Raw genomic sequence first — 40,684 nt, forward strand, 5'->3', positions numbered from 1 at the left:
GCCGGCGGTCGCCGCGCGGCGCGCGCCGCCGCCTCGCGACATTAGGGCGGCGGCGCCGCCGCCACCCCGGCCGCGCTCAGCGTGTTGGTGCCGTCGGAAACCGTCAGCCCCACCTTCAGATTGTCGGCGATGCGACCGGTCAGGTTGTTGTTGCGCAGATCGAAGGTGACCGTCGCCTGCTGCCCGGTGCCCAGGAACCCGGCGTTGAAGTTCGCGGGATTGGCCGTGGTCACCACCTTGCTCACCGGTCCCATCTTCGGCGTGTAGTCGCCGCCCTCGTTGTAGACCGGGCCGCTATAGGGCGTGCCGCCGAGCGTGTAGTTGGCGTTGACGTTGAGGTTGAGGGTGCGCATCCCGAAATCGATATTGGCGGAGAAGCCGAAGAAGCCGCTGCCGGATCCGCTGATCACGTTGAAAGTGACCGGATTGAGCGCCAGCGTCACCGTGCCGCTGGTGACGGAGCGCAGCTGCTCATAGCTCGTGATGGTCGCCTGCTGCTGCTGTGCCAGCTGTGCCGGGTCGGGCCCGAGCAGGGGCGGCGGCCGGTTGATCGGCCCGCCGGGGCCGAGGATCGGTGGCGGCGGGCGGCCGGCATCCGGCGACTTCTGCAGCGGCGGCGGGCCGTTCCCGGGCTGGCCCGGCGCCGTCGCCAGTTGCGGGCCCGGCCGGCCTGCGATCGAGGCATTCGACTGCGCCGTGATGTTGCGCACCCGTTCGGGCGGCAGCAGGACGGGAGGCGTCGGCGGCGCCTGCAGGCCGACCGTGGTGGCGAAGCCGGCGCGTGCGATGCCGACGCTGCCGGCCGCATTACTGACGGTGATGGCGCCGATCGTCGCATTGGCGTCGTTCTCCGGGCCGGGGCCGAGCAGCACGATCTCGGATTCGAGCGGGCCGACCAGGCCGGCCACGATGGTGCCACGGATGCCGATGGTGGCCTGCGGCACCCGCACGTTCATGCGCTTCGGGTCCTTGGCGGCGACGCGCCCGGTGATGAAGCGGAACGCGCCTTTGCCGATCGTCGCTGCGACCGAGCCCGCATCGGTCGACGGATCGAACACGAACTCGTCGACCGTCATCTCGGCATCCGGACCGATGGAGAACACCGTCTCGTCCAGCAACATGATCTGCAGGCCGGATGCCGGCCCGCTGCGGATGCGGTCGCCAAGTCGAATCGGGTCGCCGCTCCTGGCGATCTGGCCGATGGCATCGGCAGGCAGGTCGTGCGGCGCGAGACGCACCTCGCCGCGCACCGCGCCGGCGACGCCGATCCGCTGGCCGAGCGCGCGGGCAGGGGCAGTCTGTGTCGCCTGCGCCAGCTGAACCGCCGAAGCGGGCGAGCCCTGCGCGGCCGCCGGGGTGGACGGGGCCAGCGCGACGAGCGCGATGAGAACGACGAAATCCTGCGAGCGCATGGTCCCCGAACCCTGTGGCTTCGGGGATGCTAGGCGTCACATGGTTAACGCGGCGTCACTCGCGCAGGTCGTCCCAGAATTCCTTGACCTTGGCGAAGAAGCCTTCGGATTCCGGCTGGTTCTCCTTGGATCCCGCCTTCTGGAATTCCTCCAGCAGCTCCTTCTGCCGTTTGGAGAGCTTGACCGGCGTCTCGACCATGACCTGGACGAACATGTCGCCGTGGCCGTGCCCGCGCATCACCGGCATGCCCTTGCCCTTGAGGCGGAACTGCTGGCCGGTCTGCGTACCGGCGGCGACTGCCACCTTGGCGCGGGAGCCGTCGAGCGTCGGCACCTCGATATTGCCGCCGAGCGCCGCCGTCACCATGCTGATCGGCGCCCGGCAGTAGACGTTGAGCCCTTCGCGCCGGAAGAAGCGGTGCGGCGCGATGGCGAGGAAGATGTAGAGATCGCCGGGGGGGCCGCCGCGCAAACCGGCTTCACCTTCGCCGCCGAGGCGGATGCGCGTGCCGTCCTCGACGCCGGCCGGCACGTTGACCGCCAGCGTCTTCTCCTTGTGCACGCGGCCCGCGCCGGAGCAGACGCGGCATGGGTTTTCGATCACCCGGCCCACGCCGCCGCAGGTCGGGCAGCTGCGCTCGATGGTGAAGAAACCCTGCTGGGCGCGGATCTTGCCGTGGCCGTGGCAGGTGCCGCAGGGCTTCGGCTTGGCATCGCCGGCCGCGCCGGAACCGTTGCAGGTCTCGCAGGTGACCGAGGTCGGCACCCGGATCTTCGCGCTGCTGCCCTTGAAGGCGTCCTCCAGGCTGATCTCCAGGTTGTAGCGCAGATCGGCGCCGCGGGTCGCCGACTGGCCGCCGCCGCGGCGGCCGCCCATGAACTCGCCGAATAGGTCGTCGAACACGTCGGCGAAGGTCGAGGTGAAGTCGAAGCCGCGCGCGCCGGCACCACCCATCCCGCCCTCGAAGGCGGCGTGGCCGAAGCGATCGTAGGCGGCGCGCTTCTGGTCGTCCTTCAGGACGTCATAGGCCTCGTTCAGTTCCTTGAACTTCTGCTCGGCTTCCTTGTTGTTCGGGTTACGGTCGGGATGGCATTTCATCGCCTCCTTGCGGAAGGCGCGCTTCATCGCCTCCGCATCCGCATCGCGGGCGACCCCTAGAATTTCGTAGTAGTCACGCTTAGCCATCACGAGCCCCTCGACGAAGCGGCGGCGCCCGGTGGGTGCCGCCGCTTGTCGTCATGGCCTGCCGCCTCAGGCGGAGCCCTTCTTCTTCTTTTCGTCGACTTCCTCGAAATCGGCATCGACGACGTTCTCGTCCGGCTTGCCCTGCGGGCCGCTGCCGGGCTCGGTGCCGGGGCCCGCCGCGGTCGCGCCGGGCTCGGCCTGCGCCTTGTACAGCGCCTCGCCGATCTTCATCGACGACTGCGCCAGCGCGTTCGCCTTGTTGCGGATCTCCTCCGCGTCGTCGCCTTCCATCGCCGTCTTCAGGGCGGCGATATCGGCTTCGACCTTGGACTTGTCGGCGGCCGGCGCCTTGTCGCCGAGTTCGGCCAGCGACTTCTCGGTCGAATGGATCAGGGCGTCCGCCTGGTTGCGGGCCTCGACCAGTTCGCGCCGCTTCTTGTCGTCGGCCGCATGCGCTTCCGCATCCTTCATCATCTTCTCGATCTCGGACTGGCTGAGGCCGCCCGAGGCCTGGATGCGGATCTGCTGTTCCTTGCCGGTCGCCTTGTCCTTGGCGTGGACGCTGACGATGCCGTTGGCGTCGATGTCGAACGCTACCTCGATCTGCGGCACGCCGCGCGGCGCCGGTGGAATGCCGACCAGGTCGAACTGGCCGAGCAGCTTGTTGTCGGCCGCCATCTCGCGCTCGCCCTGGAACACGCGGATCGTCACCGCGGTCTGGTTGTCCTCGGCGGTCGAGAAGGTCTGCGACTTCTTGGTCGGGATCGTGGTGTTGCGCTCGATCAGGCGGGTGAACACGCCGCCGAGCGTCTCGATGCCGAGCGAGAGCGGCGTGACGTCGAGCAACAGGACGTCCTTCACCTCGCCCTTCAGCACCGCGGCCTGGATCGCCGCGCCGATCGCCACCACCTCGTCCGGATTGACGCCCTTGTGCGGCTCGCGGCCGAAAAGGTTCTTCACCGTCTCGATCACCTTCGGCATGCGGGTCATGCCGCCGACCAGCACCACCTCGTCGATATCGCCGGGCTTCAGGCCGGCATCCTTCAACGCGGCGTTGCAGGGCTGGATGGTGCGCTGGATCAGATCCTCGACCAGCGCCTCGAGCTTGGCACGGGTCAGCTTCATGGTCAGGTGCTTCGGGCCGCTCTGGTCGGCCGTGATGTAGGGGAGGTTGATCTCCGTCTGCATCGAGGACGACAGCTCGATCTTCGCCTTCTCGGCCGCCTCCTTCAGGCGCTGCAGCGCGAGCTTGTCGCTGCGCAGGTCAATGCCCTGCTCCTTCTTGAACTCGGCCGCCAGGTGATCGACGATCCGGATGTCGAAGTCTTCGCCGCCCAGGAAGGTGTCGCCGTTGACCGACTTCACCTCGAATACGCCGTCGCCGATCTCCAGCACCGACACGTCGAACGTGCCGCCACCCAGGTCATAGACGACGATGGTCTTGCCTTCCTGCTTGTCGAGGCCGTAGGCCAGCGCCGCCGCGGTCGGCTCGTTGATGATGCGCAGCACTTCCAGGCCGGCGATCTTGCCGGCGTCCTTGGTGGCCTGGCGCTGGGAATCGTTGAAATAGGCCGGCACGGTGATCACCGCCTGGGTCACCGTCTCGCCGAGATAGGCCTCGGCGGTCTCCTTCATCTTTTGCAGGATGAAGGCCGAGATCTGCGACGGCGAGAACTTCTTGCCGCGCACGTCGACCCAGGCGTCGCTGCTGCCGTCGGCCTTGACGATCTTGTAGGGGACCATCGACATGTCCTTCTTGACCGTCGGGTCCTCGAAATTGCGGCCGATCAGGCGTTTCACCGCGAAGATGGTGCCGTCCGGGTTGGTCACCGCCTGGCGCTTGGCCGGCTGGCCGACCAGTCGCTCGCCGTCGCCGGTGAAGGCGACCTGCGAGGGGGTGGTGCGGGCACCCTCGGAATTCTCGATCACCTTAGTGTTCTTGCCCTCCATCACCGCGACGCAGCTGTTCGTGGTGCCGAGGTCGATGCCGATCACTTTGGCCATGTTGTCCGCTCCTTGCTGCGGCAGTCCCGGCCGGCCCGAACCCGGCACCAGGCGGAACCCCGCGGAATTCCCAGTCCAGCGACTGGCCATTGACGAAGTTGTGCGGGATATAGGAAGGGCTTACGCCGCCCGCAACCGCCCCGCCACAAATTTTCCGGCCGCCGGATTTCTTAGTCCGAGTCGGAGGTTATGGCACGCGCCCCGGACGCTCGACGAGCCCGCTCGCCGCCTTCTATTTGCGTCAGGCGGGAGGTCGGATCAGGCGGCCGGCATGCCCGGCGGATGGTCGGCGTCGCGCAGCACGACGTAGATCGCGGGAATGACCAGCACGGTCAGCAGCGTCGAGGAGGCAAGGCCGAACAAAAGCGAGATCGCGAGGCCCTGGAAGATAGGGTCGAGCAGGATGGTCGCCGCGCCGATCATCGCCGCCAGCGCGGTCAGCAGGATCGGCTTGAAGCGGACCGCGCCGGCCTCCAGCAGGATTTCTCGCAGAGTCTTCTCGCCGGTCGCACCGTGGCGGATGAAATCGACCAGCAGGATCGAGTTGCGCACGATGATGCCGGCCAGCGCGATGAAGCCGATCATCGAGGTGGCGGTAAAGGGGGCGTTGAACAGCCAGTGCCCCGTCACGATGCCGATCAGGGTGAGCGGGATCGGCGTCAGGATGACGAGCGGCAGGCGGAAGCTGCCGAACTGCGCCACCACCAGGACATAGATCGCCAGGATGGCGGCGCCGAAAGCGGCGCCCATGTCGCGGAAGGTGACATAGGTGATCTCCCATTCGCCGTCCCACAGCAGCGTCGGCCGGGCCTCGTCGGCCGGCTGGCCGTGCAGGGCGATGGCCGGCTTGGGCAGAGCGCCCCAGTCGTGCCGGTCGATCAGGTCGGCGACATCGATCATGCCGTAGATCGGCGCCTCGAAAGCGCCGGCAAGCTCCGCCATCACCATGTCGGCGAATTGTCCGTTGCGCCGGAAGATGGTGGCGGATCCGAGCTCGCGGCTGACGCGCACGACATCGCCGAGCTCGACCACCGCGCGGTCGCCGGGCAGGGCGTTGGCGGGCACCGGCGTGGTGGCGAGGCGCTCGGTCCAGGCAAGGTCGGCTTTCGGCAGGCGGATCGAGATCTCGATCGGATTGCGCCCTGCGCCGCGATGCGAGTACCCGACCGGAATGCCGCCGAACAGCGCCTGCACGGTGTCGTACACGTCGCGCTGCTCGACGCGGAAGAATTCCAGCCGGTCCTGGTCGATCGACAGGCGAAGCCGCGGCGCCGGGCGGCCGATCGAATCGTCGACATCGACGATATAGGGGACCTGCGCGAAGACCTTTTTCAGTTCGGCCACCACGGCCTGGCGTGTCGCCGCGTCGGGCCCGTAGATCTCGGCCAGCAAGGTTGCCAGCACCGGCGGTCCCGGCGGCACCTCGACCACCTTGATCACCGTGCCGTCGGGCGCCGCAAGCCCGGCGAGGCGCCGGCGCAGGTCCAGCGCCACGTCGTGGCTGGCGCGGCTGCGCTGGTCCTTCGGTGCGAGGTTCAGCTGCAACTCGCCCAACTCGGGCGATTGCCGGAGGTAGTAGTGCCGCACCAGGCCGTTGAAGTTGAACGGCGCCGGCGTGCCGGCATAGGCCTGGATCGAGCGCAACTCGGGGATCTGCCGCGCGATCTCGGCGGCGGCGAACAGCACCCGCTCGGTCGCTTCCAGGCTCTCGCCCTCGGGCAGATCGACCACGACCTGCAACTCCGACTTGTTGTCGAAGGGCAGCAGCTTCACCGTGACGCCCTTGGTCGCGAACAGCGTGCAGGCGGCGATGGTCGCGCCGCCCACGGCGAGCAGGAAGATCCAGGCGCGCAGGCGGGATCGCACGATCGGCGTCGCAACCCGGCGGTAGAGCCGCCCAAGAAGGCCGCCGTCGTGGCCGTGGCCTTCTGCGGCCGTCGCCTCGCCCCGCGGGGCCAGCTTCAGCATCAGCCAGGGCGCCACGACGACCGCGACGAAAAACGAGAACAGCATCGCCGCCGAGGCGTTGGCCGGGATCGGCGCCATGTAGGGGCCCATCAGCCCCGACACGAAAAGCATCGGCAGCAGCGCGGCCACCACGGTCAGGGTCGCCACGATGGTCGGATTGCCGACCTCCGCCACCGCCTCGACCGCCGCCTGCAGGCGCGAGCGGCCGTCGCGCATCGCCCAGTGGCGGGCGATGTTCTCCACCACCACGATGGCGTCGTCGACCAGGATGCCGATGGCGAAGATCAGCGCGAACAGGCTGACGCGGTTGATCGTGTAGCCCATCAGGTTGGCGGCGAACATGGTGAGCAGGATGGTGGTCGGGATCACCACCAGGGTCACCACGGCCTCGCGCCAGCCCACCGCCACGGCGATCAGGAGCACGATCGAGATTGTCGCCAGGCCGAGATGGAACAGCAGCTCGTTGGCTTTGTCGTTCGCCGTCTCGCCGTAGTCGCGCGTCACCGTCACCACGATCCCGTCCGGGATCAGCGGTCCTTTCAGGCTCTCCACCCGGTGCAGGATGCTTTCGGCCACGACCACCGCGTTGGCGCCGGCCCGCTTGGCAAGGGCAAGGCTGACCGCCGGCGTCCGCCGCCACGCACCGCCCGCCTCCGGCATCTCGGTCCAGACGCGGTGCTCCTCGGGGCTCGGCCCGACCACCACACGGGCCACGTCGCGTACGTAGACCGGCCGGCCGTCGCGGGTAGTGAGCAGCAACAGGCCGATATCCGGCACGCCCTGCAACGTCTGGCCGGACACCACCATGCGCGCCCCGCCCTCATCGCGTACCCGTCCCGCCAGGAATGAGCGGTTGGCATCGCGCACCTTGGCGACCAGCTGCTGCAGGGTGACGCCATGCAGCGCCAGCTTCTCCGGCTCCGGCTCGACCCGGATCTGCTCCGGCCGGCCGCCGGCGATATAGCTGAGGCCCACATCGTCGACCTTGATCAGCTCGGCGCGCAGCTCGTCGGCGAGCTGATAAAGGTCCTTGTCCGACCAGCGATCCGCCAGATCCGGCCGCGGCGACAGCGTCAAAACCACGACGGCGACATCGTTGATGCCGCGACCGACGATCAGCGGCTCGGGGATGCCGACCGGAATGCGATCGAAATTCGCTCGGATCTTCTCGTGCACGCGCAGGATCGCGTCATCGGCATCGGTGCCGACGATGAAGCGCGCTGTCACCATCACCCGGTCGTCGACCGTCTGGCTGTAGACGTGCTCGACGCCGTCGATGCCCTTGACGACGGTCTCCAGCGGCTTGGTGACCAGCTCGACCGCATCCGGCGCCTTCAGGCCGTCGGCGCGGATATGGATGTCCACCATCGGCACGCTGATCTGCGGCTCTTCCTCGCGCGGAATCAGGGCGAGCGCGATCAGGCCGAAGACGATGCTGGCGATCAGCAGAAGCGGGGTGAGCGGCGAGCGGATGCTGGCCTGCGTCAGCCGGCCGGACAGGCCGAGCTTCATGGCCGCACCAGGACGTCGCCATCGCTCAGGCCGGACAGGATCTCGACGCCGTCGGCCATATCGGGCCGGGGCAGCGGCCCGCCGCGCTGCACCGGCACGTCGGCGACGCCGTCGCCGCGCTTGATCCGCGCATAGTCGATGCCGAACCGCGTGACGAGAAAGGCGGCTGGTACGACATGCGTCGTGCGCTCCCCGCCCGACACCCAGACGCGCACGCGCTCACCGACGAAATAGTCGCCGAGGCCCGGCACCTCCGCATCGGCCACCACGCGGCCATCCTCGATCTGCGGATAGACCAGGCGGACGCGACCCTCGCGCTGTTCGGCGCCGTCGAGGCGCACCGGGTCGCCGGTCTTGAGGAAACGGGCATGCCGCTCCGGCACGCGGAGCCGCAGCACGTAATCTCGCTCCGCAATCATCGCCACCGTCTCGCCCGGCAGGATCACCGAGCGCGTGGTCACCGGAACGGCCAGCACGACGCCGGAGGCCGGCGCCAGCACATCGCCCTCGCCCAGTTGCTGCCGAACGACGGAGCGGTCGGCGATCCGGGCCTTCAGCGCGCCGCTCGCCACCTGGCTGGCGGTGCGCGCCTCGTCCAGCCGCGCCTTGGGAATGGTGCCGCGGCCAAACAGGTCCTCGGCGCGATTGAGGCTGGTCTGCGCCTGGGCGAGCTGGGCTTCCAGGGCGGCAATCTGCGCGTCCAGCGCGCGCAGCTGCAGCACCAGCTTCTCGTCGCCGATGGCGGCGATCACCTGGCCGCGCTCGACATGCTGGCCTTCATCGACCTTCAGCTCGGCCACCGAACCGCCGATGCGGGCGCGCGCCGGCACCACGTTGACGCTCTCGACGGTGGCGAACACCGCCTTCTGGTCGCTCACCTTGACGGGCGCGATCTGCAACGTATCGGCGGCGCGTGCCGGCAGCGTCGCCAGCAGGAGCAGGGCGGCGGTCGCCGCCAATCGGCCATTCATCGGGCATCTCCCGGCGCGTCGGCGCCGCAGAAGGACTGATAGAGCGCGGTGAGAACGGCTCGGGCGGGCTCGCTCGCCACCGAGTACCAGACGGTCTGTCCGTCGCGGCGGGCACTGACCAGGCCGTCCTTCCGCAACAGCGCCAAGTGTTGCGAAGTCGTCGAATCGCGAAGGTCCAGAGCGGACGCCAAGTCGCCGACCGAGCGTTCGCCGTCGATCAGCTGGCACAGGATCATCAGCCGGTGCCGGTTGGCGAGGCTGCGCAGGAAGTCGCTGGCGCGGTCGGCAGTGGCATGCATGCGGCTGGCATCTATTTTCATACTTGCGTAGATACGAAGGTACGCATATATTGTCAATACCAAACCATGGAACTCCCTGCGGCACCGGCATTGACCTGCCTCAGTCCGCGTCAGGGATCTGGAAGGAGCAGTCTCATGTGTCTCGATAAAGCCGTGCTCGGCTTCGCCGGAATCGTCGTCCTGATCAGCCTGGCGCTCGGCTGGTATGTCAGCCCCTATTTCTTCCTGCTGACCGCCTTTGCCGGCGTGAACATGCTGCAGGCGAGCTTCACCGGCTTCTGCCCGGCGGCCATCGTCTTCAAGAAGCTCGGCGCCAGGCCCGGCAACGCGTTCAGCTGATCCCGAGCAGCCGAGGCAGCGCCGACATCTCGCTGAAGGTCTCGGCGCCCTCGGCCGCGAGCCCGCCTGCGTCGGCATGCGTTCCGCCGGCATAGCCCAGTGCGCGCATGCCGGCGGCGGCGGCTGCTCGAATGCCCGGAACCGAATCCTCGATCACCGCGCAACGCGCCGGGCCGGCGCGCATCTCTGCGGCGGCATGCAGGAACAGGTCCGGATGCGGCTTGCCGCGCGCCACTTGCGTGGCACTGAACATGCGGCCTTCGAAGCGCGGCAGCAGGCCGGTGCGGCCGAGCGTCGCCCGCATCTTGGCGAACTCGCCGGAAGAGGCGACGCAATAGGGCAGGCCGGCCGCCTCCAGCGCATCGAGCGCCGCGGGCACGCCCGGCATCGTCTCCACCTCGGCGGCCAGCGCCGCATAGGTGTCGGCCTGCAAGGCGGCGATGAAGCCCTCCGGCAACTTGCGCCCGAACCGCGCCGCCAGCAGCGCTTCGCAGCTCGCCATCGAGCGGCCGAGCAGCTCGCGGTAGCATTCTTCCAGCGTGAATGGAAAGCCGGCGCGGTTCAGGTGCGCGACGAACAGCCGGTTGGAGATCGGCTCGGAATCGACCAGCACCCCGTCGCAATCGAAGATCACCAGGGCGGGCCGCATTCGCTCACATAGGAATGGAGGGGGCGTTCGCCCCTCATATCACATGAACAGCTTCTCGCCCTTCTTGTCGGCGTAGAGCCCGGCCACGTATTCGCCATAGCCGTTGTAGATCTGGGTCGGCACCCGCTCCATGGCGCCGAGCACGCGTTCCGTCGCCTGGCTCCAGCGTGGATGCGGCACCTCGGGATTCACATTGGCCCAGAAGCCGTATTCGCGGCCCTGGATCTCTTCCCAGAAGGTCTTCGGCCGCTTGTCGGTGAAGCTGAAGCTGACGATCGACTTCACCGACTTGAAGCCATATTTCCACGGCACCGCCAGGCGGAGCGGGGCGCCGCTCTGCGCCGGGATCGGCTTGCCGTAGAGGCCGGTGGCGATGAAGGCGAGCTCGTTGGTCGCCTCCTCGATGGTCAGGCCCTCGGTATAGGGCCAGGGATACCAGGACTGGCGCTGCGCCGGCGCCATCTTCACGTCCATGAAGGTCTTCATCTCGACGTATTTCGCGCCGCCGAGCGGCTTGGCGAAGGCGACCAGCGCCGCGAGCGGGAAGCCCGACCAGGGCACCGCCATCGACCAGGCCTCGACACAGCGGTGGCGGTACAGCCGCTCCTCCAGCGGCATCTGCTTGAGCAGATCGTCGAAGCCGATCTCGATCGGCTTCTCCACCATGCCGTCCAGCTTCACCGTCCAGGGCCGGAGCTTCAGCCGGTCCTGCGCCTCGCGCCAGATTTCCTTGTGCGAGCCGAACTCGTAGAAGTTGTTGTAGGTGGTGGCGAGCTTCTCCGGCGTGATCGGCCGGTCGAGCCCGTATTTCGGGTTCGGCTTCACCGGATAGAGCGCCGCCGACGGGTCGGCATCCGCCGCCCGCGCGATGCCGGGCAGCTGGGTCGCCAGCAGCATGGCCGGCAGGCCGGCCAGGAAGGTCCGGCGCCCGTGATAAATCGCTTCCGGGGTCGCCGCCCGTTCCGGCAGCTCCCAGCCCTTGGGCCGCTTGATCAGCATGTCGGCTCCTTAACCGCTTCCCTCGGGGAATATAGGGAACGCGCTCGGGGCCGTGGGTCAACAGGCCGTGACGCCGCCGGGACCGCGGCGGCGGTGTCAGAGCCGGCCGAGATCCTCGATGGCGTCGATCACCATGCCGGTGCCGACCGCAATCATCAGGATATCGGCCGCCACGCGGACATAGCGATAGCCCGAAGGCGGCGGGCGCAGCTTGATCACCAGTTCGTGCGGCAGGTCGTAGAACACCACGTCGCGCGGCAGCGGATGGCCGACCGCCCACTTCTTCGCCTGGCCCGGCGGCATGCAGCCGTTGTTCTTCTTGGCGAGGCCGGGTGGGCAGCCGCGCATCGAACCGTAGAAATCGCGCACCACAACCCGATCGTCGCCGCCGAAGCGGATGTCGACGTTGATGTTGAGATCACCGCCACTGCCGCCGCCTTTGCCGTTGCCGCCTTTGCCGCCACCACCCTTGTTGCCATGCGCCGCGGCACCGCCGCCCTTGCCTTTGCCGCCCCCGACGCCCTCGGGCTTGTCGGCGAGGGCGGGGAGCGCCAGGAGCATCAGCGCCGCCAGCATGGCCACGCCGGCCTGCAGGAACGGGGAGGGGGGCTGCACTCGCATGTCGCCTCCGGATGCTGCGCCGAGACGGCCGAGATTATTGCGCATGTCGTTACCAGGTCCTTAGGGCCGTCCGGTTGCGGGTGCGAGCCCATTGCAAGCAACGATCATGGTGCGCTCAAGGCAATTTTGAGGCGCCGAGCTAAAAGAAAACGGCGGCCCTCGGGTGAAGGCCGCCGCCAATAGAAGGATGGATCAGGCCGGCTTGCGACGGCGCCAGACGCCAAGCGCCGCCAGCCCGGCGCCAAGCAGCGCCAAGGTCGCCGGCTCCGAAACCTCTGTGGTCGTCGTGCTGCCGGTATCGAACCAGGTGATGTGGGAGTAGCCCGGCTGGGTGAAATAGAGGTCGAGATCACCGGACCAGCTCGTGATCGGCGTGTCTAGATCGTAGAACAGGGCATAAGCATCGCCCTGTTTGACCGTGAAATAGTGGATCTCCGGATCATCCAGGTCCGGCGTGTAGGTCCAGGACAGCACATTGGTCTGGGCGTTGTGGCTGACGCTGAACTCGCCGCCGGTGATGCTGTCGAACGAACCGATATCCTGGCCGCCGCCCGCATCGCGCTTGAAGATCGAGGGCGAGCCATCCCGACTCTCGTTCGGCTCCTGATAGGTGCCGTTGGTATCGGCATAACAGAGATCGAAGCCGCCCTTGCCGCTGCAATCCGTGCCGCTGAACTTGCCGCCGTAGATCACCGCGGCCGAGCCGGACGCGACCATTCCCACATAGACAATTGCCGACGTGGCAATCAAACCGAACTTCCGCATTGGATCTGAACTCCTGATTGGCAGCGACCCGTCACCGCGAGGGGCGCCGGCGTCTCTTGCTCTCTGGAGCTAAGCAACCGCCGTACCAACTCAAGTATTCAGCCAAAATTGTCTTAATGAGTCGTTTTTATGTAAGCGATTTTGACAATTGGACAATTAATGGATTCAAATATTCATCCTTAAAATTCAATGTTCTTTAATATAATGTTAATAAATGCCACCGTGAGGGGACACACGCTGCGTGGTGGACCCGGCGGCGCCGGTTCGTTTGCCGTATCTGCGCATTCTCAGATTCCAGGCACCGTTCCCCGTCTGAGGCGGGATTATTGGACCGCATGATCAATGGCCACTTTTGGCTAAGTTCGCTGCCCATTACCCGGAAGGTTTACTGCCGAAACAAAGTAAAGCGGCGGCCTCCTCGCGAAGGCCGCCGCTTGGCAGCTCAGAAGCCGGGCTGGATCAGACGGCGCGGCGCCGCCGCAGCAGACCGAGACCCATCAGGCCGGCTCCGAACAGAGCCAGCGTCGCCGGCTCGGGCACACGGGTCGGCGGGGTGCCGGTGTTGATATAAGAGTCGCTACCGCCCTGCGGCGCGATCGACTGGACGTGCAGACCAAGCTCCAACTCGCCGCTGCCGAGTTCGGCCAGTACGTCGGCGAATGTCTTGCCGCCGATCAGATTGAACGTGAGGGTCACGAACTCGCCGGCGGCATTGACGCCGTTGGCGCTGACCGGGGAGTCGGAGTCCGCTGCGAAATCCGCGTCGAAGCTGAACGGTCCACCACCGGGAAGGTCTGGCGGCGATGCGCCGGCACTGAACGACACGCCAGCGCTGTTGGTAATACCGGCAAGGCCGAGCAGCACGGCGGTGGTGTTGTCGTCGAGGTAGATGTCGGTGATGGACGAGGCCACCCCCACCGCGTTGGTGAACTTGAAGGCCACCTGGCCGCCGCCGGCATCCGTCACGTCGGCGGAGAGCTGGCTGCTTACATCCGTATTGCCGTTGTTGGTGATTTTGGAAAAGGAAATCGCAACGGCGTTCGCGCTCGATGCCGCCATAAGCGATCCAACTGCTACGCCCGCGGCCAGAACCAGAGGCCGAAGTCCGAACACGGTGCTCATCTCAATCTCCTGTGCGGGCTCTCGCCGCGTAAGGGAACGCATTTCATACAAAGCACAGGCTGTGCCAAAAAATAAAGATACATCAAATCAATACTTTACGATCCGCCGCCGATTTGCTGCCTCGAGATCTGTAAAGATCTCTGACTCCGGAACGTCGCCCGCCGCGACACTCCGACGACCGAAGTGCCGGAGCCTGCCGCTCTCGCCCTGCTCCGCGCCAGGCTGCTGGGCCTCGGTCTGCTCCGTCGCCGGAAGAGCTGAACGCGTCTCCTGCTTGGCTTAGGGAAACGGCGCCTTCGGACGCCGTTTTTCGTTGACGCCGGCACGGCAGTAAGCCGCTCGCCACCGAGCCTGTAAAAATTTTTGACTTGGCGGCAAGGCGCTTTCGCTACGGCCAAATCCGGAAGGAATCTGTTTGAGTGCGAGGAAGGGAGCCGACCATAAAACACCGGCCAGCGCGTCACTTCTTACCCTCTTCTCGCCGTGTCAGATCACTTAACAAAAGAATATAAGTAATAATCGTCATATTACATAAATATCACAAGATTGTACCGAGCATAAATATCTTATAGACAGCTCCAATTGGTGTGCAATATGGAATATTGGGGCGCAAGAGACCCCCGTTGTCTTATGTATTAACCATTTTACACTCAGCTTGGCCGTAGGCGAGCAGAGTGATTATATTCAGTGACTTAGCTCCTTGGCGCGCGCCTTGCATAAACAATGTTTGGGCGGATCAAGGAGGGTGTCATGTCCCTGACGAGATTCGGTATGTCGCTGCTTGGCGCATCGTCCCTTGCGGTGGCTCTGACCGCCGGCGCTGCGCAAGCCGGGGTTCTGACTTATGAACTGGACACCGAGTTCAGCGGCGCTCAGTCGCCCGCGGGGCCGACGCCGTGGCTGACTGCGACTTTCGACGACGCCGCGGATGCCATCGGTGCGAACGGCGTTCGCCTGACGATGTCCACCTCCGGCCTCGTCGGCTCCGAATTCGTCGACCTCTGGGCGTTCAACTTCAATCCGGCGCTGGACCCGACGGCGCTGAGCTTCACCGTAATCGGCGCACCCACCGCCCTTCTCACGGGTGGCGCGCCATCGACCGGCATCGATGCGTTCCAGGCTGACGGCGATGGGCGCTACGACATTCTGTTCGACTGGCAGAACGGGCCGCCCGGCGATCGCTTCAACGCCGGCCAGACCTTCGTTGTGGATATCGGCTTCACCGGCGCGATCGATGTCACCGACTTCGATTTCCTGAGCGCCCCCGCTGGCGGCCACGGGCCTTTCACCACCGCCGCGCATGTTCAGGGGATCGGCACGGCCGCCCAAGGCAGCGGCTGGATCGCGCCCGGCAACGGCAATGGCACGCCGATTCCGGAACCAGCGGCGCTGTCTTTGCTTGGTATCGGTTTGCTGGGGCTTGGCTTGCTGGCGCGCCGCCGCCGGCGTTGAACGACAAGCCCGTCTGGGAGGAGCGGAGCGGCGCCTGCGGGCGCCGCTTTCCGCTTCTGAGGCGCGCGGAACTGCCCAGAACGTGCCTCCGCGTGGCCATGATTGCGTTCGAACCTGAGGGGGCCGGTCCGGTCGGCCGGCGCAACCAAGGGATCAGCGCTATGCTTGCAGCCAGCCTAGTCCTCGCCGCGATGCTCGGTTGGACCTTCGGCGCGGCCGCCGACCCGTGGAAGGACGAGAGCGGCAAGGGCCGCGGCGGAGAGAAGTACGAGTACAAGCGCGAGCGCGGCGGCGAATGGAAGGAAGAGTACGACGACGGCGTCTGCAAAGTGGAGCGCAAGCGCGAGCGCAGCGGCGAGTACAAGGAAGAGGTCAAGTGCCGCGGCCATGCGTGGTCGCGCGGCTATCGCGCGCCTGTGGTCGTGCCCGGCGGCGTGCAGATCATCATCGACCTCCCGCTCAACCTGCCGCGGCTGCCGGTCGGGCCGCAATACGGCCGTGCCTGGCGCGAGGCCAGCGGTCAGTACTGCCGCGAATATCAGACCACCGGCGTGATCGACGGCCGTCGCCAGCCGCTCTACGGCGTCGCCTGCCTGCAGCCGGACGGATCATGGGCCTTCAATAACTAGGGTTGCGTCGCTGCGGATCTCAGCTCGACGGCAGCAGCGGCACGCTGGTGCGGCCGCCGACCGCGCTCTCGAGCGTCCCGAACAGGCCGCCGGCGAGTTCGAACGGCTTGCGAGCGGCGATGTTGACGTAGGTGATGCCACCGGCGCTGCTCTGCGTCACCTCGATGACAAGCGAGGCGTCGGGCGAGCCCAGCTTGCCCTGCAAATAGGTGGTCAGGGTGGCCGTGTCACCGGTGCGGTTGATCATCGCGTAACGTCCCGCCTCATCGACCGCCTGCTGCATCGTGTGACTGATCCACAGCAAGCGCCCCGCCTCGAGCAGTCCGACCAGCGCGGCGATCAGGAACGGGCCGGCGATGGCGAACTCGATAACGGCCGCGCCGCGTTGGTTGGCGAGACAGCAGCCGAGCATCTTCCGCATCATTTCGCCCTGATGCTGCCGTGCGCCAGGCGCGGCCCCTCGATCAGGGCGCTCATCCCGGGGAACAGCGCGGTGAATGCCTGCTCGGCACTTATAACGACATAACCGCCGGGAGGCTGACCGTCGCCGCAGGCTACGCTGCATTCCACTGTGGAGCCGTCCGGGCACTGGCAGATCTGTGCCATGGTGACCGTGACGCCCGGTTCGTTAGCCGCGGCGCGCACCACCGCCTCGATTCCCCCGCCATGATTGGGATTGACCTGCGCATATTCCAACCCGGCCCGCACCGCCGATTTCAGGCGCGCGTCGGCGAGAACGGCGCGGCCAAGATCGGTGATGCCGGCGAGCAGGGCGAGCAGGATGGGCATTGCCAGCGCCACTTCCACCGCGATGTTGCCGTCGCGCCCCCGCCAAATGCGCTGCAGGCCGATCATGACAAGACCCGCACGCTGGTGACCTCAATCGGCTTCACACCGGCCGCCGGGCAGCCCGCATTGTTGAAGTACGAGTTGCCGATGAAGGTTATCGTCCGCGCGATCAGGCGGGTGCAGTTCGAGGCGGAGGAGCTGTTGTTGCCGTTCCACTCCGAGGGCTGGGCGGGCGTGTAGATGGCACCCGTGAGCGTCATCGCCGAACCGCCGTTCAGCTTGTTCGCCTGGGTGTTGGTCGCGCGACGATCCTGATAGAACAGCACGCCGACGAAGTGCTCGTTCGGGTCGGACGGTGCGGCCAGCTGCACATCGGCGCCACCATTGATGCGCACGCGGCCGATTTTGCTCATGTTGCTGCTCTTCGTGGTAAGCACGAAGGTCACGCCGTCATCGCCGTTGCAGTTGCAGCGCACCACCGACTGCGCATTCATCGTCACGTCGCCGTCGACGATGTAGTAGGTCCCAGGCATCAGCGTGATGTTGGCGTTGGCGCCGAACGTGATGCCGCCGCAATAGACGCCTGGACTGATCGTGGTCGTCTCGTTGGCATAGCTCTGGTTGTTGAAGTCGCAACTGCCGAAGGCGGGGATGCTCAGCGCGGAATAGGGATCGGCCAGCGTCCAGACGTTGTCGAGGATGCCGCCGGGCAGCGTGATGGCGGCGGAACCGCCGGTATCGACTCCGCCGCGCGACCAGAGCGACGCCGCACTCAGGCTGGCGCTGCCGGAAACCGCGATCGCAACGGCGTTGTTCGAGTTCGCGGCCAACGTGCAGTTCGGCATGTCGACGAAGGTGCTGCCCTGGATGTCGAGCGCCTTGGTCAGGCTCGAATCGAGCGCCAGCACGCAGGCATCGCCGGAAATTTGCACGCCGGCAGAGGCTTCGACACTGACCGTCACGTTCTCTTCCAGGAAAATCGCCGAGAAGAGTCGCGGCACGGATTTTTGCAGTTGCACCCGAACTGTGCCGCTGCCGCCCGACGTATTCGGGGTCACCGAGATCGTCGAACCGTCGCCCGCGACGAATCCGTTCTTGGCCGCCTGCGCCGTCGCCGCCGCCGTGATGCTCGCTTCGTTGCTGCGGGCGAGTTCAAATGCGCCCGCGACCGCGCTGGCATCGGCGGCGACCTGCAGATTTCGCTTTTCCAGGTACCACATGCCGACCTCTACGCCGATGCCGGCGGACCCGACCAGGGCCGGCAGCGCCAGCGCCATGCCCACGGCGCCGATTCCCCGCTGGTCGCCGGCCAGCGCGATGAGAAGACGCCGAATGCGGGTGGAGGAGTGCGAGAGTGTTTTGAGCATGCTCATGCCCAGTCCTGTATGAAAATGTCTGTCGCACCCAAAATTTGTGTTTGGATCTCTTTATAAACAGTTACTTATACAAGCAATTTTACCAATTTCGCCCACCACCTAAAATAGAAAATCAGTATACATATGATTTCCTTGTGTTGATTGCGTATTTATGGCGCCACGACGATTACAACTGGGCGGAACATAACCAATAAATCGGCATTAATTATTGAGAATTCCAGCGGAGACGAATATTTTTTTGTGGGAATTACATCATTCTTCTTGGGTCGCCACGTGACCCTGTCCGGCGCGCTCCCCGGCCGCTATGTCGAGATCCACCTTCCCCAGCACCCCGAAATCCGCACCGATCGTCTCGCCGGGCTTGGCCAGGTAGATGTCGATCGCGGTGCCGGTGGAGATGTACTCGCCCGCCCGCAAGGTCTGGCCGGTTTCGTTCAGCGTGTTGGCGAGCCAGAGCACCGCGTTGAGCGGATGGTCGAGCACGTTGCGCCCGGCGCCTTCGCGCACCACCGCGCCGTCGACGCTCAAGGTCACCTTGTGCGCCGCGAGGTCCAGGCCGCGCCAGTCTTCGGTCTCGCGCCCCTGGACCCAGTGGCCGTGGCTGCCCTGGTCGGCGATCACCGACAGCACGCCGACCTTGGTCCACTCGGCATAGCGGCTGTCCACCACCTCGATCGCCGGCAGCGCGGTGAGGATCGCCCCTTGCACCTCGTCGAACGTCCAGGGCTTCCCGCGCGGCGTCAGGTCGCGGCCCATGCGGAAGGCGAACTCCGCCTCGATCACCCGCATGCGGCTCTCCGCCGGCGAAAGCTTCGCGGGCGAGCCTTGCGCCAGTTTGTCGATCAGCCGGCCGTAGAACGGATGGTCGGTGTTGAGCAGCTTGCGCGCGCCCGCGCCGGTGGCGCCGACCTTGTAGCCGATGGTGCGGCCGCCGAGCTGTCGGCAGAGCCGGGCCACATGCTCGGCCTGAATCGCGTAAGCCGCGGTCTCGTCGGCGGGGCGGCAATCCTCCGGCAGGCCGGCGAGCGGCGCCCGCTCCAGGCGTGCCTTGAGCAGGAGGTCCGAGGCCTTGTCGGCGATGTTCATTCGGCGGCCCGGCCCTGCTTGTGCTGCGCCAGCACGTTGTCGGCGAGGCGCCCGGTCAGCTCCTGCAGGTGGTCGAAGCTCCAGGTATAGGTGCCGACGCCCTGGGTCAGCGAGCGCAGCTCGACGATCAGGTCGTGCATCTCCGATTGCGGCAGATGGGCGGTGACCACGTCCCAGCCGGTCCAGCCGGGCCGGGCGTCGAAGCCCAGAATCTGCCCGCGCCGGCCGCTGATGATCTGGTTCGCCTTCGATGTGTGCTCGTTCGGCACCGCCACCTCGACCTTGCAGATCGGCTCCAGCAGCACCGGCTCGCATTTCGGCATGCCCTCGGTCATGGCGATGCGCGCCGCCGTCTTGAAGGCGAGCTCGGATGAATCGACCGCATGGTACTGCCCGTCGAACAGGGCGACATAGACGTCGACCACCGGGAAGCCCATCGGCCCGTGGTTCAGGTAGTCGCGCACGCCTTCCTCGACCGCGGGGATGAAGTTCTTCGGCACCACGCCGCCGACGATCTTGTTGTCGAACACGAAGCCCTCGCCGCGCGGCAGCGGCTTGATCTCGATATGCACGTCGCCGAACTGGCCGTGGCCGCCGGATTGCCGCTTGTGCCGGCCGTGCTGGGTCGTGGCCTTGCGGATCGCCTCCTTGTAGGCGACATGCGGCCGGCGCGCCTTCAGGGTCAGCCCGTGCTTCGACCTCAGCCGGTCGAAGGCGACCTTGAGATGTATGTCGCCCTGGCCCGCCAGCACGAATTCATGCGTGTCGGCATGCTGCTCGAAGCGGATCGCCGGGTCTTCGTCCATCAGCTTCTGCACCGCGCCGGAGAGCTTCACCTCCTCGTTGCGGTTGGCCGCCTCCACGGCGAGCTCGAAGACCGGCGGCAAGGTCTCGGCGCGTGGCAGCTGCTTCGGCGGCTCCTTGCCGGGCGCCAAGGTGTCGCCGGTCTTGGCCTGTTCCAGGCGGCCGAACAGCACCGTCTCGCCGGCCTGGGCGGTGGCGAGTTTCTCCTGCTTGCCGGCGCGGGGCCGGAGGAGGCCCGCAACGCGCTCGCCGTTCAGCACGGCGCCGTCCTCGATCTTGCCGGCCCAGATGCGGGCGAGCGACAGCTTGCCGGAATGCGGCGTGACATAGGTCTTCAGGATCTGGGCAATTGGCGGGCCGTTCGGGTCGACGCCGATGCGGGCCGCTGCGACCGTGTGCTCCGGCACTTCGTGGCGCAGCGCCTTGATCAAGCGGCGCACGCCGTGCTCGGTCTCGGCGGAGCCGAACAGCACCGGCACGATCAGGCCTTCCTTCAGCTCCTGCGCCAGGTCCTCGAACACGGTATCGCGCGGCGGGTCCTTCTCCTCGAGCAGGGCTTCCATCAGCCGGTCGTCGAAATCGGAGAGCTTCTCCAGCATGGCGAAGCGCGCCTCGTCGCGCCGCTCCACCGTGCCCTTGGGTATCTGGATCAGTTCCGACGGCTGGTCGTCGCGATAGACGAAGGCGCGGTCGGAGGCGAGGTCGACATAGCCGGTGATCACGTCGCCCTCGCGGATCGGCACCTGGCGCAGCACCAGCGGCTTGGCGCTCACCTCCTGCAATGCCGGCAGCAGGTCGCGCACCGCGCCCGTCGCTTTGTCGATCTTGTTGACGAACAGGAGATGCGGGATGCCGCTCTGCTCCAGCGTCTTCATGATCGGCACCAGCATCGCCGCCTTGGCCGTATCGGGCTCGCACACCACCACGGCGGCGTCGGCGCCGACCAGGGCGTTCTTGGTCTCCTGCAGGAACTCGATCGAGCCCGGGCAGTCGAGGAACACGAACGGATCGTCCTGGCAGTCCGCGGCGACGGCATTGATCTCGACGCTCATCTGTCGTTCGCGCGCCTCGGCCGAGGTATCGCCGACCGTGTTGCCCTCGGTGACGCGGCCCTTGCGGGCGATCGCGCCGGATGCGTGCAGGATGCTTTCCAGCAAGGTGGTCTTGCCCGCGAGATACGGGCCGACGATGGCAATGGTGCGCGGACCTCTGGGCTTGGTCTTCAGCGCCATGGCGCCCCTCCCTTGAGTTGGTGACGCACGTTCCCTGTGCCCCGATGGTTTCACCATCGGCGGGGGCTCGGCAAGGGGGAAGCGATGGCGGCCGGAGACCGTCGAGGCCGCGGAGGATCAGCGCGTCTGGTAAACCTCCAGCGCCTCCGGCATCTGCGCCTGCAGCTGCGCGATGCGCTGTTCGGGTCCCGGATGGGTCGACAGGAAGGTCGGCGGGCGATCGCCGCCCGCCTGCCGCATGTTCTGCCACAGCTCGACCGCGGCGCGCGGATCGTAGCCGGCCTTGGCCATCAGCGTGAGGCCCCGGCTGTCGGCCTCCAGTTCCTGATTTCGCCCGTAGGGCAGAACCAGCCCGTACTGCGCCCCGGCTCCCAGCAACCCGGCGGCCGCCTGCGGGCTGACTCCGGTCGCGGAACCCACCACCGCGCCGGCCAGCTGCACGCCGAGCTGCGTCGCCATCTCGGAATTGACGCGTTCGGTCGAGTGTTCCTCCTGAACGTGCGCGACCTCGTGGGCAAGCACGGCTGCGAGCTGCGCGTCATTCTCGGCCACCCCGAACATGCCTTCGAAGATGCCGATCTTGGCGTTCGGCAGGGCGAAAGCATTTGCCTCGTTGCCCTCGAACACCCGCACCTCCCACTTGGCCGGATCTTCGCCCGCCGCGGCCAGCAAGCGGCTCGAGATCTCCTGCGCCCTCTGTTGATAGGCGGCGTTACCCGAAGGCGCGGTTTCGCTCAGGATCTGCTGCCATGCGGGTTGCGCCATCTCGGCAACCTGCTCCTGCGGCACCAGGTTGATGCCGAGGCCAGTGGATTCCGAGCCGCAGGCCACGAGCGCCAGGGCGGCGAGGGGCGCAGCGGCAGGGCGCAGCAGGCAAGTTCGCATGGCATGGTCCTCCGGCTGCGGAACGGCGGAGCGGAAGGAAGGTTGCGCCGCGGATGCAGCGCGTCAGACCGAGAGGTCGATCAGGTCGCCGGATGGAATGTCGATGCGGCCGCGCCGTGCTGCCTCGCCATAGGCGGCGCGTGCTTCCGGGACGCTTGCCCGCGGCGGCGGGTCGTCGTCTTCCCGTTCGCCCGCGAACCGCAGGGCGTCCGGCGGCAGGGCGAAACGGGCAAAGCCATAACGCGGCAGCAGCACCGCCGCCCGCGAGCCGCCCTCATCCGTCGTCCCGGCAAGGGCACGGCCATAGGCCCGCTGGCCGCGCGCCAGATCGGCACGCGCCGCCCCGTCCCCCAGCGTCGCGGGGGCGACAGCGGCGGCTTGGATGCGGGCGAGGGCGGGTACGCTGCTCATAGGTCGAATATGGTGACCATAACCTGCCAGATATGGCCCTGGCCGATCAATATTTCGTAAAATGCTTCAAATCACCGATTGATCACCGGGGCCTTGTTTGGTCACCGCGGCTTTAACGGGCCTTCATCAAATCAAAACTGTTAACTATAGAATTGTAATCCAACCGCCGATATCGCTACTTCTCCCGTGTCATCTGGTCCAGCTGCTTCTGGATCGCCTCCAGTTTGTCCTTGAGCGAGTCCAGGTCCTTCGACGGCTCGCCCTCCGCCGGCGGCGGCGCGCCCGGGGCGCCCGGCGCGCCGCCCTGGCCGGCGAACGGATTGAACATGCTCATGGCGCGTTGGTAGATCGCCATGTTCTGCCGCCCCATCTCCTCGAACTGCTTGAACGGGTTCATGCCGGCGAAGGCGTCCTGCACGTAGTGCCGCATCTGCTCCTGGTTCTTGGAAAACGAGGCCATGCTGAGCTCGAGATAGCTCGGCACCAGGGCCTGCAGGCTGTCGCCGTAGAAGCCGATCAGCTGGCGCAGGAAGCTGATCGGCAGCAGGTTCTGCCCTTTGCCTTCGGCCTCGAAGATGATCTGGGTGAGCACCGTGCGGGTGATGTCTTCGCCGCTCTTCGCGTCCTCGACCACGAAGTCGAGGCCTTCCCGCACCATTTTCGCCAAATGGTCGAGCGTCACGTAGGAGGAGCTGGCGGTGTTGTACAGCCGGCGATTGGCGTATTTCTTGATCCGGATCGGCTTCTCGACCGGTTTCGCCTCGACATGCTCGCTCACGACCCTTCCACCCCGCTGTTCGTTCCGACCGTCTTGCTGCGCAGCATAGCAGGTTTGCTGCGCAGCATAGGATCTCTTGCTGCGGCGCAAGAGGAATATGTGCCGCGAGGCCCCGGCGCTATAGTCGCCGCATGGCCGATCCGCCCGACCTTGACGAGCTTGCCCGGCGCTATCTCGACTTATGGCGGGAGCAGGCCCGGCTGCTCGGCGACGACCCCGTCTTCGCCGGCCTGGTGGAAAGCCTGAGCAAGGCGGGGCGACAGGGGAGCGATGCGACAGGCAGGACCAACGGCGCAGCAAAAGCGGGCGGGACCACGGCCGCTGACCGGGCAGCTCGCGGCGGCGAACCTGATGGCGCTGACCTCGCTCGCCGCCTTGCCGCTTGCGAGGAGCGGATCGCTCGCCTGGAACGCGAGCTTGCAAAAGGAGGCGGCGGCACTCGCGCCCCGGCTCGCCGCCGCCGATCCCGCCAGGCTGACTGACGCCGTCGCCCGGGCCTGGGCCGGGCGGCTGGAGGCGATGGTCCGGGGCATTGCGGCCTATCGCGCGCATCCATACCGGCGCGACCTGTCCGATCCGCCGGTCGTCTGGTCGGAGGGTTCGGCGCGCCTGCTCGACTATGGTCCCGAAAATGACGGCCCGGTCACGCTGTTCGTGCCCTCGCTGGTCAACCGCGCCTACATCCTGGACCTCTCGGCCAGGCGCAGCCTGCTGCGTCACCTCGCCGGCCTCGGCCACCGGCCGCTGCTGCTCGACTGGGGCGTGCCCGACGATCCCCGCATCTCGGTCGGCGACCTGATCGCCGGCCGTCTCGTCCGCGCGCTCGACGCGGCGGTCGGGCTGGCGGGCGGACCGGTGGTGCTGGCCGGCTATTGCATGGGCGGCACCATGGCGACCGCGCTCGCTTTCCTGCGGCCGCAGCTGGTGCGGGCGCTGGCGCTGCTTGCCGCGCCGTGGGACTTCCACGCCGTGCGGCCGGAGACGGCGCGCATCGGCGCCCTGCTGGGCGAGGCGCTGACGCATCTTGCCCCGGATGGCTTTCTGTCGGTCGATCAGCTGCAGATGATCTTCCTCGGCAACGACCCCGACCTCGTGGTGCGCAAGTTCCAGGCCTTCGCGGCAATGGACCCGGCAAGCGAAACGGCCGCCGACTTCGTCGCGCTGGAGGACTGGGCGAACGACGGCGTGCGGCTGGCGGGCGCCGTGGCGCGCGAATGCTTCCGCGACTGGTACGGCGACAACCGTCCGGCCGGCGGGCGCTGGGTCGTCGGGGGCAGGGCGGTGCGGCCCGAGATGCTCGACCTTCCGGCACTGGTGGTGGCACCGGCCAACGATCGCCTGGTGCCCGGCCCGAGCGCGCTGGCGCTGGCGACGGCATTGCCGCGGGCGGAGACGCTGCAGCCGCCGGCGGCGCATGTCGGCATGGTGGTGGGTCCGGACGCGCCGGTAACCTTGTGGGCGCCGCTCGCGTCCTGGCTGCTGCGTCACGGCGCTGCAACCCTGCGGTCATCGAAACCATCGTCGCGGCGCGCTTTGCGCCGGGCCGCTCCGATGGGCTAGTCTGCCTCACAACATTGAAGGCGCTGCGGGTGGCGCCGGGAATGAGGAGGAGTGCGCGCCATGACCGATGTCGTCATCGTCAGCGCCGGCCGTACGCCGGTCGGATCGTTCAACGGGGCCTTCGCCGGCGTTTCCGCCGACTATCTCGGCACCGTCGCCATCAAGGGCGCGCTGGAACGCGCCAAGGTCGATCCGGCCGAGGTGTCGGAAGTGATCATGGGCCAGATCCTGACGGCCGGTCAGGGCCAGAACCCGGCCCGCATCGCCTCGATCCATGCCGGCGTGCCGAACGAGGTGCCGGCCTGGGGCGTCAACCAGCTCTGCGGCTCGGGGCTGCGTGCCGTCGCGCTCGGCTTCCAGGCGGTGCAGAACGGCGACAGCAAGATCGTCGTCGCCGGCGGCCAGGAGAGCATGACCCAGGCGCCGCATGCCGGCTATCTCCGCGCCGGCCAGAAGATGGGCGCGATGGAATTCGTCGATACCATGATCAAGGACGGCCTGTGGGACGCCTTCAACGGCTACCACATGGGCAACACGGCGGAGAACGTCGCCAAACAGTGGCAGATCACCCGCGAGGACCAGGACCGCTTCGCCGTCGCCTCGCAGAACAAGGCGGAAGCGGCGCGCAAGTCCGGCCGCTTCAAGGACGAGATCATCCCGGTCACCATCAAGGGCCGCAAGGGCGACACCGTGGTCGATCGCGACGAGTACATCCGCGACGGCGTGACCTTGGAAGGCATCGCAGGCCTGCGGGGCGCCTTCGAGAAGAACGGCACTGTCACCGCCGCCAATGCCTCCGGCATCAATGATGGCGCCGGCGCCGTGGTGCTGATGACGGCGGAGGAAGCGAAGAAGCGCGGCCTGACGCCGCTCGCCCGCATCGTGTCCTGGGCCCAGGCCGGCGTCGATCCGGCGATCATGGGCACCGGCCCGATCCCGGCCAGCCGCGCCGCGCTCGCCAAGGCGGGCTGGAAGGTCGGCGATCTCGACCTGGTGGAGGCGAACGAGGCCTTCGCCGCGCAGGCGCTCGCCGTCAACAAGGATATGGGCTGGGATCCGGCCAAGGTGAACGTCAACGGCGGCGCCATCGCCATCGGCCATCCGATCGGCGCCTCGGGCGCCCGCGTGCTGAACACCTTGCTGTTCGAGATGCAGAAGCGCGACGCCAAGAAGGGCCTCGCCACCCTCTGCATCGGCGGCGGCATGGGCATCGCCATGTGCGTGGAGCGCTAGCCTAAGAAAGTCGTCTGGGAAACAAACAAGGGAGGTTGCAATGGCGCGCGTGGCGATCGTGACCGGCGGCACCCGAGGGATCGGGGCAGCCATCTCCAAGGCGCTGAAGGCGGCAGGCCACAAGGTCGCTGCCAATTACGGCGGCAACGACGAGGCGGCGAGCAAGTTCAGGCAGGAGACCGGCATCGCCACCTATAAGTGGGACGTCTCGAGCTTCGAGGCCTGTCGCGACGGCGTCGCCCAGGTGGCGAAGGATCTCGGGCCGGTCGACATCATCGTCAACAATGCCGGCATCACGCGCGACGGCACGCTCCACCGCATGAGCCGCGAGCAGTGGGACGCCGTGCTCGACACCAATATCGGCTCCTGTTTCAACATGTGCCGCGCCGCCATCGACAGCATGCGCGAGCGCAAGTTCGGCCGCATCGTCAATATCGGCTCGATCAACGGCCAGGCCGGCCAGTACGGCCAGGTGAACTACGCCGCGGCCAAGTCGGCGGTGCACGGCTTCACCAAGGCGCTGGCGCAGGAGGGCGCCGCCATCGGCATCACCTGCAACGCCATCGCGCCCGGCTACATCGATACCGAGATGGTGCAGGCGGTGCCGAAGCCGGTGCTGGAGAAGATCATCGCCAAGATCCCGGTCGGCCGGCTCGGCCATGCCGAGGAGATCGCCCGCGGCGTCGTCTTCCTCTGCGCCGACGATGCCGGCTTCATCACCGGCTCGACGCTCTCGATCAACGGCGGCCAGCACATGTATTGAGGCCGCAGCTTCGATTCAGTTTCGGGCCGGGGCGCAAGCTCCGGCCCGCTTGTTTTGAGGAGACCGGAATGCCCATCGCCAAGCCGATCGAATATGCCGATGCGAGCGCCGAGGTGCGCGCCGTCTACGACGATATCATGAAGACGCGCGGCTCCGACTGGGTGAACAACTTCTGGAAGTACCTGGCGCACGACCCCAAGACGCTCCGCCGTACCTGGGAGAGCGTGAAGGAGGTGATGGCGCCGGGTGCGCTCGATCCGCTGGTGAAGGAGATGATCTATGTCGCCGTCTCGGTCACCAACAACTGCGAGTATTGCATCCATTCCCACACCGCTGGCGCCCGCGCCAAGGGCATGACCGACGCCATGCTGGGCGAGCTCCTGGCGGTGGTCGGAATGGCGAACGAAACCAACCGCCTCGCCAATGGCTGGCAGGTGCCGGTCGACGATGCCTTCAAGGTGAAGTGATAGCAGGAGTGAAGTGACGGCACGGTTAAGCCACGGCAACCATCTTCGCGCGGTTGCGCGCCGCGGCTTTGCTCCTATCCTGTCCGCGATGATCCGACGCAGCGCCGCCGTCTTGCTTGCCGCCATCGTGCTCGCCTGGTCGGCCGCCGTCTCGGCGACGGCGCTGACCGAGCAGGACCTCGTCGGCCTGTGGTACGGCGAGGGCTATCAGCCGACCTGGGACACCGAGGCGGAATGGCTGGTCGAGCGCCATGCCGACGGCACCTTCCGCGCCGAATACCGCATCCGCCGGCAATGCCAGATCGAGTTCGAGCAGATCGAGACCGGCATCTGGTGGGTGGTGGGCAACGACTTCATCACCCTGACCGAGACGATCGACGGCAAGACCGTCTACCCGCCGCCGCACACCTACCGCGTCATCGCCCGCCGCGGCGAGACGATCGAATATCTCTATGTGGAGCGCGACGTGTCCTACAAGGCCACCCGCGCCAAGGCGCGCCTCAGCCGGCCGGCTTGTGTGTCGTAGTGGCGACGGCGTCGGCGAGATGTGCCGCATCGGTCGTGCCAAGGATCGCTGAGGCTACGCCCGGCGTCTCGACGACGAGACGCAATGCACTGGCGGGCATGCGTCCTGACGCGAGGGGCTTCTTCGCCAGCACGCCGATGCCGCGCCGCGCGGCTTCCGCAATCACCGGCGCCTGATCGCGCTCGCGGTCGTTCCACGTCACCATCAGGACGTCGGCCCAGGTTGCCGCCCAGAGGCTGCCTTCCACGCTCTTGCCGGAGAAGCCGATGGCGCGGACCTGGCCTTGCTGCTTCAGGCGCGCCAGCGCTTCGGCGGCGGCGCCGAACTTTGCGGCGCCCTCATCGATGCCGTCGGAATGGATCAGGGCGATGTCGATTCGGTTGGTGCGCAGCGCGGCGAGGCTGGCGTCGACGCTCCGGCGCATGCCGGCGGCGCTGAAGTCGAAGCTCGAGCGCTCGCCATCGAAGCGCTCGCCGGCCTTGGTCGAGATCACCCAACGCTCGCGCCTGCCGGCGAGTGCCGCGCCAATGCGGCTCTCGCTCGTGCCATAGGCGGGCGCGGTGTCGAGCAGGTTGATGCCGAGCGCTTCCGCGCGCTCGATCAGCTCGGCGATGCGCGCATCGCTCGGCAGCGTGACCGGCCGCTCGTATTTTAGGCCCTTGTCGCGCCCCCAGGCGACGGTGCCGAGGCCGATCGGCGAAACCCGGATGCCGGTGCGGCCGAGCGGCCTCAGTTCCACTGCTCGACATCCTCCCACAATGCATGCGCCACTTCCGGCCGCGGCCAGTCGGCGAGCGGCAGCGGGCCGCGCTCGCCGGGCGAAGCCTTGCCGCGCAGCCAGGCGAGCGCCTGCTCGGCGGCGGCGGGCGCCAGCGCGAGCTTGGTCGGCCACAGCGCCAGCACGCGGCCCTCTTGCTGCAGCACCGCGCCGTCCGGCCGGCGCTTGCCCGGCATGGCGCCCTCGGCGCGGTCGATCCGCTTGGTGGCGAAGCGCATGCCGGTCGTGGCCGCCGCACCGAAGGCGGCGGCGATCTCGGTCCGCGCCTGCTTGATCAGCGCCTCGGCATCGAGCGCCACGCCGCGTTCCGCCAGGTCGCCGCCGAGATACCAGACGAAACCCTGCTCCAGCGCGTGGCTGGTGATGGTGAGGGCCGGGCGCGCCGGGCCGACCAGCAGATGCGCGAAGAGCGGCCCCGGCGCGCCGCGCGCCAGCACCATGTGCAGCGGGCGCAGCTGCTGGCGCGCCGCCGGCAACAGCAGGTGATTGGCGGCGCCGGCGGCCAGCACGGCGAAGCGGGCCGCGAGCTCGCCGGGCCGCCCATGCGGCCCGCGCAGGGTGAGGCGGACGCTGTCGCCGTCCTGGTGCAGCGCCACCACCTCGGCGCGGTGCACGCGCTCGCGCTGCTGCGCGGCGAAGGCCTGCAGCACCGATGGCACGTCGACCACCGGCTCCTCCAGCCCGATGACGCGGCGGAGCTGCGCGATCAGCGCGCAGGCTTCCGGCCATTCGGCGCGGTCGAGGCGGCTCCGCCGCGCCTGCAGCAGGCGGCTCGCCAGCTCCGCCTTCAAGCCGAAGCCGCGCGCCAGCATCAGGTGGCGCTCGGTCAGCACCTTCGCCGCGGTGAGATCGGGCGCTCGCTCGCCGCGCAGCGAGGCGCGCCAGCGATCGGGCATGGCGGCGATGCTCTCGCTCGCAGCCGTGCCCTTGCCCTCGACCTCGTATTTGGCACCGCCATGGATGATGCCCTGGGCGGCGATGGTCTGGCCGGCGCCGAGCGCGGCTCGTTCCAGCAGGATCGCGCTGAAGCCCGCGGCGGCCAGCCGATCGAGCACCCAAAGTCCGGCGATGCCGCCACCGATGACGACCACGTCGAGCATCGGCGCCTGGCTCACCTCTTCAGCCGCCCGACTGTCGCGCTGGTGCTGTGGCCCGGCACCACGCGGGCGAGGCGCACCTTGCCGCCCCAGCCTTCCACCAGGTCGCCGCCGACCACCTCGGCGCGGGCATAGTCGCCGCCCTTCACCAGCACGTCGGGCTTCAGCAGCTTGAGCAGCGGGATCGGCGTGTCCTCCTCGAACACGACGACCAGATCCACGTCGCCGAGCGCGGCCAGCACCATGGCGCGGGCGCTCTCGTCCTGGATCGGGCGGTCGGGGCCTTTCAGGCGCTTGACCGAGGCATCGGCGTTGATCGCCACCACCAGCCTGTCGCAATGCCGCTTCGCCTCGGCGATCAGCGAGACATGGCCGGGATGCAGCAGGTCGAACACGCCGTTGGTGAAGCCGATTTTCTCGCCCGCTTCGCGCCAATGCTCGACCCAGACGCGGGCATGGTCGCGCGGCACCACCTTGTGGGCGACCGCCAGCACGGCGTCGCGCTGCAGGGTATGGATCAGGTCGGCCGCCGATACGGCATAGGCACCGACATGGCCGACTGCGATGCCGCCGGCCAGGTTGGCAATCAGCGCGGCATCGGGCGCGCGCGCTTCCGCCGCCAGCGCGGCGGCAAAGGCGGCGACCACGCTGTCGCCGGCGCCGGTGACGTCGGCCACCTCGCGCGCCTCGGCCTTGAAGTGCAGGCTGTTGCCGAGCCGGTCGTCGAGCGTGAGCCCCGCCTCGGCGCGGCTCAGCAGGATGCCGCGCAGCTTGAACTGCTCCCGCGCGGCGCGGGCGGCGGCGAGCGCGCTGCGGTCGCCGACCGGGTCGACACCGGTGGCGTCGCGGATCTCGGCCCGGTTCGGCTTCAGGTAATCGAACTTGCTGTAGCGTTTCCAGTCGCGCCCGAACGGATCGACCACGACCGGGATGCGGGCCTGGGTGGCGAGCCGGATCGCCACCAGCACGCGCCTGGTCAGGCAGCCCTTGCCGTAATCGGAGACGACGACCGCATCGGCTTTCGGCGCCGTCCTCTCGATCGCCGCGATCAGTCGCTCTTCCAGCGTGCCGTCCACCGGATGGGTGTGCTCGCTGTCGGTGCGGAGCAGCTGCTGGCCACCGGCGATATGCCGCGTCTTGGCCGTGGTGCGGCGGTCGGCCCCGGCGAACAGGCTGGCCTTGATATTCGGCGAGCTCTCCAGCGCCGCCTGCAGCGCGCGCGCCTCCGCATCGCGGCCGACCACCCCGACGAGATCGACCTTCAGGCCGAGCGCGGCGAGGTTGGCGGCGACGTTGCCGGCGCCGCCGGGCCGCAGGCTCTCCTCGCCGACGCGCAGGATCGGGATCGGCGCCTCCGGCGAGATGCGCTCGACCTTGCCGATGACGTAACGATCCAGCATGACGTCGCCGACGACCAGCGCGCGCTTGCCGCGCATGGCATCGACGACCTGCTGCAGCTTCACGTTTCTCGGCGTCATGCGGCCCCGTTTCCTGATCTGGGCGGTTCGCCGAAGCGCGCCCATTTTTCGCGCCCGCCGCGGTTCTCCAGCACGTTGAGCAGCGCCGCCACGGTGGCGCGGTCGAACCTGCGGCCGGCATCCTTCAACAGCGCATCGGCCGCCTGGTCGGGCGTGAGCCCCGGCCGCCAGGCCCGCGCGCTCGCCATGCCGACGAAGGCATTGGCGACCGAGACGATGCGCGCCATCGGCAGGATGGCATCGCCCTTCAGGCCCTGCGGCGTGCCGGAGCCGTCCCAATGCTCCTGCATCTGGCGCAGCGTGTCGACCACCGGCCCGTCGAACTCGATGCCGGTCAGCAGGTCGGCCGAGGCGAGGATGCTCTCGCGCACCTGGCGCATCTCGTCCTCGCTCAGCGTGCCGTGCCGGGTGAGCAGGTCGGCCGGCACGGCGATCTTGCCGAGATTCATCACCGAGGCCGCGATTTCCACCGTCTCCACCTCGACCGGTTGCAGCCCCATCTCGGCCGCGATGGCGCGCGCCACCTCGGCCACCCGGGCGGAGTGGTTGGCGGAATAGGGATCGCGGCGGTCGACCAGGGCGACCAGGGTCGCGACCAGCTGGCGAAGCGTGCGCTCGCGCCGGGCGCGCTCGTTCATCAGGTCGGTGATGTCCTCGGTCACCATCAGCACGCCGCGCACATATTCGCCGCTATCGGGCAGCGGCAGGTGCTCGGTCTTCAGGATGCGCTGCTGGCCCGCTTCCTCCACCGTCTCGGTTTCCATCAGCCGGACTTGCAGGTCGCGGGCCTCCCGGTTGCGCTCTTCCAGCGTCCGGGCACGGACCGGGCCGATCACCTGGGCGAGCGTCTTGCCCAGCATCTCGTCCGGCGTGATGCCGGTGCCGGCGGCGGCCTGGGCATTGGCGAAGGTATAGCGGCCGTCCGGCGCCACCGCGGCGATGGCGGTCGGCTGCGCGTCGGTCACCGTGCGCATGAAGCCGAACAGCCGCTCGAACCGGTCGGCCATGTCGTGGAAGCGCGTCGCCGCCGCCGCCGCCCGCGTCGAGGTGCCGTGCCGCCACACCGCGACCACGACGATGGCGGCGAAGGCGATAGCCCCGAGCAGCACGGCGAGCAGGGTGCGCCGGCGCCGCTCGGTCTCGGCCAGCGCCTCGGATGCATCGACCTTGCGCACCAGGGTCCAGGGCGCCGATTTCAACGGGCGCGACACCGCCAGCACCGGCTTGCCGGCATAGTCGGTGCCTTCGGTGAAGCCGCCGGGATGCGCGAGCGCGAAGGCGGCGGCGAGGTTCGGCGTGTCGAGCGCCAGTGCCCTCCGCGTCGCCGGCGTGCCGTCGGCGAGCGTCGAGAGATATTCCACCGTCTCACCCTTGCGCCGCACCAGCAGGGTCTCGGCCGTTTTCTCCGTCGCGCCCGGCTGCTGCAGCCGGCGGGCGAGCCCGGGCGCCGCCGGGCGCACCGCGATGACGAGGCCGAATTCCTCGCGCGCATTCGCTGCCGCCTGCACCGGGCGGACCGGCCAGGCAAAGCCGATGGCGGGCTGGCCCTCGGCGTCGAGATAGAGATCGATCAGCGTGCCGTCGCCGGGCCGGCGGGCCGCCAGCGCGGCCTCCGCCGCCGCATCGAGCGGCAGCAGGGACGGGCTGGCCGCCACGGCGCGGCGGTTCGGATCCAGGATGCCGATGCCGGCGGTGGCGATGCGGGGCAGGTTGGCCGGCACCTGCGAGGCGGCGGCGCGGCCGACGAAGCCTTCGCGCTCCGCCGTGGCGGTGGCGAGATTGCGCAGATAGCCGATCTGGGCGTCGCCGTCGGTCACCCGTGCCGGGTCGCCGCCGGCAAGCTGCAGCTCGGTCAGATAGAGCTGGACGGTCGGGTTCTCGGCCAGCTCGCGGGCCACCGTGAACCCCTGCTCGATCCACTCGTCGATCGCCGCGGCGCGGCTGTCGGCGACGATGCCGAGCCGGACCTGCCAGCCGACCAGGTCGCGCGCGCGCTCGGCGGCGACGAAGCGCAGCACCAGCACGACGCCGAGTACCGCGATCATGACCAGCAGGGCGGCGGCCAGCAACACGACGCGGCGCGCGCGCCTGGCGCTCGCCTCCATCGCAAGGGTCGGCGCGGTGGATCCCCGGTCGGTCATCGCCCAGCTTGGTTGCGGAACCGGGCGGAGGCCCGATTCTCTACCGCAACCTTAGCCGGGCCGGTTCAGCCCTTCCAGGCGAGCCAGTGCTGATGGGTATCGACCATGTGGCGGAAACGGGTCACCTGGCCCTGGTCGTCGAAGGTCCAGAGGTGCAGCTCCAGGTCGCGGATCTTGTGGCCCGAGGTTTTGAGGGTGATGTCGACGGCGATGACCGAGATCACCTGGTTGCCGCCGGCAGTCATGTTGAGCGGCTCGAACCGGTGGAACTCGAAGGCCGCCAGGGTTTCGAAGAACTTGCCGACCTCGGCCCGGCCGCGCCGCAGCTTCAGCCAGGGCATGCCGTGATCGCTCGCGTCGTGCTCCCATTCGATCGCGGGATGCAGGGCATCGAGGATGGACGGAATGTCGCCGGCGCCGAAGGCGGCATAGATGTGCTCGACCCGCTGGATGTTCGTCGCCATGGATGTGCCATCCCCGTGAATTGCATCGATGCGGGGGGATACGGCGGCACGGACGGCACGGATGCGCGTGCCCCTTCACGATGACGTGGGGCACGCGCGAGTGCGGGCGAGTTTAACCGCCCGCGGCGCAGCCGCAGCCGCTCGCCGGCACGGCGGCGAATTGCGAGAACAGCACGTTGTTCTCCAGATGCACGTGTTGCTCGACATCTTCGATCAGCTTGGCGACCCCGGCATAGAGCGCCGCCCAGGTCGAACAGGCGCCGTCCGGCGGCACGCAGTCATGCGCCACGGCTTGCAGGGCGCGCAGCCGTTCGCCGTGCTCCAGGTGCTCGTGCTGCATGCGGGCGATCGGATGGGTGATCATCGGGTGGCCGCCCTCGCGCATCAGCGGGAACAGGATGCGCTCCTCCTTCACCATATGGGCGTCCAGCTCGTTGAGCAGCTCGCCGAGCGCGGCAGCGAGGCCGCGCGGCGCCAGGGGGTGGTCGCGATGCACCGCCTCGACCTTGCGGGCGAGCCGGATCAGCTCCGGCAGCTCGCGCCGGTGCGTGTCGTGATAGCGCTCCAGGATATGGGCGATCAGCGCCGCCGGCTCGCGCGCCAGGCCGATGGCGTCGCCGGCCTGCAGCGCCGCGAGCTCGGTCGCCACCGCATCCGCGGCCAGGCCGCGCTCGGCCGCGGCATCGGCGAGCGTCGCCGCGCCGCCGCAGCAGAAGTCCAGCTTGTGGCGCCGGAAGATCGCGGTGGCGCCGGGCAGGGCGGCGGCGATCTCGCCGAGCGTGCGCCCGGCGAAGGTGGAAATGCCGGCGGTCATGCGGTGTCTCCTTCACGCTGCAAGTGACGAACCCGGCGCTGCGAGGGCAGGGGGCCCTTCTGGATATTGCCGGTGGCGAAGGCGCGGCCCAGCTCGAAGCTGTCGGCGATGCGCCGGGCGCGCTCGACGAAATGCGCCGCCGCCGCGGGCGGGCAGAGCTCCGCCGCCGTCGCCTCGAACAGGGCGAGCCAGCGGTCGAAATGCCGCGCCTCAATCGGCAGCTTCAGATGCGCCGGCATCGGCTGGCCATGATAGCGCCCGCTCATCAAGGCGACCGAGGACCAGAAATCGCACATCTTGGCGAGGTGCGGCGCCCAGTCGGCGATGGCTGCGTCGAAGACCGGCCCGAGCACGTCGTCGGCGCGCACCTTGGCGTAGAAGCCGTGCACGAGGCGGTGGATCATCGCCTCGTCGATGCCGGTTCTGGCCCGGATCTCGGCCACGAGCCGCGCCCGCTTTTCCGGCCCGCCTTCCACTTCCTGCACCGCATTCTCCAAATCAGTATTTTCAATACCACAATAGACTCGGATTGTGGTATCCTCAATACAGGATTGCAGGGTGCGACAATGCGGCTCACCGCCTATACCGATCTCGGCCTCCGGGCGCTGATGCGGCTCGCCGCGCGGCCGGAGGAGATGCTGACCACCGAGGCGATCGCCGAGGAGCTCGCGATCTCGCGCCATCACCTGACCAAGATCGTGCAGGACCTGGCCGCCGCCGGCTATGTCGCCACCATGCGCGGGCCGCATGGCGGCGTGAAGCTCGCCAAGGCGCCGGGCAAGATTCGCATCGGCGAGATCGTGCGCCTGCTGGAGCGCGACCAGGCCATGGTCGAATGCTTTCGCGCCGATGGCGGCCAATGCGTGCTGACACCGGCATGCCGGCTCAAATCCATGCTGGCGGGGGCCGGGCAGCGCTTCCTTGCCGAGCTCGATCGCCATACGCTCGCCGACTGCGCCTATCCGCAACCGCGAGCCTGTGCATGACCCCGTCGGACGATCTTGCCTATCTCCCGCTCATCGAACTCGCGGAGAGGATCCGCGCCCGCGCACTGTCGCCGGTCGAGGCGGCGGAGGCCATGCTGGCCCGCATCGCGGCGCTGGATAGCGGGCTGCATGCCTACGCGACGGTGACGGCGGAGCGTGCCCGCATCCGCGCGCGCGAGGCCGAGGCGGAGATCGCCGCCGGGCGCTACCGGGGGCCGCTGCACGGCGTGCCGATCGCGGTCAAGGATCTCTGCTTCACCCGCGGCGTGGCGACCGCGGCCGGCATGGCGATCCACAAGGATTTCGTACCGCCGCTCGATGCCACCGTGGTGACGCGGCTCGAACTCGCCGGCGCGGTGCTGCTCGGCAAGCTGCAGATGACGGAAGGCGCCTTCTCCGAGCATCACCCCTCGATCACGCCGCCGGTCAATCCCTGGCATCCGGATTACTGGACCGGCGTCTCCTCCTCCGGCTCCGGCGTCGCCACCGCGGCGGGTCTCTGCTACGGCTCGCTCGGCTCCGACACCGGCGGCTCGATCCGGTTTCCCTCGACCAGTTGCGGCATCACCGGCCTGAAGCCCACCTGGGGCCGGGTTAGCCGGCACAGTGTTTTCCCGCTCGCCGACAGCCTGGACCATGTCGGCCCGATGGCGCGCAGCGCCGCCGATTGCGCCGCGATCCTGGGTGTCATTGCCGGCGCCGATCCGCATGACCCGACCGCGCTGATCGATCCGGTGCCGGACTATGTCGGCGGTCTCGGCGGCGGCGTGCGCGGCCTGCGGATCGGCCTCGACCGCGCGCTCCTGGAAAGCGTGGTCGAGCCGGAAGTTTCGTCGGTGCTGCTCCGCGCGCTCGACGTGCTGGCCGCGGCGGGTGCGCAGATCGTCGACATCCGGCTGCCCGACCTTGCCGGCATGGCGGCGATGTGGACGCGCGCCTGCGCGGCGGAGACGGCGATGGCCCATAAATCGACCTATCCCGCCCGCGCGGCGGAATACGGGCCGGCGCTCAAGGCGCTGATCGATCTCGGCCGCGGCCTCTCGGCGCCCGACTATGCCGAGATCCAGAGCGAGCGCGACCGCTTCAAGGGCCGGCTGCGCCAGGTCTTCGCCGGCGTCGACGTGGTCGCGCTGCCGGCCCTGCCGACCGCGCCGATGACGATCGAGCGCCGCGCCGAGCTCCGGCGCGACCCGGCGACGGCGAGCACGGTCCTGCTGTTCACCGCGCCGTTCGATTTCAGCGGCAGTCCGACCATCACCCTGCCGGGCGGTTTCGCCGCCTCGGGCCTGCCGGTCGGCTTCCAGCTGATCGGCCGCCATCTCGACGAAGCGACGCTGCTCCGCGCCGGCCATGTGTTCCAGCAGGCAACCGACTGGCACCGCCGCCGGCCGCCCATCTGAGCGGTTGACAGACCGCGCAAGCCGGGGATTGGTGGCGCACCGTCATTCAGGAGCGCGTCGATGGAAATCGTCACCCCCGGCCTCGCCAATCTCAGCCTGTTCGCTGGCGCGGCGCTGGTGCTGCTGCTGATTCCCGGGCCGGCGGTGCTCTACATCATCGCGCGCTCGGTGGAGCAGGGCCGCCTCGCGGGCTTCGTCTCCAATCTCGGCATCCACGCGGCGACCCTCGTGCACATTGCCGCCGCGGCGCTCGGGCTCTCCGCGCTGCTGGCCTCCTCCGCGCTCGCCTTCAGCATCGTCAAATATGCCGGCGCCGCCTATCTGATCTGGCTCGGCCTGAAGAAGATCTTCGGCCGCGGCGACGGCGGGGAGGGCGAGGTGGTGGTGACGCGCCGCGGCTACGCACGCCTCATCCGCGACGGCTTCATCGTCAACCTGCTGAACCCGAAGACGGCATTGTTCTTCTTCGCCTTCCTGCCGCAATTCGTCGATGTCGGCCGCGGCCACATCGCCATGCAGATCACCATCCTTGGCCTGCTCTTCGCCGCCCTCGGCTTCGTCACCGACGGCTGCTACGCGCTAGTCGCCGGCACCGCCGGCAACTGGCTCAAGCGCAGCCGCGGCTATCTCCGCTTCGAGCGCTATGTCAGCGGCACGCTCTTCATCGGCCTCGGCGTCACCGCGGCGTTGGCGGGCGACAGCCGGAAATAGCGGCGTCTACCCGCTGTTCCTGAGCCCCGCTGCGATGCCGTTGATGCTGAGATGGATGCCCTGCACCACGGCCGGGTCGGCGTCGCCGGCGCGGTGGCGGCGCAAGAGCTCGATCTGCACGTGGTTGAGCGGGTCGATATAGGGAAAGCGGTTCTGGATCGAGCGGACGAGCGACGGATTGGTGGCAAGCAGCGCCGTCTGCCCGGTGATCGCCAGCACGGCATCGACCGAGGCCTGCCATTCGCCGCGCAGCTGCGCGAAGATCGCGCTGCGCAGCTTCGCATCGCCGACCAGCTCGGCATAGCGCGACGCGATGGCGATGTCGCTCTTCGCCAGCACCATGTCCATGTTGGAGAGGATGGTGCGGAAGAACGGCCAGTCGCGGTGCATCGCCTGCAGCAGCGCCATGCCGTCCTTGGGCCGCGCGGCATTCCAGGCGGCGACCGCGGCGCCGAAGCCGTACCAGCCTGGCAGCATCAGCCGGCACTGGGCCCAGCTGAATACCCAGGGGATGGCGCGCAGATCCTCGATGCGGCTCTGCTTCGAGCGCGAGGACGGGCGGCTGCCGATGTTCAGGCTGGCGATCTCGCCGATCACGGTCGATTCGCGGAAATAGCGCTCGAACCCGTCGGTCTCGTAGACCAGGCTGCGATAGGCGCGGAACGCGGCGCCTGACAATTCCTCCATCACCGACAGATACTCGGTCGAGGGCGCCGGCTGGTCCGGTTCCAGCAGGGTCGCCTCCAGCGTCGCGGCGGCCAGCGCCTCCAGGTTGCGCCGGCCGACATTGGCGTTGGAATATTTGGCGCCGATCACCTCGCCCTGCTCGGTGATGCGGATGGCGCCCTGCATGGCGCCGGCGGGCTGGGCCAGGATCGCGTCGTAGCTCGGCCCGCCGCCGCGGCCGACCGTGCCGCCGCGCCCGTGGAACAGGCGCAGGCCGATCTGGTGCCGCCGGAAGGTCTCGATCAGCGCCAGCTGCGCCTTGTAGAGCTCCCAGGTCGAGGTGAGATAGCCGCCGTCCTTGTTGCTGTCGGAATAGCCGAGCATCACCTCCTGCCGGTCGCCGCGCGATGCCAGCAGGCGGCGATAGGCAGGCAGGCGGAACAGCCGGTCCATCACGCCGGCACAGGCCTGCAGGTCGCCGATGGTTTCGAACAGCGGCACGATGTCGAGGTCGAGCCGGCCGCCCTGCGGGTGCAGCAGGCCGACCTCTTTCAGCAGCACCGCCACTTCCAGGATGTCGGAGACGCCGTCCGCCTTGGAGATCACGTAATGCGGCACCGCGGCGGGCCCAAGCCGGCGATGCGCTTCCGCCGCCACGCGCAGGATGGCGAGCTCGCCGGTCGTCTCCTCCGAATAGTCGAGATGCGCCGAGGCGAGCGGGCGCGGACTGTCGATCTCGCGGGCGAGCAGGGCGACGCGGGCTGCCTCGTCCAGCGCTGCGTAGTCGGGGCACAAGCCGGCAACCCGCACCAGCTCGCCCACGGTGCGTGCATGCACGTCGGAATTCTGCCGCAGGTCCAGCGCGGCGAGATGGAAGCCGAACACGTCGACGGCGCGGCGCAGTCCGCGCAGGCGCCCACGCGCCAGCGCGCCGGAGCCGTTCTGCGTCAGCGAGGCATCCATCGTGTCGAGATCGGTCTTCAGCTCGCGTGCGCTGCCATAGGCCTTGGCCGGCCCGACCGCCTGATGCGGCGCTGCCATGCCTTCCAAGGCTTCGGCCGTGGCAGCCAGCCTGGCATAGATGCCGACGATGGCGCGGCGATAGGGCTCGTGCGCGCGTTCCGGCGAGCGGTCGGGCGAAGCCTCGGCCAGCGCCGCGACGCCATCCGAAACGCGGACATTGCGCTCGTCGAGCGACAGCTCGCCACCGAGCTGGTGCAGCTCCTCGAGATAGAACCCGAGCGCGCGCCGGCACTGCATGGCGAGCGCCTGGCGCAGCACCTCGGCGGTGACGAAGGGATTGCCGTCGCGGTCGCCGCCGATCCAGCTGCCCATGCGCAGGAAGGACGGCACCTCGATGCCGGTCCAGGCAGCGTCGGCGGCGGCCAGCTGGTCCTCCAGGTCGGCATAGAAAAGCGGCAGCGCGCGCAGGAAGGTGTGGTCGTAATAAGCGAGCCCGTTCGCCACCTCGTCGATCACGCGGAGCCGCGAGCCGCGCAGGATGCTGGTCTGCCAGAGCGTCAGCACGGCGCGGCGCAGCGCGCGGCGGTTGGCGGCCAGCTCCTCCGGCGTGAAATGCACCCGGTCGCGCTCTTCCAGCAGGCGGGCGATCTCCATCTCGCGGTCGATCGCGCTCTTGCGGCGGATCTCGGTCGGATGCGCGGTCAGCACCGCGCTGCAGAGCGCGCCGGCGAAGAACCGCTGCAGGCTGTCGCGCGAAATGCCCGCCTTGCGGGCCCGTGCCAGCGCGTAGTCCATGCTGCCCGGGCGCGGCGCGGCGCCGGCCATGGCGTAGGCGCGGCCGCGGCGGATGTGGTGCTGATCCTCGGCCAGGTTGGCGAGATGCGAGAAATGGCCGAAGGCGCGGATGATGCGCACCGCCTGTGCCGGCGGCAGGCCGCTCATGATCGCGGCGAGCTCGGCCCGCGCCGTCTCGTCGGCATCGCGGTGGAACTGCACGCCGGTGCGGCGGATGCGCTCGACCACGTCGAACACCGCCTCGCCCTCCTGCGCCCGCACCGTATCGCCCAGGATGCGGCCGAGCAGGCGGATGTCGTAGCGCAGCGGGACATCCTTCTCCGGCGTGTCGGCGTTGGTCTGGTCCTGCATCCCCGGGTCTCCTGCCGTCGGCCCCAGGGAACCGCGCATTGACGCTCAGCGCAAGGCCAGGCTCGGCCGCCGCTTCTCCGGGCAGCTAGGTGTTCAGTCCCGGAGTGTGGGGGAATCGGGCAAACTGCCCCTGCATTCCGGGAGGTGTTATGGGACAGGTACTTCACGGCAGCGCCACGACCACGCACGCTGTCCGAGCTGC

The 40,684-nt window shown here is 68.1% G+C and carries 38 protein-coding genes; 11 read left to right on the top strand and 27 right to left on the bottom strand.

What is annotated here, in order from left to right; genetic code table 11:
• Positions 1-41: 41 nt before the first annotated feature.
• The 6 genes from DT074_RS21875 to DT074_RS21900 form a co-directional block, all read right to left on the bottom strand.
• Positions 42-1,412 carry a FecR family protein gene (locus tag DT074_RS21875; protein WP_119421995.1) on the bottom strand — a complete coding sequence of 457 codons (1,371 nt, stop codon included), beginning with the start codon at positions 1,410-1,412 and terminating at the stop codon, positions 42-44.
• A gap of 55 nt (positions 1,413-1,467) precedes the next feature.
• Positions 1,468-2,598: a molecular chaperone DnaJ gene (dnaJ, locus tag DT074_RS21880; RefSeq protein ID WP_119421996.1), complete on the bottom strand. Its 1,131-nt coding sequence runs from the start codon at positions 2,596-2,598 to the stop codon at positions 1,468-1,470.
• A gap of 66 nt (positions 2,599-2,664) precedes the next feature.
• Positions 2,665-4,602, bottom strand: coding sequence for a molecular chaperone DnaK (dnaK, locus tag DT074_RS21885; RefSeq protein WP_119421997.1), 1,938 nt, complete (start codon positions 4,600-4,602; stop codon positions 2,665-2,667).
• A 258-nt stretch (positions 4,603-4,860) separates the two neighbouring features.
• Positions 4,861-8,082 carry an efflux RND transporter permease subunit gene (locus tag DT074_RS21890; protein ID WP_119421998.1) on the bottom strand — a complete coding sequence of 1,074 codons (3,222 nt, stop codon included), beginning with the start codon at positions 8,080-8,082 and terminating at the stop codon, positions 4,861-4,863.
• The gene (locus DT074_RS21895; RefSeq protein WP_119421999.1) at positions 8,079-9,053 is read right to left on the bottom strand and encodes an efflux RND transporter periplasmic adaptor subunit; all 975 of its coding nucleotides are present in this window, start codon (positions 9,051-9,053) and stop codon (positions 8,079-8,081) included. Before DT074_RS21895 ends, DT074_RS21890 begins: the two co-directional genes overlap by 4 nt.
• Positions 9,050-9,373, bottom strand: coding sequence for an ArsR/SmtB family transcription factor (locus DT074_RS21900; RefSeq protein ID WP_119422000.1), 324 nt, complete (start codon positions 9,371-9,373; stop codon positions 9,050-9,052). Before DT074_RS21900 ends, DT074_RS21895 begins: the two co-directional genes overlap by 4 nt.
• 114 nt (positions 9,374-9,487) lie before the next feature.
• On the opposite strand from DT074_RS21900, the gene DT074_RS21905 reads away from it, so the two are divergent.
• The gene (locus tag DT074_RS21905) at positions 9,488-9,691 is read left to right on the top strand and encodes a YgaP family membrane protein (protein WP_119422001.1); all 204 of its coding nucleotides are present in this window, start codon (positions 9,488-9,490) and stop codon (positions 9,689-9,691) included.
• Here the strand turns inward: DT074_RS21905 and DT074_RS21910 are convergent.
• From DT074_RS21910 to DT074_RS21930, 5 genes are all read right to left on the bottom strand, one after another.
• A complete protein-coding gene (locus DT074_RS21910) occupies positions 9,684-10,340 on the bottom strand; it encodes an HAD family hydrolase (RefSeq protein WP_119422002.1) in 657 nt (218 codons plus the stop codon). The two genes, DT074_RS21905 and DT074_RS21910, sit on opposite strands and share 8 nt — an antisense overlap.
• A 39-nt stretch (positions 10,341-10,379) precedes the next feature.
• Positions 10,380-11,339: a protein-methionine-sulfoxide reductase catalytic subunit MsrP gene (gene msrP / locus DT074_RS21915; protein ID WP_119422003.1), complete on the bottom strand. Its 960-nt coding sequence runs from the start codon at positions 11,337-11,339 to the stop codon at positions 10,380-10,382.
• 96 nt (positions 11,340-11,435) lie between these two features.
• Complete coding sequence (locus DT074_RS21920) at positions 11,436-11,960, bottom strand: RcnB family protein (RefSeq protein ID WP_368744839.1); 525 nt, start codon at positions 11,958-11,960, stop codon at positions 11,436-11,438.
• Positions 11,961-12,152: 192 nt separating this feature from the next.
• The gene (locus DT074_RS21925) at positions 12,153-12,725 is read right to left on the bottom strand and encodes a PEP-CTERM sorting domain-containing protein (RefSeq protein ID WP_119422005.1); all 573 of its coding nucleotides are present in this window, start codon (positions 12,723-12,725) and stop codon (positions 12,153-12,155) included.
• Between the two features lie 459 nt (positions 12,726-13,184).
• Positions 13,185-13,847 carry a PEP-CTERM sorting domain-containing protein gene (locus DT074_RS21930; RefSeq protein WP_162915097.1) on the bottom strand — a complete coding sequence of 221 codons (663 nt, stop codon included), beginning with the start codon at positions 13,845-13,847 and terminating at the stop codon, positions 13,185-13,187.
• A gap of 750 nt (positions 13,848-14,597) precedes the next feature.
• Between DT074_RS21930 and DT074_RS21935 the strand changes: the two genes are divergently transcribed.
• Together DT074_RS21935 and DT074_RS28575 are read left to right on the top strand one after the other, a co-directional pair.
• On the top strand, positions 14,598-15,299 hold the full coding sequence (locus tag DT074_RS21935) for a PEP-CTERM sorting domain-containing protein (protein WP_162915098.1): 702 nt from the start codon (positions 14,598-14,600) through the stop codon (positions 15,297-15,299).
• Positions 15,300-15,460: 161 nt separating this feature from the next.
• Positions 15,461-15,928, top strand: coding sequence for an RT0821/Lpp0805 family surface protein (locus tag DT074_RS28575; protein WP_368744840.1), 468 nt, complete (start codon positions 15,461-15,463; stop codon positions 15,926-15,928).
• 19 nt (positions 15,929-15,947) lie between these two features.
• On the opposite strand, the gene DT074_RS21945 is transcribed toward DT074_RS28575, so the two are convergent.
• The 8 genes from DT074_RS21945 to phaR all read right to left on the bottom strand — a co-directional run bounded on the left by DT074_RS21945 (position 15,948) and on the right by phaR (position 23,289).
• Complete coding sequence (locus tag DT074_RS21945; protein ID WP_162915099.1) at positions 15,948-16,349, bottom strand: TadE/TadG family type IV pilus assembly protein; 402 nt, start codon at positions 16,347-16,349, stop codon at positions 15,948-15,950.
• The gene (locus DT074_RS21950; RefSeq protein WP_119422009.1) at positions 16,349-16,783 is read right to left on the bottom strand and encodes a TadE/TadG family type IV pilus assembly protein; all 435 of its coding nucleotides are present in this window, start codon (positions 16,781-16,783) and stop codon (positions 16,349-16,351) included. The genes DT074_RS21945 and DT074_RS21950 overlap by 1 nt, the downstream gene beginning before the upstream one ends.
• Positions 16,780-18,090 carry a pilus assembly protein TadG-related protein gene (locus DT074_RS21955; protein WP_119422010.1) on the bottom strand — a complete coding sequence of 437 codons (1,311 nt, stop codon included), beginning with the start codon at positions 18,088-18,090 and terminating at the stop codon, positions 16,780-16,782. Before DT074_RS21955 ends, DT074_RS21950 begins: the two co-directional genes overlap by 4 nt.
• A 255-nt stretch (positions 18,091-18,345) precedes the next feature.
• Entirely contained in the window at positions 18,346-19,179 is an 834-nt protein-coding gene (locus DT074_RS21960) for a 2-keto-4-pentenoate hydratase (RefSeq protein ID WP_119422011.1), read from the bottom strand.
• On the bottom strand, positions 19,176-21,215 hold the full coding sequence (locus DT074_RS21965) for an elongation factor G (protein WP_119422012.1): 2,040 nt from the start codon (positions 21,213-21,215) through the stop codon (positions 19,176-19,178). The genes DT074_RS21960 and DT074_RS21965 overlap by 4 nt, the downstream gene beginning before the upstream one ends.
• A gap of 117 nt (positions 21,216-21,332) precedes the next feature.
• The gene (locus DT074_RS21970; RefSeq protein WP_119422013.1) at positions 21,333-22,100 is read right to left on the bottom strand and encodes a M48 family metallopeptidase; all 768 of its coding nucleotides are present in this window, start codon (positions 22,098-22,100) and stop codon (positions 21,333-21,335) included.
• A gap of 63 nt (positions 22,101-22,163) precedes the next feature.
• Positions 22,164-22,511, bottom strand: a complete 348-nt coding sequence (locus tag DT074_RS21975; RefSeq protein WP_119422014.1) for a hypothetical protein — start codon at positions 22,509-22,511, stop codon at positions 22,164-22,166.
• 175 nt (positions 22,512-22,686) lie between these two features.
• Positions 22,687-23,289: a polyhydroxyalkanoate synthesis repressor PhaR gene (phaR, locus tag DT074_RS21980; protein ID WP_119422015.1), complete on the bottom strand. Its 603-nt coding sequence runs from the start codon at positions 23,287-23,289 to the stop codon at positions 22,687-22,689.
• A 270-nt stretch (positions 23,290-23,559) separates the two neighbouring features.
• On the opposite strand from phaR, the gene DT074_RS21985 reads away from it, so the two are divergent.
• From DT074_RS21985 to DT074_RS22005, 5 genes are all read left to right on the top strand, one after another.
• A complete protein-coding gene (locus DT074_RS21985; protein ID WP_119422016.1) occupies positions 23,560-24,849 on the top strand; it encodes an alpha/beta fold hydrolase in 1,290 nt (429 codons plus the stop codon).
• 60 nt (positions 24,850-24,909) lie between these two features.
• Positions 24,910-26,082, top strand: coding sequence for an acetyl-CoA C-acetyltransferase (locus tag DT074_RS21990; RefSeq protein ID WP_119422029.1), 1,173 nt, complete (start codon positions 24,910-24,912; stop codon positions 26,080-26,082).
• 40 nt (positions 26,083-26,122) lie between these two features.
• A complete protein-coding gene (phbB, locus tag DT074_RS21995; protein ID WP_119422017.1) occupies positions 26,123-26,845 on the top strand; it encodes an acetoacetyl-CoA reductase in 723 nt (240 codons plus the stop codon).
• A 68-nt stretch (positions 26,846-26,913) separates the two neighbouring features.
• Positions 26,914-27,312, top strand: coding sequence for a carboxymuconolactone decarboxylase family protein (locus tag DT074_RS22000; protein ID WP_119422018.1), 399 nt, complete (start codon positions 26,914-26,916; stop codon positions 27,310-27,312).
• Positions 27,313-27,400: 88 nt separating this feature from the next.
• Positions 27,401-27,838, top strand: coding sequence for a hypothetical protein (locus tag DT074_RS22005; RefSeq protein WP_119422019.1), 438 nt, complete (start codon positions 27,401-27,403; stop codon positions 27,836-27,838).
• Here the strand turns inward: DT074_RS22005 and DT074_RS22010 are convergent.
• The 7 genes from DT074_RS22010 to DT074_RS22040 all read right to left on the bottom strand — a co-directional run bounded on the left by DT074_RS22010 (position 27,813) and on the right by DT074_RS22040 (position 35,095).
• Positions 27,813-28,577 carry an aldo/keto reductase gene (locus tag DT074_RS22010; RefSeq protein ID WP_368744841.1) on the bottom strand — a complete coding sequence of 255 codons (765 nt, stop codon included), beginning with the start codon at positions 28,575-28,577 and terminating at the stop codon, positions 27,813-27,815. The genes DT074_RS22005 and DT074_RS22010 overlap by 26 nt on opposite strands.
• Positions 28,568-29,731, bottom strand: coding sequence for an FAD-dependent oxidoreductase (locus DT074_RS22015; protein WP_119422021.1), 1,164 nt, complete (start codon positions 29,729-29,731; stop codon positions 28,568-28,570). The genes DT074_RS22010 and DT074_RS22015 overlap by 10 nt, the downstream gene beginning before the upstream one ends.
• On the bottom strand, positions 29,728-31,191 hold the full coding sequence (rfaE2, locus tag DT074_RS22020; RefSeq protein ID WP_368744842.1) for a D-glycero-beta-D-manno-heptose 1-phosphate adenylyltransferase: 1,464 nt from the start codon (positions 31,189-31,191) through the stop codon (positions 29,728-29,730). The genes DT074_RS22015 and rfaE2 overlap by 4 nt, the downstream gene beginning before the upstream one ends.
• Complete coding sequence (locus DT074_RS22025; RefSeq protein ID WP_119422022.1) at positions 31,188-33,332, bottom strand: HD domain-containing phosphohydrolase; 2,145 nt, start codon at positions 33,330-33,332, stop codon at positions 31,188-31,190. Before DT074_RS22025 ends, rfaE2 begins: the two co-directional genes overlap by 4 nt.
• 65 nt (positions 33,333-33,397) lie before the next feature.
• Positions 33,398-33,796 (bottom strand): nuclear transport factor 2 family protein, encoded by a 399-nt coding sequence (locus DT074_RS22030; protein WP_119422023.1) that lies wholly within the window; start codon positions 33,794-33,796, stop codon positions 33,398-33,400.
• 112 nt (positions 33,797-33,908) lie between these two features.
• On the bottom strand, positions 33,909-34,610 hold the full coding sequence (gene ytfE / locus DT074_RS22035; protein ID WP_119422024.1) for an iron-sulfur cluster repair protein YtfE: 702 nt from the start codon (positions 34,608-34,610) through the stop codon (positions 33,909-33,911).
• Entirely contained in the window at positions 34,607-35,095 is a 489-nt protein-coding gene (locus tag DT074_RS22040) for a group III truncated hemoglobin (RefSeq protein ID WP_368744843.1), read from the bottom strand. Before DT074_RS22040 ends, ytfE begins: the two co-directional genes overlap by 4 nt.
• An 81-nt stretch (positions 35,096-35,176) precedes the next feature.
• Here DT074_RS22040 and DT074_RS22045 point away from each other — a divergent pair, with 81 nt between their 5' ends.
• The 3 genes from DT074_RS22045 to DT074_RS22055 are packed head-to-tail and all read left to right on the top strand — an operon-like array spanning position 35,177 to position 37,707.
• Entirely contained in the window at positions 35,177-35,596 is a 420-nt protein-coding gene (locus DT074_RS22045) for an RrF2 family transcriptional regulator (RefSeq protein WP_119422025.1), read from the top strand.
• A complete protein-coding gene (locus DT074_RS22050; RefSeq protein ID WP_119422026.1) occupies positions 35,593-36,996 on the top strand; it encodes an amidase in 1,404 nt (467 codons plus the stop codon). The genes DT074_RS22045 and DT074_RS22050 overlap by 4 nt, the downstream gene beginning before the upstream one ends.
• Positions 36,997-37,056: 60 nt before the next feature.
• Complete coding sequence (locus tag DT074_RS22055) at positions 37,057-37,707, top strand: LysE family translocator (protein ID WP_119422027.1); 651 nt, start codon at positions 37,057-37,059, stop codon at positions 37,705-37,707.
• A gap of 6 nt (positions 37,708-37,713) precedes the next feature.
• On the opposite strand, the gene ppc is transcribed toward DT074_RS22055, so the two are convergent.
• Entirely contained in the window at positions 37,714-40,482 is a 2,769-nt protein-coding gene (gene ppc, locus DT074_RS22060) for a phosphoenolpyruvate carboxylase (protein WP_119422028.1), read from the bottom strand.
• Positions 40,483-40,684 lie beyond the last annotated feature (202 nt).

The organism is Desertibaculum subflavum, assembly GCA_003576705.1.
GTDB lineage: Bacteria > Pseudomonadota > Alphaproteobacteria > Ferrovibrionales > Ferrovibrionaceae > Desertibaculum > Desertibaculum subflavum.

Bases quoted from the DNA above. Each gene is read 5' to 3' on its own strand.
- DT074_RS22000 (WP_119422018.1), top strand. From the start codon at position 26,914: ATGCCCATCGCCAAGCCGATCGAATATGCCGATGCGAGCGCCGAGGTG.
- DT074_RS21970 (WP_119422013.1), bottom strand. From the start codon at position 22,100: ATGCGAACTTGCCTGCTGCGCCCTGCCGCTGCGCCCCTCGCCGCCCTG.
- msrP (WP_119422003.1), bottom strand. From the start codon at position 11,339: ATGCTGATCAAGCGGCCCAAGGGCTGGGAGCTGCCGGAACGGGCGGCG.
- DT074_RS22005 (WP_119422019.1), top strand. From the start codon at position 27,401: ATGATCCGACGCAGCGCCGCCGTCTTGCTTGCCGCCATCGTGCTCGCC.
- DT074_RS21920 (WP_368744839.1), bottom strand. From the start codon at position 11,960: ATGCGAGTGCAGCCCCCCTCCCCGTTCCTGCAGGCCGGCGTGGCCATG.
- ppc (WP_119422028.1), bottom strand. From the start codon at position 40,482: ATGCAGGACCAGACCAACGCCGACACGCCGGAGAAGGATGTCCCGCTG.
- DT074_RS21935 (WP_162915098.1), top strand. From the start codon at position 14,598: ATGTCCCTGACGAGATTCGGTATGTCGCTGCTTGGCGCATCGTCCCTT.
- DT074_RS21905 (WP_119422001.1), top strand. From the start codon at position 9,488: ATGTGTCTCGATAAAGCCGTGCTCGGCTTCGCCGGAATCGTCGTCCTG.
- DT074_RS21875 (WP_119421995.1), bottom strand. From the start codon at position 1,412: ATGCGCTCGCAGGATTTCGTCGTTCTCATCGCGCTCGTCGCGCTGGCC.
- ytfE (WP_119422024.1), bottom strand. From the start codon at position 34,610: ATGACCGCCGGCATTTCCACCTTCGCCGGGCGCACGCTCGGCGAGATC.
- dnaK (WP_119421997.1), bottom strand. From the start codon at position 4,602: ATGGCCAAAGTGATCGGCATCGACCTCGGCACCACGAACAGCTGCGTC.
- DT074_RS22050 (WP_119422026.1), top strand. From the start codon at position 35,593: ATGACCCCGTCGGACGATCTTGCCTATCTCCCGCTCATCGAACTCGCG.
- DT074_RS21990 (WP_119422029.1), top strand. From the start codon at position 24,910: ATGACCGATGTCGTCATCGTCAGCGCCGGCCGTACGCCGGTCGGATCG.
- phbB (WP_119422017.1), top strand. From the start codon at position 26,123: ATGGCGCGCGTGGCGATCGTGACCGGCGGCACCCGAGGGATCGGGGCA.
- DT074_RS21900 (WP_119422000.1), bottom strand. From the start codon at position 9,373: ATGAAAATAGATGCCAGCCGCATGCATGCCACTGCCGACCGCGCCAGC.
- DT074_RS21950 (WP_119422009.1), bottom strand. From the start codon at position 16,783: ATGATCGGCCTGCAGCGCATTTGGCGGGGGCGCGACGGCAACATCGCG.
- DT074_RS22030 (WP_119422023.1), bottom strand. From the start codon at position 33,796: ATGGCGACGAACATCCAGCGGGTCGAGCACATCTATGCCGCCTTCGGC.
- DT074_RS21985 (WP_119422016.1), top strand. From the start codon at position 23,560: ATGCGACAGGCAGGACCAACGGCGCAGCAAAAGCGGGCGGGACCACGG.
- DT074_RS21945 (WP_162915099.1), bottom strand. From the start codon at position 16,349: ATGCGGAAGATGCTCGGCTGCTGTCTCGCCAACCAACGCGGCGCGGCC.
- dnaJ (WP_119421996.1), bottom strand. From the start codon at position 2,598: ATGGCTAAGCGTGACTACTACGAAATTCTAGGGGTCGCCCGCGATGCG.
- DT074_RS21965 (WP_119422012.1), bottom strand. From the start codon at position 21,215: ATGGCGCTGAAGACCAAGCCCAGAGGTCCGCGCACCATTGCCATCGTC.
- DT074_RS21910 (WP_119422002.1), bottom strand. From the start codon at position 10,340: ATGCGGCCCGCCCTGGTGATCTTCGATTGCGACGGGGTGCTGGTCGAT.
- DT074_RS21955 (WP_119422010.1), bottom strand. From the start codon at position 18,090: ATGAGCATGCTCAAAACACTCTCGCACTCCTCCACCCGCATTCGGCGT.
- DT074_RS21960 (WP_119422011.1), bottom strand. From the start codon at position 19,179: ATGAACATCGCCGACAAGGCCTCGGACCTCCTGCTCAAGGCACGCCTG.
- DT074_RS22025 (WP_119422022.1), bottom strand. From the start codon at position 33,332: ATGACCGACCGGGGATCCACCGCGCCGACCCTTGCGATGGAGGCGAGC.
- DT074_RS22045 (WP_119422025.1), top strand. From the start codon at position 35,177: ATGCGGCTCACCGCCTATACCGATCTCGGCCTCCGGGCGCTGATGCGG.
- DT074_RS21890 (WP_119421998.1), bottom strand. From the start codon at position 8,082: ATGAAGCTCGGCCTGTCCGGCCGGCTGACGCAGGCCAGCATCCGCTCG.
- DT074_RS21975 (WP_119422014.1), bottom strand. From the start codon at position 22,511: ATGAGCAGCGTACCCGCCCTCGCCCGCATCCAAGCCGCCGCTGTCGCC.
- DT074_RS28575 (WP_368744840.1), top strand. From the start codon at position 15,461: ATGCTTGCAGCCAGCCTAGTCCTCGCCGCGATGCTCGGTTGGACCTTC.
- DT074_RS21895 (WP_119421999.1), bottom strand. From the start codon at position 9,053: ATGAATGGCCGATTGGCGGCGACCGCCGCCCTGCTCCTGCTGGCGACG.
- DT074_RS21925 (WP_119422005.1), bottom strand. From the start codon at position 12,725: ATGCGGAAGTTCGGTTTGATTGCCACGTCGGCAATTGTCTATGTGGGA.
- DT074_RS21930 (WP_162915097.1), bottom strand. From the start codon at position 13,847: ATGAGCACCGTGTTCGGACTTCGGCCTCTGGTTCTGGCCGCGGGCGTA.
- rfaE2 (WP_368744842.1), bottom strand. From the start codon at position 31,191: ATGACGCCGAGAAACGTGAAGCTGCAGCAGGTCGTCGATGCCATGCGC.
- DT074_RS22055 (WP_119422027.1), top strand. From the start codon at position 37,057: ATGGAAATCGTCACCCCCGGCCTCGCCAATCTCAGCCTGTTCGCTGGC.